The 47,642-nt window shown below is 33.7% G+C and carries 42 protein-coding genes and 1 pseudogene; 18 read left to right on the top strand and 25 right to left on the bottom strand.

What is annotated here, in order from left to right:
* Positions 1–96: pseudogene (locus CF599_RS19940) on the top strand (transposase); the annotation flags it as partial.
* Here CF599_RS19940 and CF599_RS15330 read toward each other — a convergent pair.
* From CF599_RS15330 to purH, 9 genes are all read right to left on the bottom strand, one after another.
* Entirely contained in the window at positions 80–733 is a 654-nt protein-coding gene (locus CF599_RS15330; RefSeq protein ID WP_121966874.1) for a CDGSH iron-sulfur domain-containing protein, read from the bottom strand. The pseudogene CF599_RS19940 and the gene CF599_RS15330 overlap by 17 nt on opposite strands.
* A gap of 641 nt (positions 734–1,374) precedes the next feature.
* Complete coding sequence (locus CF599_RS15320) at positions 1,375–2,691, bottom strand: IS1380 family transposase (RefSeq protein WP_121966872.1); 1,317 nt, start codon at positions 2,689–2,691, stop codon at positions 1,375–1,377.
* A 156-nt stretch (positions 2,692–2,847) separates the two neighbouring features.
* Positions 2,848–3,381: a hypothetical protein gene (locus tag CF599_RS15315; RefSeq protein WP_254050329.1), complete on the bottom strand. Its 534-nt coding sequence runs from the start codon at positions 3,379–3,381 to the stop codon at positions 2,848–2,850.
* A 41-nt stretch (positions 3,382–3,422) separates the two neighbouring features.
* Positions 3,423–4,676 carry a rod shape-determining protein RodA gene (gene rodA / locus CF599_RS15310; protein ID WP_121966871.1) on the bottom strand — a complete coding sequence of 418 codons (1,254 nt, stop codon included), beginning with the start codon at positions 4,674–4,676 and terminating at the stop codon, positions 3,423–3,425.
* A gap of 18 nt (positions 4,677–4,694) precedes the next feature.
* Positions 4,695–6,575, bottom strand: coding sequence for a penicillin-binding protein 2 (mrdA, locus tag CF599_RS15305; RefSeq protein WP_121966870.1), 1,881 nt, complete (start codon positions 6,573–6,575; stop codon positions 4,695–4,697).
* Positions 6,572–7,096: a rod shape-determining protein MreD gene (locus tag CF599_RS15300; protein WP_121966869.1), complete on the bottom strand. Its 525-nt coding sequence runs from the start codon at positions 7,094–7,096 to the stop codon at positions 6,572–6,574. Before CF599_RS15300 ends, mrdA begins: the two co-directional genes overlap by 4 nt.
* Positions 7,089–7,919, bottom strand: a complete 831-nt coding sequence (mreC, locus tag CF599_RS15295) for a rod shape-determining protein MreC (RefSeq protein WP_121966868.1) — start codon at positions 7,917–7,919, stop codon at positions 7,089–7,091. Before mreC ends, CF599_RS15300 begins: the two co-directional genes overlap by 8 nt.
* A gap of 8 nt (positions 7,920–7,927) precedes the next feature.
* On the bottom strand, positions 7,928–8,956 hold the full coding sequence (locus CF599_RS15290; RefSeq protein WP_121966867.1) for a rod shape-determining protein: 1,029 nt from the start codon (positions 8,954–8,956) through the stop codon (positions 7,928–7,930).
* Between the two features lie 53 nt (positions 8,957–9,009).
* Positions 9,010–10,536, bottom strand: coding sequence for a bifunctional phosphoribosylaminoimidazolecarboxamide formyltransferase/IMP cyclohydrolase (purH, locus tag CF599_RS15285; RefSeq protein WP_121966866.1), 1,527 nt, complete (start codon positions 10,534–10,536; stop codon positions 9,010–9,012).
* A gap of 190 nt (positions 10,537–10,726) precedes the next feature.
* Between purH and CF599_RS15280 the strand changes: the two genes are divergently transcribed.
* On the top strand, positions 10,727–11,974 hold the full coding sequence (locus CF599_RS15280) for an ABC transporter permease (RefSeq protein ID WP_121966865.1): 1,248 nt from the start codon (positions 10,727–10,729) through the stop codon (positions 11,972–11,974).
* Between the two features lie 78 nt (positions 11,975–12,052).
* On the opposite strand, the gene accD is transcribed toward CF599_RS15280, so the two are convergent.
* From accD to CF599_RS15265, 3 genes are read right to left on the bottom strand one after another with little or no spacing between them, the layout of a single operon-like run.
* Positions 12,053–12,907 carry an acetyl-CoA carboxylase, carboxyltransferase subunit beta gene (gene accD / locus CF599_RS15275; protein ID WP_121966864.1) on the bottom strand — a complete coding sequence of 285 codons (855 nt, stop codon included), beginning with the start codon at positions 12,905–12,907 and terminating at the stop codon, positions 12,053–12,055.
* Between the two features lie 44 nt (positions 12,908–12,951).
* The gene (fbaA, locus tag CF599_RS15270) at positions 12,952–14,019 is read right to left on the bottom strand and encodes a class II fructose-bisphosphate aldolase (RefSeq protein WP_121966863.1); all 1,068 of its coding nucleotides are present in this window, start codon (positions 14,017–14,019) and stop codon (positions 12,952–12,954) included.
* 46 nt (positions 14,020–14,065) lie between these two features.
* The gene (locus CF599_RS15265; RefSeq protein WP_121966862.1) at positions 14,066–16,594 is read right to left on the bottom strand and encodes a BamA/TamA family outer membrane protein; all 2,529 of its coding nucleotides are present in this window, start codon (positions 16,592–16,594) and stop codon (positions 14,066–14,068) included.
* Between the two features lie 78 nt (positions 16,595–16,672).
* Between CF599_RS15265 and CF599_RS15260 the strand changes: the two genes are divergently transcribed.
* The gene (locus CF599_RS15260; RefSeq protein WP_121966861.1) at positions 16,673–17,407 is read left to right on the top strand and encodes an RNA methyltransferase; all 735 of its coding nucleotides are present in this window, start codon (positions 16,673–16,675) and stop codon (positions 17,405–17,407) included.
* Positions 17,408–17,972: 565 nt separating this feature from the next.
* Here CF599_RS15260 and CF599_RS15255 read toward each other — a convergent pair.
* The 4 genes from CF599_RS15255 to CF599_RS15240 all read right to left on the bottom strand — a co-directional run bounded on the left by CF599_RS15255 (position 17,973) and on the right by CF599_RS15240 (position 21,789).
* On the bottom strand, positions 17,973–18,770 hold the full coding sequence (locus tag CF599_RS15255; protein WP_121966860.1) for a porin family protein: 798 nt from the start codon (positions 18,768–18,770) through the stop codon (positions 17,973–17,975).
* A 1-nt stretch (position 18,771) separates the two neighbouring features.
* Positions 18,772–19,500 (bottom strand): bifunctional demethylmenaquinone methyltransferase/2-methoxy-6-polyprenyl-1,4-benzoquinol methylase UbiE, encoded by a 729-nt coding sequence (gene ubiE / locus CF599_RS15250; protein WP_121966859.1) that lies wholly within the window; start codon positions 19,498–19,500, stop codon positions 18,772–18,774.
* 213 nt (positions 19,501–19,713) lie between these two features.
* Positions 19,714–20,274, bottom strand: a complete 561-nt coding sequence (locus CF599_RS15245; RefSeq protein ID WP_121966858.1) for a GNAT family N-acetyltransferase — start codon at positions 20,272–20,274, stop codon at positions 19,714–19,716.
* Between the two features lie 66 nt (positions 20,275–20,340).
* Positions 20,341–21,789: a sodium:alanine symporter family protein gene (locus tag CF599_RS15240; RefSeq protein WP_121966857.1), complete on the bottom strand. Its 1,449-nt coding sequence runs from the start codon at positions 21,787–21,789 to the stop codon at positions 20,341–20,343.
* A 343-nt stretch (positions 21,790–22,132) separates the two neighbouring features.
* Here CF599_RS15240 and CF599_RS15235 point away from each other — a divergent pair, with 343 nt between their 5' ends.
* Positions 22,133–22,624: a DinB family protein gene (locus CF599_RS15235; RefSeq protein ID WP_121966856.1), complete on the top strand. Its 492-nt coding sequence runs from the start codon at positions 22,133–22,135 to the stop codon at positions 22,622–22,624.
* 50 nt (positions 22,625–22,674) lie between these two features.
* Here CF599_RS15235 and CF599_RS15230 read toward each other — a convergent pair whose 3' ends face one another.
* The 4 genes from CF599_RS15230 to CF599_RS15215 all read right to left on the bottom strand — a co-directional run bounded on the left by CF599_RS15230 (position 22,675) and on the right by CF599_RS15215 (position 27,659).
* Positions 22,675–23,202: an inorganic diphosphatase gene (locus CF599_RS15230; RefSeq protein ID WP_121966855.1), complete on the bottom strand. Its 528-nt coding sequence runs from the start codon at positions 23,200–23,202 to the stop codon at positions 22,675–22,677.
* 83 nt (positions 23,203–23,285) lie between these two features.
* Positions 23,286–25,775 carry a DUF5686 and carboxypeptidase-like regulatory domain-containing protein gene (locus CF599_RS15225; protein WP_121966854.1) on the bottom strand — a complete coding sequence of 830 codons (2,490 nt, stop codon included), beginning with the start codon at positions 25,773–25,775 and terminating at the stop codon, positions 23,286–23,288.
* Positions 25,776–25,845: 70 nt separating this feature from the next.
* Positions 25,846–26,823 (bottom strand): pyruvate dehydrogenase complex E1 component subunit beta, encoded by a 978-nt coding sequence (locus CF599_RS15220; protein WP_121966853.1) that lies wholly within the window; start codon positions 26,821–26,823, stop codon positions 25,846–25,848.
* Positions 26,824–27,113: 290 nt separating this feature from the next.
* Complete coding sequence (locus CF599_RS15215; RefSeq protein WP_121966852.1) at positions 27,114–27,659, bottom strand: GNAT family N-acetyltransferase; 546 nt, start codon at positions 27,657–27,659, stop codon at positions 27,114–27,116.
* 186 nt (positions 27,660–27,845) lie between these two features.
* Between CF599_RS15215 and CF599_RS15210 the strand changes: the two genes are divergently transcribed.
* Positions 27,846–28,667, top strand: coding sequence for an AraC family transcriptional regulator (locus CF599_RS15210; protein ID WP_254050328.1), 822 nt, complete (start codon positions 27,846–27,848; stop codon positions 28,665–28,667).
* Between the two features lie 5 nt (positions 28,668–28,672).
* Here the strand turns inward: CF599_RS15210 and CF599_RS15205 are convergent, their stop codons facing one another.
* The 4 genes from CF599_RS15205 to CF599_RS15190 form a co-directional block, all read right to left on the bottom strand.
* Positions 28,673–29,203 (bottom strand): SMI1/KNR4 family protein, encoded by a 531-nt coding sequence (locus CF599_RS15205; protein WP_121966876.1) that lies wholly within the window; start codon positions 29,201–29,203, stop codon positions 28,673–28,675.
* Positions 29,204–29,344: 141 nt separating this feature from the next.
* The gene (locus tag CF599_RS15200; protein ID WP_121966850.1) at positions 29,345–29,581 is read right to left on the bottom strand and encodes a hypothetical protein; all 237 of its coding nucleotides are present in this window, start codon (positions 29,579–29,581) and stop codon (positions 29,345–29,347) included.
* Between the two features lie 3 nt (positions 29,582–29,584).
* Complete coding sequence (locus tag CF599_RS15195) at positions 29,585–29,875, bottom strand: hypothetical protein (RefSeq protein ID WP_121966849.1); 291 nt, start codon at positions 29,873–29,875, stop codon at positions 29,585–29,587.
* A gap of 37 nt (positions 29,876–29,912) precedes the next feature.
* Positions 29,913–30,278 (bottom strand): hypothetical protein, encoded by a 366-nt coding sequence (locus CF599_RS15190; protein WP_121966848.1) that lies wholly within the window; start codon positions 30,276–30,278, stop codon positions 29,913–29,915.
* Between the two features lie 808 nt (positions 30,279–31,086).
* Here CF599_RS15190 and CF599_RS15185 point away from each other — a divergent pair.
* The 8 genes from CF599_RS15185 (at position 31,087) to CF599_RS15150 (ending at position 36,838) form a co-directional block, all read left to right on the top strand.
* Positions 31,087–31,833: an electron transfer flavoprotein subunit beta/FixA family protein gene (locus tag CF599_RS15185; protein WP_121966847.1), complete on the top strand. Its 747-nt coding sequence runs from the start codon at positions 31,087–31,089 to the stop codon at positions 31,831–31,833.
* 36 nt (positions 31,834–31,869) lie between these two features.
* A complete protein-coding gene (locus CF599_RS15180) occupies positions 31,870–32,838 on the top strand; it encodes an electron transfer flavoprotein subunit alpha/FixB family protein (protein ID WP_121966846.1) in 969 nt (322 codons plus the stop codon).
* A 92-nt stretch (positions 32,839–32,930) separates the two neighbouring features.
* Complete coding sequence (locus CF599_RS15175; RefSeq protein ID WP_121966845.1) at positions 32,931–33,563, top strand: bifunctional nuclease family protein; 633 nt, start codon at positions 32,931–32,933, stop codon at positions 33,561–33,563.
* Between the two features lie 22 nt (positions 33,564–33,585).
* Positions 33,586–34,410 carry a thymidylate synthase gene (locus CF599_RS15170; RefSeq protein WP_121966844.1) on the top strand — a complete coding sequence of 275 codons (825 nt, stop codon included), beginning with the start codon at positions 33,586–33,588 and terminating at the stop codon, positions 34,408–34,410.
* A gap of 29 nt (positions 34,411–34,439) precedes the next feature.
* On the top strand, positions 34,440–34,856 hold the full coding sequence (locus CF599_RS15165) for a 2TM domain-containing protein (RefSeq protein ID WP_121966843.1): 417 nt from the start codon (positions 34,440–34,442) through the stop codon (positions 34,854–34,856).
* Positions 34,857–34,860: 4 nt separating this feature from the next.
* Entirely contained in the window at positions 34,861–35,346 is a 486-nt protein-coding gene (locus CF599_RS15160; RefSeq protein ID WP_121966842.1) for a dihydrofolate reductase, read from the top strand.
* A gap of 11 nt (positions 35,347–35,357) precedes the next feature.
* Positions 35,358–36,224, top strand: coding sequence for a hypothetical protein (locus tag CF599_RS15155; RefSeq protein ID WP_121966841.1), 867 nt, complete (start codon positions 35,358–35,360; stop codon positions 36,222–36,224).
* Positions 36,224–36,838 carry a deoxynucleoside kinase gene (locus CF599_RS15150; RefSeq protein ID WP_121966840.1) on the top strand — a complete coding sequence of 205 codons (615 nt, stop codon included), beginning with the start codon at positions 36,224–36,226 and terminating at the stop codon, positions 36,836–36,838. The genes CF599_RS15155 and CF599_RS15150 overlap by 1 nt, the downstream gene beginning before the upstream one ends.
* A gap of 72 nt (positions 36,839–36,910) precedes the next feature.
* Here CF599_RS15150 and CF599_RS15145 read toward each other — a convergent pair whose 3' ends face one another.
* Positions 36,911–37,372, bottom strand: a complete 462-nt coding sequence (locus tag CF599_RS15145; RefSeq protein WP_121966839.1) for an Lrp/AsnC family transcriptional regulator — start codon at positions 37,370–37,372, stop codon at positions 36,911–36,913.
* A 162-nt stretch (positions 37,373–37,534) separates the two neighbouring features.
* Between CF599_RS15145 and CF599_RS20040 the strand changes: the two genes are divergently transcribed.
* The 5 genes from CF599_RS20040 (at position 37,535) to CF599_RS15120 (ending at position 47,436) form a co-directional block, all read left to right on the top strand.
* Entirely contained in the window at positions 37,535–37,660 is a 126-nt protein-coding gene (locus CF599_RS20040; RefSeq protein ID WP_256383923.1) for a hypothetical protein, read from the top strand.
* A 284-nt stretch (positions 37,661–37,944) separates the two neighbouring features.
* Positions 37,945–41,061 (top strand): TonB-dependent receptor, encoded by a 3,117-nt coding sequence (locus tag CF599_RS15135; protein WP_121966838.1) that lies wholly within the window; start codon positions 37,945–37,947, stop codon positions 41,059–41,061.
* 12 nt (positions 41,062–41,073) lie between these two features.
* The gene (locus CF599_RS15130; protein WP_121966837.1) at positions 41,074–42,465 is read left to right on the top strand and encodes a RagB/SusD family nutrient uptake outer membrane protein; all 1,392 of its coding nucleotides are present in this window, start codon (positions 41,074–41,076) and stop codon (positions 42,463–42,465) included.
* 450 nt (positions 42,466–42,915) lie between these two features.
* Complete coding sequence (locus CF599_RS15125) at positions 42,916–46,032, top strand: TonB-dependent receptor (RefSeq protein WP_121966875.1); 3,117 nt, start codon at positions 42,916–42,918, stop codon at positions 46,030–46,032.
* A 15-nt stretch (positions 46,033–46,047) separates the two neighbouring features.
* Positions 46,048–47,436: a RagB/SusD family nutrient uptake outer membrane protein gene (locus CF599_RS15120; protein ID WP_121966836.1), complete on the top strand. Its 1,389-nt coding sequence runs from the start codon at positions 46,048–46,050 to the stop codon at positions 47,434–47,436.
* The last annotated feature ends 206 nt before the right edge of the window (positions 47,437–47,642 follow it).

Below are 47,642 nucleotides of genomic sequence, written 5' to 3'. Positions count from 1 at the left end.
TCATTTAATGCCAAAATTAAAGCATTCAGGGCTCAATTTAGAGGAGTAAGAGATATTGACTTCTTCTTATACAGATTGACTAAACTTTATGCATAAACACAACTTTTGAGATTGATCCTTTATTTCTAGAGGCACCACATCTACATAGCGCAACTCTATTTCTTTTTTCATATGTAGTTCCATCAGCAGCCTGAAGTTCAAAATCTCCACGGATGTATAAACCTGCGCTTACTTTTTGTTCTGGATCTTGGACTATTGCTATTGTTGGTTCATATTCATTTTCTACACATTTGCCATCTACTACTGCTGTTAACCGTCCTGATGGACAGGCAGAAGCTCCTTCAATTGCTTCTCGCATATTCTCAGTGTCTCCTGAGTTGGCTGTTAAGGTCCAAACTTCAGCTCGTTCACGATGGCAATAACGTGCAAATGCACAGCGTTCATCATCAAGCAGGTCCATTTCTACTCCTTCTTGTAATGTTGCTCTATCCATATAATTCTTTCTGTCTGCAGTTTCTGTTCCATCAAAATGAACTTTGGCGTGTGATCCATCGCAGAAAGGTTTATTAGCTGATGCACCACATCTACACAGATGATATTCACTTTCTTGTTCAAATTCGTTAGTCTCTACAGCTTCTAGTATTCCTTTTTTTCTTTGAGAAGTCTCTTCAATTAGTTTATTTAAACCCTGAACCACATATGGTCCATTTGGTAAAATTTTAATCTTAAACATATCTATATCTTTTTTATTGGTTAGATGTTAAGTTAAGTATTATAAGTGGTATTCGTAGTGTTATTTTGGTTTTCAACTATTTAATTAATTGATAATACGGTAGTTATGACGAAATGTGAATTTAAAAATGAAGATATGATATGAATGGTGATTCAATGATCTATCAAAAAAGTTTTAATTCTGTAGACGTGGATTTGCACATGTAATAATATGGGTAATGAAGAGTGAAAATCGCTCAATGTATATTTACATATTTAAAAATGATTTGCATCCTTAAGGGAGTATTGGAGACGATTTGATAAAGGAAGAAAATAATCAATTCTTGTAATTTTATTTTGTAAATATGTATAGAGGGTAGTATTAAATGGATTTTACTTATTTAGTAGTGAATTATCCTAGTCGTAAATGGTTTCTTAGTAAAGCTTTATTTGTGGTTATGAAAGGAATTAAGGCGAGTTCTTTGAATGAATATGTAGTCAAGATTAAAAAGCTTTTAATATTACTATACAGCTTAGGAAAGCGTTTAGGAAAGAGAGAGGTAAGTAATATAGCTTGTAAACGTTGTTTTAAACTCTGTATTGTATTTATTTCTTTTTTAAATATTCTGTATAATCCAGTTTGTTTTATTACTTAAACCCAGATTACGCATTAGGCAATTTTAAAGGTAGGTCTAAAGGATAATCCCATAAACCTACGAACCATTTTCGTCGTTTCTTGACTAGTGCTATTTTAAGCTTGATCGTGTCATTTGTTTTCTCGAAATAAGCTCCAATAGCAAAGGTTCTATATCTTAATGTAGAAAGTGATTTTTGTGTTTTTTCTTGTAAAACAAACATTCTAAACAGTGCCATTAGATTATAAGCAATCATCACAAAGATTAGAGCAACTTCGGTAGCATAGAAGTCTTTTAGATTAAAAGATTCTGCTCCAAAGTCTTGTTTTAGTTCTTTGATTCTATTCTCTTCGTCGCCTCTTGCTCGATAGTTTTTCCATACATCATAGGCACCACACTCCAAGTTTGTAACATAGGCGGAGTATCTGTAATTTATGTGTATTTCATCTTCTGGAAATAGACTTAATGTTTTTCCAGGTGCTTGTGGACGTTTACTTATTTTCTGTCTTACAATGATAACTCTTCTAGGTTTTTCCCAATTTTTAGCTTGGTAGAAGGTGTCATTTATTTGGATACCTTCATCGACATTTAGCCAAGAGGTTTGACTGTCTACTAGCCTTTGCACAGGATGAGTAAACTTAGCAGCAATAATGTAGTTCATAGGTTTAGACTCTAAATGATCTAAAATATCCTTTTGAAAAAAACCACTGTCTAATCGAATTAAACCTACTTTCTTATTCCCAAAAACAGATAAAGTATCCTCTAAGAAGTTAATGAAGTTGTTGGCAGAACTTGTATCTCCACTTCGCAACCAAAAGTTGGCTACCATGCGAATATCATTTACAAAAGCTATAATAGGGTGATGAGATTTACGTCCTCTTTTACTTGGATTATACCCTCTTTTAGCTCCTTGTTGCTTTTCTCCATAACGAGTCATGACAGTAGAGCCAATATCTAAGGTAAAATAATTTAAGTTGATGTTTTCAAAAAACCATTGAAAAAAGTGCTTAGCAGTTTCAATGTTACTACTAGCATCGAACTTGGAAAAATAACGTTTATACGCATCTTGCCCTGGTGAAGTTCGCCAGTTAAATATTTTACCAAGAGCTTTATCATGTCTAGTTACTTCTGTGTGTAAAAAGCGGTTTGCACCACACCAAACACTTGCCATAAAAGACTCTAAAATCACATCAATATCATGTGCTCGATTAGAATTTTGACAAGGAAGACTTTCACAAGAATTAATCTGAGATTTAAAGCCTATTTTATCTAACATTTGCTTTAAAAAGACCATTCCACCCCATGGTGTAATCTCTTTGTTTGTAAAGGATAGATCAAAATTCATAGGCTTAAATTTTCTAACGCTACGCGTTAGGAATTACACTTAATAAATATACATCTTTTTCTAATGCGTAATGTGGGTTAAAGTGGCTATAAACACCCACTTTTTTATTTCAAGATAAAAAAAGACTACTTCAGATTATGAAGTAGTCTTTTAGTTTTATTTATTTAGAGTTTCGTATTCCATTGTAACACGTTTAAGCTCTATTTCTTGTTTTTTTATGTTTGTTTGTAGATCTAGCAATTGACTCTTTATTTTTAATTCCTCAATAGGAGCTAATTTACCAGCAGCTTTTTGTTGTATGTATTTACTGTTTCTAGTATTGTATTTATCTTGCGCTTTTTGTAATCTAGTCGTTTGTTTGCTTACTTTTTTCTGACTATTAAGAATTTCCTTTTGTCTTTTTAATTCAGCTTTGTTTTCTTTTTCTTTTTTCTTTTGCTCTTGTAATTCTGCTTTGTGTTGAGCTTCAGCTATTTTTTGTTCTTGTTCAATTTTTTTAGCTTCGTCTAATTCATTTTGTATTTTAGCACTTTCTAATTGTTGAGCATTTTCTATGTTTTTCTGCTCATTGACTAACGTTTCTAGTGAATTTTGTTCAGTTCCTACTTCAGTTGTTTTTATTTCTTGGGCTTTAACCACAGAAGTTGTTGCTACAAATAATGTAGCAATGATCAGCATTCTCTTTTTCATTTTTGTGAATTTTATTAAATATTTTGTTTGTTTTAGTAGTCTTACCACTCATTGATCCTATTCGCATCTAGTTTTAGAAAGATGAAAAGGAGTACAGTGAATGCCATTAAACTTGACCCTCCGTATGAAAAGAAAGGTAAAGGGACACCAATTGTTGGGAAGAGCCCAATTAACATGGTTATGTTAAAGGCAAAGTGGATAAATAAGAAAGAGATTACACAGTAACCATATACGCGATTAAAGACCTTCTTTTGCCTTTCGGCAAGATGTATTAATCTAAAAAATAGGCAGACAAATAGGATTATAACAAAAGAAGCTCCTGCAAATCCCCATTCTTCACCTACGGTAGTAAAGATGTAGTCTGTATGTTGCTCAGGAACAAATCCACCTTTAGTTTGTGTACCTTCTAGAAAACCTGTTCCCGTCCATCCTCCTGAGCCAATAGCTATTTTGGATTGGTTTAGGTTATATCCCTCAGCTTGTAGGTTGACATCTTCTCCGATTAGTACATTAATTCGGTCTTTCTGATGGGGTTCTAATACGTTGTCATATACATAGTCTACCGAGAAAACCAAGGCAGACATAATAACAACTAATATTATATATATCAGAGGGTTTCTCGTTATTTTTTTATTAAAGTAAAAATGCAAAGCTGCTATTAGGACTATTGTACCTATTATTATACCTGGTTCTACAACTAGTGATGCTATAAATAGGAGTATGGTAATAAATCCAGTCCATAGGTACCAGCTTGGCAGTCCTTCTCTATATAGAACAAACACTAATGAAACGAATAGCATAGCACTACCGGTATCGTGTTTTAGAATAAATAGAGTAGGCACACCTATAATAACTAAGGCAATAAATTGTTCCTTAAAAGTGCTTAAATGTGTTTGACTATCAGATATAAATTTAGCTAATAAAAGAGCTGTAGTAGTCTTTACAAATTCAGAAGGTTGTATACCAAATCCCCCTATCTGATACCAGTTTGTTTGTCCTTTTACTGATTTACCAAATACAAAGAGCCCTAGAATAGATAGTAGACCAATGATATAGAATACCATAGCATACTTTTCATAGAATTTTGTATCTATAGAGACGATAAGTATGATTAAAGGAATACAAAAAATAATAAAGAGCATCTGTCTTCCATAGATTTGTCCTAAGTCAAAGATAGATGTTGTTTCAGCAGGTAATGATGCTGAGTAAATATTTATCCAACCAGCTATAACTAATAAAGCATATAGCAAGATTGAAATCCAATCTATATTTTTTTGTACACTTACATTTTTCATTTTCTTGTAGTAATCTTACTATGGTGCTACTTTTGGTGTCGGTTTTGGTTTGTCAGTTGTTCTATACAGTTGTAATACTTTATCATATTCTCCTTGTAGGCTTCCTTCTAACATTCTTTTTTCTAAATCAGTTCTTACTATTTGTGGTAGTAAATATTTCTGAAGCATTAAACTTGTTATAGGTGCAGCCCATCTAGCTCCCCAATATCCGTTCTCGATAAAAACCGCAATGGCAATCTTTGGATTGTCTTTTGGTGCGAAAGCAACGAATACTGAGTGGTCAGTTAATTGATAACGTTTACCATTAATTCTTGTAAAGTTTTCTACAGTACCAGTCTTACCACACATATCTAATCCTTCAACTCTTACTGATCTACCAGTTCCAATGTTAAATACATCATTCATTCCTTGAACAATAGGAGTAAAGTGTTGTTGGTCTATCGAAGTTACATGTTTCGTTGTGAACTTCTTATCAATGTTGTGATGTTCTATGTTCTTAATGATATGAGGAGTGTAGTAATAACCTCTGTTTGCTACTGCAGCCATAACGTTTGCTAGTTGCATAGGTGTCATAATAACCTCTCCTTGTCCTATTGAGTTAGAGATCGTAGTCGTACTCTTCCATCCGCCATTTGGATACCATCTGTTATAATAATCAGCATCTGGGATATGACCTTTACGTCCTTCAGGTAGGTCATAGCCTAAGAATTCTCCTAAGCCAAAACTATGTAGGTGTTCACTCCATTTATTGATCCCATCAGCAGGGTTTTTATATTTCTCGATTACTCTTTTATAGGTATTCGCAAAATAAGTATTACACGACTTAGCGATAGCTGAATTTAAATTCCAATGCCCAGAATCGTGACATCCCATCCATGCTCCCTTACCATAATAGAAACCTCGATTACATGCAAAAGTCATATGTTCATTAATTACTCCCTCTTGAAGACCAATTAATGCTGTAAGAATTTTAAATGGTGAACCAGGTGAATATTCTCCTGATAGTACTCTATTGTATAAAGGTTTTGCTAGTGAGTCGTTATATAATGCAGTATAGTTCTTAGAACGCTCTCTTCCTACTAATAAGGAAGGGTCATAATTAGGTGCATTAACTAGTGCAAGTATTTCTCCTGTACTAGGTTCTATAGCTACTATTCCTCCTCTTTTATTTTGCATTAACAGTTCTCCATAAGCTTGGAGCTCACTATCAATGGTTAACATGATGTCATCCCCTTTAATAGCAAGAGTGTCATATACACCATTTTTGAAAGAACCAATCTCTCTATTGAATCGGTCTCTCTGTATATATTTTACTCCTTTAGTACCTCTTAGTGTTTCTTCGTATTCTTGTTCTATTCCTTGAATACCGATTAAATCACCAGATCTGTAGTATGGATTTGCTTTTATGTTTTGTTCATTTACTTGTCTAATGTATCCAAATAAGTTGGCCCCATGAGCCACTTGATAATCTCTAAGAGATCTCTTTTGAATATAAAAACCATTAAAGTGACGTATTTTTTCTTGGAAAGCAGCGTATTCACCTTTACTTAGCTGTGGTAAGAATACAGAAGGAAGTCTTGGGCTATATACTTTAGCTTTTTCAAGTTTGCTTACAAACTGGTCATACGTTACATCTAAAAGGCTACATAAAGCGAGAGTGTCTATGTTTTTAACTTCTCTCGGTATTACCATAATATCATAAGATGGCTGATTTGCAATAAGTAACTTTTTGTTACGATCGAATACATATCCTCTTTCAGGATATTCGTACACAATCTTTAAAGCATTGTTCTCAGATTTTTTGATATAGGTGTCATCTACTATTTGTAAAAAAAACAATCTAGCTAACACTATAATTGCAACAACTATAATAATTATAGGTAATAAAAGCTTTCTCATTTTTTAGATGGTTTAATCAGATATAATATCAAAATACAGGTTAATAGAGTCGTTACTGTTGTTAGAATAGTCCTAAGCAAGATTTCTAAGATAAAGTTAAATCTGAAAAACTCTAAACCGAATAGTACTAGATGATGTATGACAACAGAGATGGTAATATAACCAAAAACTTCTAAAGAGGTAAAGATATCCTTAGTTACTTTTTTGATGATATTTAGATTGTGATATTGGTAACTGATCCCGAAAGAGAACTTTAGGATAGATGGTCTTGAGAATGCTAGTATTAAACTAGCAGCTGCATGTATACCACCTGAATTTTCAAACATATCTACTATAATTCCTAATATAAAACTAGCTAGATAAAATAAGGGTTTATTGTTATCAGTAGGGTATAAAATGATAAATAGAATGTAGGGGAATGGGTTAATAAAACCAAATAGGTCTATATTATTAAAAATAAGAATCTGTGCGATTAATAACGCAATAAAACGAGCAATATTTGAAAATGCAACACTATTCATCTTTAGTTTCAGCTTCTAATTGATTAATTTCTTCAATGTCTTTGTTTTTAATTACGTATATATATCCCAGGTTCGTCATATCATTAAATAAACGAACTGAAATAGTGAAGTAATTAGAAGTTTCATTGGTGTAAGCTTTTTCAATTACTCCAATAGGAATGTTTTCTGGGAATATTTTAGATATACCTCCAGTTACAATAGTATCCCCTTTAAAAATTTCTGCTAGTCTAGGAATGTCTGATAGATTTACATAGCCAGTATTCTTTCCATCCCATTGTAATGTACCGAAGTGATTTGAACCTTTGATCTTAGCATTGATCTTAGATTTGACGTTCAAAATACTTTGTACAGTAGAATAGTTTTGAGAAGTTTTTTCTATAATACCGATTACACCATTACTATTAATAACTCCCATATCGCTTTTAATACCCTGTTTAGAACCTCCTTTTATTGTTAGGTAGTTCTCTTTTGTATTAAAAGTATTGCGAATTACTTTAGCTACGATAATAGAATACTCTTGTCTTTCTGTAGGCATTAGATTTCTAATTTCTACAGAATCTTGGACAGAAGTATTATTGTAAGCGATTGATTTTAAATAGGCATTCTCTAAAACTAAAGCATCATTCTCTGTTTTTAGATGGATGTACTCTTTAAAATTATTTACATTTTCATAGACATAACCTGTCACACCATTCGCAGAGCTAATAAACGAACTTTGATGAAAAGTATGCGTTTGTATTATTAGCCCGAATGATATGACTAAAAGCAGCAAAAACAGTAACTTAGTACTGTTTTTTATAAAGAAATTGATTATTTGCTGCATAAGTTATTTTATTTAATCAAAACACTTTTGTATTTTTCTATGTTTTTGATTGCTAGACCAGTACCTCTAACGACTGCTCTTAATGGATCCTCTGCAATGTATACAGGTAGATCTGTTTTTTGAGAAATACGTTTGTCTAATCCTCTAAGCATAGAACCACCACCTGCTAAATAAATACCAGTATTGTAGATATCAGCAGCTAATTCAGGAGGAGTTTGAGATAATGTTTCCATTACAGCATCTTCCACACGTTGTATAGATTTATCTAATGCTTTAGCAATCTCTCTGTACGAAACAGTTACCTGTTTTGGTTTACCTGTTAAAAGGTCACGACCTTGTACTAACATATCTTCTGGAGGAGTTTCTAAGTCTTCAGTTGCAGCTCCGATTTGTATTTTAATTTTCTCAGCAGTACTTTCTCCAACGAATAAGTTGTGTTGAGTACGCATATAATAGATAATATCGTTAGTGAATACATCACCAGCGATTTTTACAGATTTATCACATACGATACCACCTAATGCGATAACAGCAATTTCTGTTGTACCACCTCCGATATCTACAATCATGTTTCCTTTTGGTTGCATGATATCTACTCCGATACCGATAGCAGCAGACATAGGTTCGTGTATAAGGTAAACCTCTTTACCATTCACACGCTCACAAGATTCTTTTACAGCACGCATTTCCACTTCTGTGATTCCAGAAGGAATACAAACAATCATACGTAATGCAGGTGTAAACATTTTTTTTCTTAGTGCAGGGATGCTCTTGATAAAAAGGCTTATCATTTTCTCTGAAGCATCAAAATCAGCAATAACTCCATCTTTTAATGGACGGATTGTTTTGATATTACCATGTGTCTTCCCCTGCATTAAGCTCGCTTCTTTACCGACTGCTATTATTTTACCCGTAGTTCTATCTCGGGCTACAATAGAAGGATTGTCTACTACGACTTTTCCTCCATGAATGATAAGGGTATTCGCTGTTCCTAAATCGATAGCGATATCCTCTGTCATAAAATCAAAAAATCCCATATAATTAAAAGGCTTTTATAGTTAATATTTTAATGCGTTACAAAAGTAATAAATTAATGTTTAAAATGACGAATTCCTGTACAAACCATCGCAATATTATTTTCATTACAATAATTGATACTTAAATCATCTTTAATAGAACCTCCAGGCTGTATAACTGCTGCAATTCCTGCATTATGTGCAATTTCTACACAGTCAGGAAAAGGGAAGAAGGCATCACTTGCCATTACTGAACCTTTTAATTCCATATTAAACGAAACAGCTTTTTCGATAGCTTGACGTAAAGCATCTACACGTGATGTCTGTCCAGTTCCAGAAGCACATAGTTGTCCATCTTTAACTAAAACGATTGTGTTAGATTTTGTGTGTTTACAGATTTTAGAAGCAAACAATAAATCATCTAATTCTTTATCAGAAGGTGATAATTTTGTAACGTTTGTTAGTAAGCTTTTATTGTCTGTAATATTGTCTTTATCTTGAACTAAAATTCCATTAAGACAAGTACGTACTTGTTTTGTAGGTAATTCAGTTTCTTTTATTACTAAGATTATTCTGTTTTTCTTTTCTTTTAAAATCTCAATTGCTTCAGTATCATAACTTGGCGCAATAACAACTTCACAGAATAATTTGTTGATTTCTTCTGCTGTTGCTACGTCAATCTTACCATTTGCGATTAGAACTCCTCCGAAAGCAGAAGTAGGATCACCTGCTAATGCATCAAGGTATGCTTCTTTCATTGTGCTTCTTTGTGCAACACCACATGCATTGTTGTGCTTTAAGATAGCAAATGTAGGGGCTTCATTCTTAAATTCATTCATTAAGTTTACCGCAGCATCTACATCAAGTAAGTTGTTGTAAGAAAGCTCTTTTCCATGAAGTTTGTCAAATAAGCTATCAAAGCTTCCAAAGAAATGCCCTTTTTGATGTGGATTTTCTCCATATCTAAGTTCATTACCATTCGCATGGCTTATTTTTAATACAGTTTCATCTGTATTGAAGTAATTGAATATTGCTCCATCATAATGTGAAGATACATGAAATGCTTTAGTAGCAAGTAATCTTCTGTTCTCTAATGTAGTTGATCCATTATTACCAGTTAGCATCTCTAAGAATAATTCGTATTCATTTACTGAAGCTACGATAACAGTATCTTTAAAGTTTTTAGCAGCTGCTCTAATAAGAGAAATACCACCGATATCTATTTTCTCTATGATGTCAGCCTCTGGTGCTCCAGAAGCTACTGTATTTTCGAATGGATATAAATCTACAATTACTAGATCTATTTGTGGGATTTCGTATTCTTTCATCTGTGCAATATCACCTTCATGATCTTGTCTGTTAAGAATACCTCCAAATATTTTTGGGTGTAATGTTTTTACTCTTCCACCTAGTATAGATGGGTAAGATGTTACATCTTCTACTGCTACTACAGGGATATTTAATTCTTTAATGAATGTCTCTGTTCCACCAGTAGAATAGATAGTTACATTGTGCTTGTGTAACTCTTTTACGATTGGCTCTAATCCGTTTTTATCAAATACAGAAATTAGTGCTGATTGAATTTTTTTAGTTGTGCTCATGTTGTGTTTTTTGTCAATGGGCAAAAGTAACTATTGTGGGTGTATTAATAAAGTTTAATTCATAAGTTTTATGGAATATTTTTATTTTTTTCTAATTATGTTTAATTTAGAACTAAATCTGATGATTAAGAATATTGTGGCTTCATAATAGCTTGTTATTGGTAATTAAAAATAACTCTTACTATCTGTTATGATTGTATACTTAAGACTCTTATCGACTAGTTTTAGTTTTGCAATAAATGCATTGCGAATGAATAAACTACGCACAGCACTCTCTTTTTTAGGTGTTACAGTTGGAATATTTTCGATAATAGCTGTTTTAGCTGCCGTAGATTCTATGGATAGGAATATTAAGAGTGAATTAAGCGGTTTTGATCGCAATATGATTTATGTGTTTAATCATTCTTTTGGCCCTAGTGAGATCCCTAAATGGAAGTCTGATCAGTATCCTAAAATGAAGTATGAGGAATATGATTATTTAAAGCGTAATCTTACTGGAGTCGAATATGCATCATTTAATTATTTTACTAAATCTGAACAGATGAAATATGGGGCAAATTATGCTGAAGTTGTGATGCGACCTTGTTCTTCTGATATGCAATATTTAGATAATGTAAAGATAGTTAATGGTCGTTTTTTTAATGAATCGGAGTCAGTTAATGGGGTTCCTGTTGTTGTAATAGGACATGAAGTAGCCAATACTCTTTTTAATGGCTTAAATCCAGTGGGACAGGTTGTGCGTCTTTATGGAAAGAGATTTACTGTTATTGGTGTTATTGAGAAACAGGGTTCTATTAGTATAGGTGGTAATCAAGATGAAAGTGTTTATATGCCTGTTAATATTATGAGGCAAATGTTCGGAGATAATAGCCTTGTATCAACTACAGTAGTTATATTAAAACCGAATAGAGAAGTGGATATAAAGCACTTTGAAGATGAGATTACTGCTAAGCTGCGTTTGTTTAGAGGGCTAAAGGAAAGTGATGAAAGTAACTTTTTTGTCAATGTTTTTGGAGGTATGATGGATATGATTGAGAAAATCATTGGGCAGATGAATATCGTAGGATGGATTATAAGTGGTTTTTCGTTGCTTGTAGGAGGGTTCGGTATTGCGAATATTATGTTTGTTTCAGTCAAAGAAAGAACGCATTTAATAGGTGTTCAAAAGGCAATTGGAGCAAAGAGTAATTTTATTCTTTTTCAATTTTTATTTGAAGCAATAATCTTAGCATTAATAGGTGGTCTTGTGGGGATTATTATGGTATGGGGGATAAGTATAATAGTTAGCTCTCTTTTAGATTTTCAATTTGTACTTAGTTTGTCTAATATAGGGGTAGGATTGACTTTGTCTGTTTTTATAGGTATGCTTTCGGGTTATTTACCTGCGCGTTCAGCAGCTAAGTTAGATCCTGTAGAAGCAATTAGAATGGGAGGGTAGCTCTCAGTATATACAATGAAAAAAGGATGTTAGTTGATAAACTAACATCCTTTTTTATATTTTAATCTATAAGATAAATTATCTCATAGGTCTATTTAAGATTAAATCTAAGTATTGATTTACATTCTTTTTTAGATCTTTTCTGTGTGTGATAAAATCTAAGAAACCATGCTCTAATAAGAATTCAGAAGTTTGGAATCCTTCTGGTAAATCTTTACCAGTCGTATCTTTTACAATACGAGGTCCTGCGAAACCAATTAATGCACCTGGTTCAGCTATGTTTATATCTCCTAACATAGCGAAAGAAGCAGAAATACCACCAGTAGTAGGATCTGTACATAATGATATGTATGGAATCTTAGCATCACTTAATTGAGCTAATTTAGCAGATGTTTTTGCCATTTGCATTAACGAAAAACCTGCCTCCATCATACGAGCTCCTCCTGATTTTGAAATCATTAAGAATGGTATGTTATTTTTTAGTGAGTAGTCTATTCCACGTGCTATTTTTTCTCCTACTACAGATCCCATAGAACCTCCAATAAAAGCAAAGTCCATTGCCGCTACTACTAATTTTTCTCCTTTTGATTGACCAACAGCGACTCTAACAGCATCTTTTAATTGTGTTTTAGTCATTGCTTCTTTTAGACGATCTACATACTTTTTAGTATCTTCAAATTTTAAAATATCTTTTGAAGAAAGGCTTTTGGCTATTTCTTTGTAGTCGTTGTTGTCAAAAAGAATCTCAAAATACTCTTTACTACCAATACGAACGTGATATCCATCTTCTGGACTTACCCATAAATTTTGTTCTAACTGATCTTGATCAATTATTTTTCCTGTTGGTGATTTATACCATAATCCTTTTGGAATATCTTTTTTGTCTTCTGTTGGCGTCTGAATACCTTTTTCTTTCCTTTTAAACCAAGCCATAAAATGTTTCTTTTGTTTATACTAATTTGAAAGCAAGGGGGGAATTATAACGTGTTTACGTTGTTTAAATCTTCGAATGCTTGTTCTAATCGAGCGATTAAAGTTAATTCTCCTTGTCTAACCCATGTTCTAGGATCGTAGAATTTCTTGTTAGGAACGTCTGATCCTTCTGGATTACCTATTTGAGTTTTTAAATAGTCTATTTTTGATACCATATAGTCTCTGATTCCTTCTGTATAAGCAAACTGAGTATCTGTATCAATATTCATTTTGATTACACCGTAACCTATCGCTTCTCTGATTTCTTCTACTGTAGAACCAGATCCTCCGTGGAATACGAAATCTACTGGGTTATTCCCTAAGTTATGTTTCTTAGCAACATATTCTTGAGAATTTTTAAGGATAACTGGTGTTAGTTTTACGTTACCTGGTTTATAAACACCATGTACGTTACCAAATGAAGCTGCTATTGTGAATCTATTACTTACTTTAGATAATTCTTCGTAAGCATAGTCTACTTCCTCTGGTTGTGTATATAATCTTGATGAATCAACATCTGTATTATCAACACCATCTTCTTCACCTCCTGTAATTCCTAATTCGATTTCTAGTGTCATACCTAGTTTGTCCATACGCTCTAAGTATGTTTTAGAAATCTCTATATTTTCTTTAATAGGCTCCTCTGATAAGTCAATCATATGTGAACTGAATAGAGGTTTACCATATTGTTTCATGTGTTCTTCTCCTGCTACTAACAATCCATCAATCCAAGGCAAAAGTTTTTTTGCACAGTGGTCAGTATGTAAGATAACAGCTACTCCATAAGCTTCTGCTAATGTATGTACAAGTTTTGCTCCTGCGATAGCTCCTATGATAGCTGATTTTTGATTATCATTAGATAATCCTTTTCCTGCCATGAATGAAGCACCTCCATTAGAGAATTGAATAATTACTGGTGAGTTTAGTTTAGCTGCAGTTTCTAGTACAGCATTGATAGTACTAGAACTTGTTACATTAACAGCAGGTAAAGCAAACCCGCGCTCTTTTGCAAACTTAAAAATCTCTTGCACTTGATCTCCAAATGCAACTCCTGGTTTAATATTATGAGCCATAGTTGTGTGTTTTAATTTTGTACAAAAATACTAATTATTATTTGAATTAGAACGGATAATTAATACCAACGTTCATCACTGCTTCTTTGAAGTTAAACTCCTTGAACCATTTTTGACTCTTATCTTGTGAAGGATTATATGTTTTGAATCCCATATCTAATCTAAAAACAAAGAAACTGAAGTCATATCTAAGTCCTAGTCCTGATGCTACTGCTAAGTCTTTTAATGAAGAAACACCATTGAATGTATAATTATCATCTTTGATATCATCAAATACATTCCAAACATTAGAAGCATCAACAAATAATGCTCCATACCATTTTCCACCTAAGTTAAAACGATATTCTGAACTAAAAAACAGCTTCATATTCGCTTCGTTAAAGTCATTTATCCCGCCACTTCTTCCCGGACCTAATCTATATGATTGCCATCCACGGTTATCATTTGACCCTCCCGAGTAGTAACTTCTAGAGAATGGTATCGAACTTGAATTGCCATAAGGAATAGCTAATCCAGCGAATGCACGTATAGCGATTACTCTTTTCTTTCCTAAATCCCAGTATTTAACATAATCTACTTCTGTCTTTAGGTACTGTGAGAACTCCACATCCATTATAGTCTTTTTACCTGTAGGGCCTATTTTAGAACTTGTACTATTCATAAGTAAATTCATCAATCCTCCTGCTGATTCTACTTTAGCTTTTAATGTATAGAATTCATTATCAGTGATATTAGTACGCGTAGTATTAGTAAAGGTGATATTGCTTGCTATAATTAAGTTGTTCTCGGATAGACGAATACGACGTTCTTCGATACTGCTAATTTCCTTGTGGTCTTGTTGATTAATACCTAGTGGATTGGCAGGGTTTAAAGCATCTTTTATGAATAGATTACTTCCACCATTAGAGATTGTTAAGTCTCCATTTTCATCATAGTATTCTGTATTCACATCGTGATAATTCTTAGATATATCATTTAACCTCTTATAAGATGATTTGTATACACTAAAATAATTATTAGGATTGGTGTTTCTAATGTATTGTATATTAGCTAAATCTACACTAAAGTTGTTTCTTCTTGATGGTAACCAAGTGTAGTTAATGATAGCAGTGAAGCTGTTCTTATCTAAACCAATATTACGTTGTTTAGTATGACCTATACTCATTGATGTAGTTGGTAGCATACTCTTAGGTATCCAGCTTTCTGTACGTATTGGAAATAATAGTCTTGGGAAAGTAAGTTTTACATCTCCTCCGTATTCTGTCACATTAAAGAATACATCATTAGGATTACTCATTTGACGTGAAGACCCCATCGATCCTTTTAGGTTGATCTCTAGTATCTCTGCTCCCTTGAATACGTTTCGGAACAATAACCCTACACTTCCTCCAATTCCAAAATCTTGGATATTAGAATGAGACACATCTAAAGATGGATTAAACGTCATCTTCTTGCGTGAGGTAAGATAAATGTTACTGATTAGAGACTGGCCTGTACTATCTCTTTTATCTTCGATGTATTCTATCACTGGATAGTTAAACATACGTAGATTACTAATAGATCTAGATGTTAGTACACGTCTAAAATCACTAAAAGTACTATTCTTCGTTATGAAAATAGCATCAGTTAGAGCTTTAGGTTTATACTGTAACTTGGTAGAACTATAGATGTTAAAGTCATTATATTGGATGCTATCTAAAGCTATCTCTTTATTTTTAGAGCTGCTATCAGTGAAGATATTTACATCACTGATTTTATATATTTTAAAAGGAACTTGTATTAGTGTGTCTCCTGATTTGACAGTTCTAGGGTCTACTATAAGTTCTATATTAGCCTTATTCTTTTTATTTAGTACTGTATCTACTTCATATCGAATATTTAGTTCTTGGAAGTAATATGCTCCATTGTTTCTAAATTCTGTTGCAAGTCTTTTTCTTTCTTCTTCGAAGTTTTTTACATCAAAGACTGTATTCTCTTTGATTTTACTCTTAGATGAAGATGTTTTGTAAAGATCCTCTAACTCTTTTGTTGTGATATTAGTACTAATACTGTCTATTACATAAGGTTCACCTGTAGATACTTGGTATGTGTTTTTTACTTTTTTAATACCCGTTGTATCTAAGTGTGTAGTAATCTTTGTATCAAAGTATCCTTTGTTAAAATAGTAATTCTTAAGACGAGTAAGTGATTTATTAGTTCTTAGTGAATCATATAATACAGGTGCTTCTCCTGTTTTTAATAAGAAGTTATTAATACCAGATATAACGAATGATTCCCCTAAGCGATTTACTTGTTTCTTAGATAATATACTTGTTAGAGTCTTTTCTTTACCTGGATTATTCTTTAACCAAATGTGGTATAAAGAATCAGCATTAGGCTTAGCTAAGTTGTACAAATATAGACGAAGTCTCATATTCGTCATCGGAAAAGTACTGTTGGGGTGTTGGTATAGCTGCGCTATAACCTCTTCTTTAGAAGTTTTTTTACCATTTTCAAGAATGGTATTATCTATTAAAAGCGCTCGGTCATTCGGCACTTGCTCTGTTATAGAGCAAGAAAAAAAACTTATGCCCATTAATAGAATTAGTAGTATTTTTGGTAAAAATCTGCTCAAAGTAGTATAGTCAATTATCAGTCAAAAATACAGTTTTTTATGGTTACGAAAAACCAAATCAAATTAATTAAGAGTTTACATCAAAAAAAATATAGAAAAGAGCATCAACTTTTTATTGCAGAGGGTGTTAAAGTAATCAGTGAATTAGTAAAATCTTCTTTGGTTTTACAACATATCTATTGCACCGAAGAGCTTGATTTTGGTGTGCCAACTTCACAGCTTACATTAGTGAGTAATGACGATCTAAATAAGATGTCAGCTTTAAGTACTACCTCTAATTGCCTAGCCATATTTAAGTGTGCAAATGAGCAACAAGTAGATTATAGTGATCTGATAGTGGCACTAGATGATATTCGCGATCCAGGAAACTTAGGGACTATTATTAGACTATGTGATTGGTTTGGTATAAAAAATATTATATGTACTAACGAAACTGTGGATGTTTACAACCCCAAAGTAGTACAGGCGACGATGGGGTCTATCTCTAGAGTTAATATTGTCTATGGAGATTTACCTACGTTAATACTTGATGGAGGAGAAGTACCAGTATATGGTACATTTATGGATGGTGAGAATATCTATCAGAAGAATATAGTTAATCACGGTATCATAGTGATGGGAAATGAAGCGAACGGTATCTCTAAAGAGATCGAAGAATTAGTAACAGAGAAGATTGCTATACCACGTTATGGAAATTTACAACAAACAGAAAGTCTGAATGTAGCGATGGCTGCCTCTATAGTTTTGAGTGAATTTAGAAGACATAATTTTTAAAACTCACGTTAGCTAGATAATTTCTTTTTCAGAAGTACTAAAAAATGTGTTTATTCATTACAGTAGTTATCTGTGGTGAGTAAACACATTTTTTATTAGGAGGTATAGCGCTGATTAAGTCTTTATATATCTAAAATCTAGTGATTTTCTGACCAAAAAAATGGCAGTGGTCGCATAATGGTCGCATAGTGATCGCATAGTGGTCGCATAGTTTAGCTCTTTTTTGATGCGACCATTATGCTACCATACTGCTATCATTATTCCATCATTACTTCGGATTTGTAGTAGATATCAAGGTTAGGTGTCTATGCTTTTTGCTTTTAGGAGTTAAGATTTAAATGGATTCGTACTGAATCAGTGATGATTTAAAACGACTGTGCTATGAATTTCTATCTTGCGGTGTATGTTGAATTTAGAGCAGATTTATTGAGCGTTTCCTGCTCAGGAGGCTTACTTCAGCAAGAGACATGCACAGAATCCGTACAAATACCTCAATGTACTTAAACTAAAAAAGGGATATCTGATCAGATACCCCTTTTTTAGTTTATATGTATTTATATATTTCTTAGTGGAATGTGAAGTTGACGAATATACCTCTAGACTTCATAGATTCTATATTTCCTGTCCATGGACTATCAGTACTCTTATCTCTTATCAATTCATCATTGATTCCAAATACACCACGTATAGAAGGCGAGAATTTAAAGTACTCAAAGTAAAAGTCTACTCCGACACCGACTTCGTAGTTAGTTGTTAGTTTCTCTACTCTCCATATTCCTTCATAGTTATCACCATCAGCTTTATTATTAGCCCCTAAGTTTAAGTCTAGTGATACACCACCTACTACATAGGGTCTAATATTACCTGTTCTCAATGCTGAGAATTTTAAAAGTAAAGGAAAGTGCAAGTACGTTGCACTCGTAGATTTTATAGATGAACTATTTAATTCATATTGAGATGGATCAAGGTTCTCGTGCTTAGTAGCATAATAATCATAGATTAATGCTCTTGGAAACGATAGTTCACGTTTGGCATACGTTAGACCTGGTTCAAAACGCAAATCTAAATATTCCATTAAACGCAAGTTTCCGACAAGACCAACGCTAAAACCTATAGAAGACTTAACTTGTAGCTCAGTATAGTCATTTGGATATTTTTCTTTGAGCTCTTGTATCTTCTGATAATAAGCAGCGTCGTAATTGAATTTATAATTGTAAGAATTAAATCCTAGATAGTAGCCCCAATGCACACGTTGTTTGTCCCAATCTCTTTTATTAAGCAAAGGGTTCTTTCCAAATATCCATTGCCCATAAGAATGAGAGCTAGCGAATAGGATTATAATAAATACAATTAGTCTTTTCATATTATTTCGAAGATGAATAAATAGTAGCAATTCCCATTGTCTGAGGAAGATGCTTTACATCTTTAAACCCAACTTTTCTTAAAATATTGTTTAAAGCTTCTCCAAAAGGGAAATTTTTAGCAGAATCAGACAAATACTTATATGCTTTTTGGTCTTTAGAGAACAGTTTTCCCATAAATGGCATTACATTCTGTGTATAAAAGAAGTAACCTTGTTTAAATGGAAATTTAGTAGGAACAGATGTCTCTAATATAACAAAGATACCTCCTGGTTTAAGAACGCGTAATATTTCAGATAATCCTTTCTCTAAATTCTCAAAGTTTCTAATACCAAAACCTACTGTAATTGCATCAAAAGAGTTGTCTTCGAAAGGTAGGTTTTCTGAGTCACCTTGTACCATATCGATTCTATTCTCTAAGTTTAATGCTTTTATTTTTTGTTTTCCTACTTCTAACATCCCTGCAGATAAGTCAAGTCCTGTTATTTTAGGTGCGTCTGTCTTAGAAAGTAGAATAGCTAAATCTCCTGTACCTGTCGCAATGTCTAGTATAGTATTTGGTTTTTGTTCAGATACTAATTTCAATACTTTTCTTCTCCACCCTTGATCTGTACCAAAAGTAATCATTCTATTTAGGCTATCATAGTTACCCGAAATAGTATCAAACATTTGTTCTACTTGTTGCTTCTTACCTAATTCAGATCCTTCGTATGGAGTTATATTTTTTGACATTGTATTATATTTTGGACAAATATAATTATTAAAAGCCAATTGGTTACTTCCGATTATCGTCAAATTAGCGAATATCTGCTTTTTTAAAAGAGAATAGCATTTCAATGAATATGTGATTGGTTGTTATTAGTAGATATATGGCTTAAATAGTTAATAGTATTAGAGTGTTTTATAAATAAAAAATCCTGAGTAGCTATACTCAGGATTAATGTGTTATATATACATATGGTAGTAATCACCACCTACGAACTCTAGTTGTTCACCTTGTTTAAAACCTAAACGTGTGTATAACTTCATCGCATTAGGGTTTTCTAAGTCTACGATTAGACCTACTTGTTTATGTCCTTGTGATTTAGCATAGTCTACTGCGTATTTTAGTAAATGGCTACCGACACCTTTTCCTTGTACTATAGGAGATACAGCTACAGTATCTAAGTAGTATTCACCTCCTGCTGTTTCGGGCTCAGGGATCATATCATTATTATATTGTTGTCTTAGTACTTCTAAAACAGGTTCTCTAAGTGCGATATAATCATCTCCATTATACCCTGTTACAGAACCTACGATATCACCTTCTTCATCTATAGCTACGAATGTATTCTCATAACTATATAAATTATTAGGCTTTCTGAACATTATAGTTAGAAAGTTAATCGCTTCTTCTACATCTTCTTTTTGAATAAGAGTAAAAACGATATCTTCCATTGCTTGTAGCATTAATTCAGGAACTACATCGTAATCTTCTCTTTTAGCAGGTCTAATTGTATAGTGCATTTTTATTATTTTGAATTAGTACAAAGGTAAGAAAGATTAATAATACTCAGTGTTTTAAACTGATTCTTAGTTATGCTTGCGTCTTTCGTTTATCTTATCCCATTCTTCAGAAGCGTTTTCTATTCCTATTTTAGCTGGTTCGAACACAGGATCTTTACCTTCATTACGTTGTTTTACATAGTCTTTCAGTGCTAACATCGCTGGTTTTCTAAGGATAAGTATAGCGATAATATTGGTCCACGCCATAGCACCTACTCCTATATCTCCAATACCCCAAGCTATACTAGGTTCGCTTATCGAGGCGAAATATACTATTCCTAATATGATAATACGCATACCCCATCTTAGTATGATGTTTTTCTTTTTGCTTAAGTACTCGAAGTTTGATTCAGCGATGAATACATACGACATAGCAGTAGTGATAGCAAAGAATGTTAAGGCTATAGCTATGAATTGTGACGCGATTAAAGGGAAGTGTGATGCGACAGCTTTTACTGTATATGCTGCACCTGCTTCTACACCTGGCATATGCTCTACTATATAATTTCCTGAACCGTCAATTACGTTGTATGAGTTAGTGAATAAAATCATTAGGGCAGTAGCAGTACATACAAATAAAGTATCTACATATACTGAGAATGCTTGTACTAACCCTTGTTTTACAGGATGTGATGTCTCGGATGCAGCAGCTGCGTGTGGTGCTGTACCTTGTCCTGCTTCGTTAGAGTAGATACCTCTTTTTACTCCCCAAGCAATCGCTGCTCCAAATACTCCACTGAATGCTGATTCAAGATTAAATGCTGATCTAAAAATTAGAGCAAATACGCTTGGTATATCTTGGATGTGATATCCGATAATAATGATAGCCATAATGATATAAGCAGTAGCCATAAAGGGTACAACTATCTGAGCGATAAGTCCCATCTTTTTGGCACCTCCGAATACTGAAAACCCTAGAAATAGACATATAGCTATTCCACTCGCCCAAGTAGGTATAGAGAATGCGTGATTCATACTTACAGCGATACTGTTACTTTGTATACTTGGCAGAAATAACCCACAACTTATAAGCGTTACAATAGAGAAGAATAAAGCGAATGCTTTGTTCTTCATCCCTCGCTCGATATAGAATGCTGGACCTCCTACATATTGTCCATTTTTATCGACCTTATATATTTGTGCTAATGTTGATTCTATAAATGCTGATGCACTACCTAAGAATGCTATCGCCCACATCCAAAATATAGCTCCAGGTCCTCCAGCTGCGATAGCAGTTGCTACCCCTACGATATTTCCTACTCCTACACGCCCAGCTATTGCCATACTAAATGCCTGGAATGGGCTAACTCCTTTATCAGAGGAACCCTCAGTAAACAGTAGTTTTATCATATGTCCAAAGTATCTTATCTGGATAAACTTGGTTGTGATAGTAAAGTAAAGTCCTGCGCATAGACAGAGTGCAATAAAAATGTTAGACCAAATTAGGTTATTTACTTGTTTAATAATTTCTTCCATTGTGTGTTGTGTGCGTTTGTTTTATTTCCGTTGTTTAGTAGACCTTGTGCGAGTCTCTGTTGTTTAAGAGGTAAAAATTAAGTAAATTTTATGAATTACAATATGTTAAAGTTGTCTTTTTTTAAATTTAAAATGATTCTTTTTATTTTTTGTTGATAAAATGGGTTAATTGTTGAAAACTATTTAATTTTAGCGTTTTGAAGAGTTTAATGGAGGAATACTACTAGAAATATTAGCCTTTAGTGATAAGCGAGTTTTAATCATCCTGATTTTGATTATAGCAGTATATGTTAGTTTCCTTTTAAAACAGAATAGAGAAAATATGAATTCATAATAACAAGGTATGGCACACACAGATTACATTAAAAGAGCTGAGGGGTTTAAAGTAGAAGAGGCTTTATTAGAAAGAATTGCGGTTATAACTAATACTTTACAGAAAGTGACAGTAGAAGGTAAGTGGGATTATACTTATGCAGAAGGTAAGTGGACAGTCAAAGAGCTTGTGCAGCATCTTATAGATTGTGAACGTATTTTTAGTTATAGAGCATTACATATTGCCCGTCAAGACACAAGTGCTCTTAATGGCTTCGATGAGAATCAATATAATGATTATGCAAAAGAAGAACAGAAAGAACCAAGTGAGTTGGTAGAAGAGTATTTGTCATTAATGAGAAGTGTCTACTATGAATTTAAAGGATTTACAACTGAGACTCTCACTTTACAAAATCAAGTAGCACATTATGTGGTATCGGTAGAAGAGATAGGAAGATTAATGTATGGACATAGTCTTCATCATTTAGACGTTTTAAAAGAGAGATATCTTAATGAGGTCTAAAACAAAAATAGCCACTCATCGAGTGGCTATTTAAGGTAATATATATTTTACTAGTAACGAATACTGAATAATCCTTCAGCTTTGTTCTCTATGTTTTCAAAACGTTCAGTACATTCTTTGATTAATTTGATAGCAGCTGCTTTATCTCCGAAACCATTAGTAGTAACTGTTTTGTTTTCTAAGTCTTTGTAAGTTTTAAAGAAGTGTTCAACTTCTTTTTTGAAGTGTCCATTTACATCTTGAATGTCGTTTAATTCACTCATAATAGGATCTGATACTGGTACACATAAGATTTTTTCATCTTGACCTTTATCATCTGCCATGTAGAAAACACCTACTGGTTTAACCTCTACTACCAATCCTGGAAGAGAAGGTTCAGTGAACATCACAAGTACATCTAGTGGATCTCCGTCTAAAGCTAATGTTTCTGGAATAAATCCATAATCAGCTGGATATCTCATATTTGAATATAAAAGACGGTCAAAACGCAATCTTTTTAAATCAAAGTCATACTCATATTTGTTTCTGCTACCTGCTGGAATCTCAACAAATGCATCAAAAGTTTCGAATGTATTCATGTTTTTTTATTTAAATCTAAATTCTAAAAATCGAGTGCAAAAGTACTCTAATTACTTGTTTATTACAAGTTTTACATTAATTATTAGAAATAAATTCCGAATGAACCTCTAATTGCAAATCTTCTAGCGTCAGGCATATCTAAGTAGTTTCCTCTCCAACTTAAGTCTAATCTGAATATTTTGAAGATGTTTCCAACGCCGACATAGTATTCATAATATACATCTGTTGGTGCTTTATAAATAACATCAGAAGCATTTAGATTAATATTCTCTTGAGATATTTTCCCATAGATACCACGTACACCTACTATCTCACGTAGATTAAAGTCTCTTAGCCATGGTATTCTTGAGAATAGACGCCCTCCGAAGTTGTGCTCTAAGTGTAGTGAGGCATATTGATCAGTTACGAACTCATAATAATTTAAGTTTGCAAAGGTATTCTCAATATTAAACCAAGATTGGTTACCAGGTACAACACTTAGTAATCCTAGAGGAACTTCTCCGAAAGTTTTACCCACTTCGAAAGTTGGTGTCAATGTACCAAAACCACCTAATAATAAAGGTTTTCGTGCATAGAACTGTAGCTTTTGATATTCAAAGTCACTATCTATTACTCCTTTAAATCCTTGTGTATACTTTAAGAACATACGTAGATATTTTTTGTCTACATCAGTTCTATCTACTCCATATCCGATTGTTTTTCTTTTAGGTGTATATTCTGCAGTCAGATTAAACTCAGATTGCTTAGTCTCGTTAGCGATAATGTTATTCTCTTTATCTAAATAGTAATCTAGGTTAAATAAATCTGAAGCAGAACGCAATGTTCGGTAGTTAAAGGCTGTACTAAACTTTAAGTTCTTTACAGGTTCTATCTCTAGTCCTACAGTAGATAGGTTGATTTTTGTCAATTTTGTATTATCTCCGCTAGCGAATAATGAGTTAGAGGCAAAGCTTCGCCCTAATACATCATTAGTCTCTGTTAAACTAACGCCTATCTGTTCTATGTCTCTACGATTACCTCCGAATAAGATTAAACGACTATCATTGTGTAGAAGTACTTTTGCACTAATACCATATTTGAATTGACTGTCTTTAAATCCATATGCACCATAGCCTTCTAATCTCCATTTATCATTAGGACCAAAATAGGTTCTACCTCCAGCACGAAGACGAAGTCCTTCAATGTCATTATATCCAAAAGTAGAGAAGATAGGACCATAGTCAAATTTATATTTATCTATATTATAATAGTTACTTGCAACAGTAGAAGATAAATCAAATAAGAATTTAAACTTCGGTACTGTTTTCAATGTATCTAACATTTTATAGATACCTAGTTCATCTTTACTTAATGACTCAAAGCGATAGCTCTTCCAGAAGTCATCATCTCTTTTGTAAATACCCTCATCATATACATTCACATTCTTCTGATAAAATTCATCAGGATGCTCTATATCAAATTTGTGATGCTTATTTATTGTAGTACGTTTTCCATATACACCTTTAGACTTTTCTCTTTTCGAAAGGGCAAAGTCAGACATAAAGTGATCTTTAGTTAATAAGAATACAGAATCATTTAGTACATCAAATTCTTGCTCGATATAGATTTCTTTTACCCAGTTTATGTTAGCATCTTTACTTGCTTCCATACTGATTTTCTTAATAGCAAATGTAGAGTCGTTTACCCAAAAGTCTCCCTTGAAAGTTAATTCGCCTTTACGTCTAGGATAGTATACGATATTAAAACACCATTTATCATCGATGTACGCACTGTCTGCTAATACATAGTTATAGACATTAATACCTGTGCGAGATAGTGGACTTACGAAGTCTTTGTCAAATATCTTGATATAGTTATTGTAGATGTTATATTCAGCATATAGATCTTTAACGAACTCAATAATATGTTGGTTCGTGTCAAAACCAGAGTTTTTATTCCCTAATGTTTTTTCGATCTTTCTACTATTTTGATTATCACCATATACCTGCCCTATATTTTCATTGATAAATATTGGAAGATAAGTCTTACCCGTGATGCGATTAGTGTCTACCTGTTGGAAGATAAACTCCATTCCTTTAAATAGTTTTTTCTTTTGATAAGCACTATCAATACTGTTTAAGTCAAACTCGACTTTTTCGTATTTATCATACTCATATTGGGCGAACATATACAAACCATTCTTGCGTTTGCGTTCCCATATTTTACGAAGAATATCTAAAGCAGGATTGTTTTTTTTAGATGTTTTACCAGCATAGATCTTTACTTCATCTAGGGTGTTATCATCTTCTAAGACTACTTTTAAGTCTAGGTTAGATCTACCAGAAAGTGGTATTTCGAGTGTCTTGTATCCTACAAAAGAGACAATAAGAATATCATAAGTTTTAGCTGATTCTAAGTAAAACTTACCATACTCATTAGCAATTACTCCATCTGTAGAGTTTTTGAAGTAAACGCTAGCAAAAGGGACATCTTGATTGTTTTGATCAATTATTTTTCCACTTACTTTAGTTTGTCCCCAACTAAACACAGTAACGAATAAGAATAATAATAGAAACTTAACTTTATTTTTCATAGCAAAGTAGTGTTCATAAAAAAAGACTCCATCTTATATAAGATGGAGTCTTTCAAATATACGTATATTTTTACTTATAAAGTACTTTTTTTACAGCTTTCACTACGTCGTTAGCGTTTGGTAGCCACTCTTGTAGTAATACTGGAGAATACGGAGCTGGTGTATCAGCAGTCGTGATTCTTTGGATAGGAGCATCTAAGTGATCAAAAGCTTGGTCTTGTACAAAGTAAGTAATTTCCGAAGAAATACTTCCAAATGGCCAAGCCTCTTCTAAGATAACTAAACGGTTAGTTTTCTTAACAGATTTAAGAATTGTCTCTTGATCTAATGGACGTACAGTACGTAAGTCGATTACTTCACATGAAATCCCTTCTTGTGCTAATTCATCAGCAGCTTTGTAAGCTTCTTTTATAATTTTACCGAATGATACGATAGTTACATCTGTACCTTCTCTTTTAATATCAGCTACACCTAATGGGATAGTGTATTCACCTTCTGGTACTTCACCTTTATCACCATACATTTGCTCAGATTCCATGAAGATAACTGGGTCATTATCACGGATAGCAGCTTTTAATAATCCTTTACAGTCATATACGTTAGAAGGAACTACTACTTTTAATCCAGGTACGTTAGCGAACCAGTTTTCAAAAGCTTGTGAGTGTGTTGCACCTAATTGACCAGCAGAAGCTGTAGGACCACGGAATACGATAGGAATATTAAATTGACCACCAGACATCTGACGCATCTTAGCAGCATTGTTTATAATTTGGTCGATTCCTACTAAAGAGAAGTTGAAAGTCATAAATTCAACGATAGGACGGTTACCATTCATTGCAGAACCAACTGCAATACCTGCAAATCCTAACTCTGCAATCGGAGCATCTATAACACGTTTAGGACCGAATTCGTCCAACATACCTTTAGAAGCTTTATAAGCACCATTGTATTCAGCTACTTCTTCACCTATTAAATATATTGATTCGTCGTGACGCATTTCTTCGCTCATCGCTTCACACACGGCCTCTCTAAATTGAATCGTTCTCATAATTTTCTATTTTGTGTAATTAATTTACGAAAGCAAAAATAGGAAAAAATATTGTTATGTATAGTATCCCTTTAATTGTTTTATAGGTTTTAATAGGCACTTTTACTTTTTATTACATTTTTTATATTTGAGACCATTAGTAAATTATAATTATTTAAGAAGATGATGTTTTGATTGAAAGGGTAGTAGTTTTTTTAGCTTTTAGATATACCGGTATTTATACTTAAATGAATTTACTTCTGTAGTATAAAGAAAATCTCCTTTCAATTATTTTAGAAAGGAGATGACTCTTACTTCTGAGACTGTAACCAGTCTTCATATTTTAATCTTGTAATAACTTCGATTCGATCGTCTTTAAAATATTTGTCATATCTGTTCTCTGATTTATAAGCGAATGTAAAGCCACATTTAGATTGTGCACGTAATGATTTTGTGTTTTCTTCATAAAATCCACACCATAAGTCTGTCATTTTTAGATCTACGAATGCGTGTTTAATTAATGTAGTCAGCGCTTCTGGGATATATCCCTTGCCCCAATGTGGCACTCCTATCCAATAGGCAACTTCTGCCTCTAGTTCTGAAATGTCAAAATTACTGTTCTCACCAATTAGTAACCCAATGCATCCGATGGCTTCGTTTGTGCCTTTTAATGCAACAGCATATACTTCAGGATGTGCAAATTCATTTTTGATTACTTTTCTACTTTCTTCTACACTTTTATGTGCTGGCCATCCTGCTGGAGGACCTACATTTTCGTCTTTTGCGTATAGATATAGGCTATCTGCATCTGATTCTTCCCAAGGACGTAATATCAGTCTTTCTGTCTCTAGTCTCATTTTCTTCTAATTTGGTGTACTTCTTTCTTTGTTCTCTAAAGTACTTGTTATTTACTGAAGCAAAAGTAGAGTAGATTGTCAGGGTAGGTTGTATGATTATTTTAGATAAAAATGTAATTTTGAAAACTATTATGATGTATTGTATCTTTTCCTACTGGTTAAAGTGTAATTATAAAAAGTATTGTTATGGATTTAGATGAATGTGTTTCTTTTGATTTTGGACTAAAGTGTGGTTATATGAATAAGGAGATGTTAACTGATTATCCTTTGGCTTTACCCTATTTGGCACTGTTCTATGTTGAAGTTGGTACAGCTGTTGTAAGTATTGATTTCAAGGAATATACTCTTCACAAGGGGAACTTTATAGTTGTAGGAGAAGATAATATAGTTTCTTTTAAAGATGTTTCAGTTGATTTAAATATTTACAGTTATTTGATTCAACGTGATTATGCTAGTGAAATTGCATATATCTTGCCAAATGAGCTTTTTGGTTATTTACATTATTATCCAGTACTGTATTTGAATGATGAGACTATCACGAATTATGAATTATGGAAATCACTTACTCTATATATAATGACTTCCACTAGTCTTCATACTAAGAGGATCATTTGTAATCAACTTCAGAGTTTATTTTTGCTCTTGTCAGAACGTGTGAATTACGAGGAATTAGTTCTTGAAAAACATTATAGTAGACAAGAAGAATTATGCTGGAAGTTTTGGGATCTCATCACACATAATGCCAAGACACATCGGGATGTTGCATTCTACGCTGATAAACTATGTGTTAGCCCTTATTATCTATCTCAAATCACACAACAATTTCTTAGCTATAGTCCTAAGGAATTAATCAACCGACAAGTCATTCTTGAGATTAAACACTATCTAAGTAATACTGATTTAAATATTAGCCAAATAGCAGAGCAACTAAACTTCCAAGATCCATCTTATATGGGGCGCTTCTTTAAACGGGAGACAGGAAAGAATCCATTACAGTTTAGGAGGTAGATATGTTAGATGATTTTTCTTAAACATCTAAATGTAGAAGGAAGTGCCTCCTTAGCAAAAGGAGGTATAGGCATCGGACTAGTTAGTTTATCTATTACTTCATATAGGGAGCTTCCTAGATGTATAAATCCTGTGCCTCTAAAATCTGTTATATAAATATCATATTCATTGTTAGTAAATGATTCAATATCCCAAAATAAGTAGTATCCGTTCTCACTCATACTAAAAGGTACAAGGCGTTTTAGTATTTCAATAGTGGCATCAGGCTTAAGATCAAACCAGATATCATTATTAATGACATCGTTATAATAAGTGGATTTGATAAAATTACTTCTAAGATTCCATGAGTCACCATAATTATCCATAGGGATATAGATGATGAATTGCCCCGCTGTTAAGCCATATCCATACTTATGGACAAAATCTTTGTATGATGTAGGAAATGGTTGACCATTCTCAAAACGAAATCTTTCTAATTCATTAAGATTTCCAAATTCAGTAGGTGTACTTTCTAGGGTTAGGTTAAATTTATTCAATTTTTGAGGCGTATTAAGGTTAGCTATTATTATCTTGTTGTTCTTGCCAATTTTCAAAACCACTGATTAGATTACTTCTTATCTCAATGTTAGGGCAACTGTTTATGAGTTTTAAGTAATCTTCTATATCCTGTAAGTTGTTTAAGGGGACGGTTTTATTTTGGAGAAAATCTCCCATTGTACATTATAGAATTTATCTAGTGGAATAATATCTAATAAACTATATGCTGATTTTAAGGATATCGACTCAGTTAACTTGTCAAGTAGGTTAGTGTATCGTCTGACAATATCCATTACATCTGTATTATCCACATCTAAATCTTGATTAGGACATCTGCCTAAAGCTAGTAGTGAGTTTAGTATTATAGTTGTTTCCATCAATTATTTATCTATTATAATGCACTTCCCAATCACAACACGACCTTCCATAAAGTCAAAAGTATATCCATCTTGTAAAACATTATGGGGTGCTTCTCCTATAGGGAAGTAAACTTCATCAGCGATTACCTCGAATGGATCTGTAATAGTATGTGTGTCAATTCTTAAAGCTATACTCCAACTGCCTAGCTCTCCTAAATAAAGTTGTGTATAAAGAAGTTCTGCATTAGGAGGTGTTCTGTCCTTTTGTTCAAAGTAAAGCTTATCCCATAAAATCAAACAGCTTTTATTCATAAAGTATTTTTGGTTTTGAAATTAAATAGGTTGTTTTTTATATTTTAGGTAGTTTTAATTGAATTTTGTGGTTTTTATACATGGAAATATAGATGTCATCTAAAGCATTTTCGGCGGTTCCAGCTAGATTACTATTGTTGTTTTTTAAGTCTTGTAGGAAAGGAACAATAAGTTCCAATTCAAGTTTTTTATACATTCTAGCGATATGACCTATACAAGTGATGGCTAAATTAGATAAATCAAGGTCAGAATCACTTGAAAGTTTTAAACAAATATCCTGTAACCATTTCCAATCATCAGAACTATGCACTACCTCAAGTAACTTATGGATTCTTGTATCTATGTCTATTTGTTTATCAAAGAGTATTTCTGATGAGTCTTGCTTGTATTTATCATTTTCCATTTTATAACTATTGGTGAATGAGAAGTTTTGAAGTATAAATATAGTACTATTTTAATCTATAATTGAGTGATACGCTAAATGGTCTCTACCTTGAGTGGACGGTGTTATTCTTCTGCTAATATATTAGCTACTCTTTCTAACTTAGATTGTCAATTTTTTTCTTACCTACTTTTCTCCTTTCACACCCTATTTAGGCTAGTAAAGCTGTTCTTTAATTCTCTTTTAAACAGCTTTTTTGCTTCTTGATAAGCTGTTTTAGTAACAAGGTGGGTATGTTTTTTTGTTTTAATATTGAGAATATCTAGTTTTAAATTACAGGTGTTGTGGTTTTATGGTTTTGCTATTTTGATGTAGTGGTAGAGTATTTGCTCTTAAGTCAATTGGGATTAAGGGCTAGTACTATCTTCCTCAACATTACTACAAGATTGCTCTACTAGATAGGCATTTTATTAAAGCAGTCTTGAGGCTGTGTTGTAGCAGTCTTGATGTAATTATTTTGTTCACTAATATTGATAAATGGATGAATAGAACAAATTACTGTTAATTATTTTGTTGTTTATTGGGGAAATTAGTGTTGTATTAGACAGGGTGAAAGTAAACGAATAGATGGGTAAATGAATATAAAAACTTTGGATGTCAATATAATTACTGCTTTTTATCTAGTTAGTTTAGGGATAATAGAGAATGTATTAATTAGAATGCTTTTAAATAACTGTAATAATTTTATATGCAAGCATAGTAAATTATCGAAAATAAATTCTTATTTTCGTTCGGTAAGTAAATGTGAAACACAAAAAACGATATAAAAATGAAAATATTAGTTTGCATCAGTCACGTGCCTGATACTACTTCAAAAATCAACTTCACTAATGGAGATACAGAGTTTGATACTAACGGGGTACAGTTCGTAATCAATCCTAATGATGAATATTCTTTAACTAGAGCAATTTGGTTTAAAGAGAAACAAGGAGCTACAGTAACTGTAGTGAACGTGGGTGGAGCTGATACTGAGGCTACATTGCGTAAGGCATTAGCTATCGGTGCTGATGAGGCAATCCGTGTGAATGCTAATCCATCTGATGGTATGTATGTGGCTAAACAATTAGCTGAAGTAGTTAAGAACGGAGGTTTTGACTTGGTTTTGGCTGGTAAAGAATCTTTAGATTATAATGGTGGAATGGTACCTGGTATGCTAGCTGCATATTTAGGATATGACTTTATTAACTCTTGTGAGGGAATTGAAGTAGATGGTACATCTGTAAAAGCTATTCGTCAGATAGATGGAGGTAAAGAGACTATCTCTGGAAAACTTCCAATGGTAATCGGAGGACAAAAAGGTATCGTAGATGAGAAAGATCTACGTATTCCTAATATGCGTGGTATTATGTCTGCTAGAACTAAAGCGTTAGCTGTAGTGGAGCCAGTAGGAGCAGATGTGACTACTAAAGATGTGAAATTTGAAAAACCAGCTGCTAAATCAGCTTGTAAGATGATTTCTCCTGATAACATAGATGAGTTAATCAACTTGTTACACAACGAGGCAAAAGTTATCTAATTTCATTTATTTGTAAACCTTTAAAAAAGAAGAATTATGTCAGTTTTAATATATGCTGAATCAGCAGAAGGAAAATTAAAAAAAGTAGCTTTAGAATTAGCTGCTTATGCTAAGAAAGTAGCAGAGTCATTAGGTACATCAGTGACTGCAGTAACTGTAAATGCTTCAGATGTTAGCGAATTAGCAAAATACGGAGTAGATAAAGTATTAAAAGTTACGAATGATAAATTAGCTACTTTTAACGCTAAAGCATATGCTGATGTTATCAAACAAGCAGCTCAAAAAGAAGGGTCTAAAGTAATAGTTTTATCATCGTCTACAGATAGTAGCTATGCAGCTCCTTATGTAGCAGTAGCCTTAAATGCAGGATTCGCTACTAACGTAGTGGCTCTTCCAGAAAGTACTTCTCCTTTCGTAGTTAAGAGAAATTCATTCTCTTCTAAAGCATTTTCTCATACAGAATTAACTACTGATGTGAAAGTTATCGCTTTAGCGAAAAACTCTTATGGATTAGTAGAAGTAGCTGGGGCAGGTGCAACAGAAGATTTCGCTCCGTCATTAAATGATGCAGATTTTAGTCTTAAAGTAGAAGGAGTAGAGAAAATCTCAGGTAAAGTAACTATTGCTGATGCGGATATCGTAGTATCAGGAGGACGTGGATTAAAAGGACCAGAGAACTGGGGAATGCTTGAAGACTTAGCAGAAGTGTTAGGTGCAGCATTAGCTTGTTCTAAACCTGTATCTGATTTAGGATGGAGATCTCACGAAGAGCACGTTGGACAAACGGGTAAACCAGTAGCTGCAAACTTATACATCGCTGTAGGTATCTCTGGAGCTATCCAACATATCGCTGGGATTAACTCATCTAAAGTAAAAGTGGTTATTAATACAGATGCTGAGGCACCATTCTTTAAAGTGGCTGACTATGGTATCGTAGGGGATGCTTTCCAAGTAGTTCCTCAGTTAGTAGAGAAGTTAAAAGAGTTTAAAGCGAAGAATGCTTAAGCGTTTTTAAAAGCTTTTAAATATATAAGGCAACTAAGACAAAGAATATTTATATCTTTGTTTTAGTTGCTTTTTTTGTATAAGAAATAATTATGAGTTTAATAAAATTAACGGTAAGCGGGATATCTTATAGTCATACACAGAATGGTGCGTATGCCTTGATATTAGAAGAGGAAGTGGGAGGTAGAAAGTTGCCAATCGTGATAGGAGCATTTGAAGCTCAGTCTATAGCGATAGCGATAGAGGATGATATTAAACCACCTAGACCTTTGACACACGACTTGTTTAAATCTCTTGCAGATAGATATAGTATTATAGTCAAAGAGGTTATTATTAACAGATTATTAGATGGAATATTTTATTCTAGTTTAGTCTGTGTGAGAGATGGAGTAGAAGAAGTTATAGATGCACGTACATCTGATGCGATTGCGTTAGCAATACGTTTTTATGCACCTATCTATACATATAAAGATATCTTAGATAAAGCAGGAATTATACTTAATGCTGAGGTAGAAGAAGAGCACGATGAAGAGCAAGTGGATCAGCAAGACTATTCTGGAGCAGATATTGCGTCTAAAGTAGAGCAATTTTTAGAAGAAGAAGCTAAGGCTAATGATTTCTCTGATCATTCTAAATCAGAATTAGAGAGATTACTTAATGAAGCTTTATTAAATGAAGATTACGAGAAGGCAGCTCTATTAAGAGATGAGTTAAATAAACGATAACAGCTATATATACAACACAACAATGAAACAATATTTAGATTTAGTACAAGAGGTATTAGATAGAGGAACTCAAAAAGGAGATCGCACAGGTACAGGGACTAAGAGCATATTTGGGCATCAGATGCGTTTCGATTTATCAGAAGGTTTTCCTTTAGTAACAACTAAAAAAGTGCATCTTAAATCTATAATCTATGAGTTATTGTGGTTTTTAAATGGAGATACTAATACGAAGTATTTAAGTGAGAACGGCGTACGTATATGGGATGAATGGGCTGATGAGAATGGTGACTTAGGACCTGTATATGGATACCAATGGAGAAACTGGAATGGAGAAGGTATTGATCAAATAAAAGAAGTAATAGATACACTAAAGACTAATCCGAACAGTAGACGTATTATGGTGTCTGCATGGAACCCTAGTGTACTACCAGATACTACTGTCTCATTTAGTGAGAATGTAGCGAATGGAAAAGCAGCATTGCCTCCATGTCACTCGTTCTTTCAGTTTTATGTAGCAGATGGCAAGTTATCTTGTCAACTATATCAGCGCAGTGCTGATGTATTTTTAGGAGTACCTTTTAATATCGCATCTTATGCTTTATTAACGATGATGGTGGCTCAAGTATGTGATCTAGAAGTAGGAGATTTTATTCATACTTTCGGAGATGTACATATTTATAATAACCATATAGAGCAGGTTAACTTACAGTTAAGTAGAGAACCAAAGGCATTGCCTAAAATGGTGTTGAATAAAGAGGTAAAAGATATTTTTAGTTTTAAATACGAGGATTTTGTACTAGAGAACTATGATCCGCATCCAGCGATAAAAGGTCAAGTGTCAGTATAATGAATAGCCTTAACTAATAGATACGATATATGAGAAGAGATGATTCTTATGAAATGTATGACTATGCTCGCAATAGGATAAAACAAAGAAAGATGTTATTCTTTCACTTAGTTGTTTTTGTTCTTGGGAGTATCTTATTATTTTGTTTTAATGGTTTAGTACAGGATAATACTGCTCCGGGTTATATGCAGTGGTGGCCATATGCAGTAGGAGCGTGGGCATTATTCTTGTTCTTGCATGCTGTAAATGTTTTAATCGTTAATCGATTTATGGGTAAACGATGGGAAGAGAAACAGGTAAAACGATTAGTTGAAATGCAAGAGAAACGCATTAAAGAATTGAGAACTAAAGTAGAGAAAGACTTCCCTTTAGTAGATACTAAAAGAGATTTAGAACAAACAACCCCTCCTGTGGTGTCAACTCCAGGAACTGAATTAGAAAAATAGAGATATGCTGACACTAATAGCTGCAGCAGCAGAAAATAACGCATTAGGTAAGGACAATGATTTGCTATGGCATTTGCCAGATGACTTTAAACATTTTAAAGATCTGACATCACATCACTTCATTATTATGGGACGTAAGACTTTCGAGTCATTTCCTAAGCCATTACCTAATCGCACACATATTATTATCACACGTCAGGAAGATTATGATGTTCCTGCATCGTGTATCGTTGTTAATAGTCTAGAGAAGGCATTAGACCTAGTGACTGAGCAGGATGAGAGCTTTATTATTGGTGGAGGTGAGATTTATAATCTTGCTATGCCTTTCGCTGATAAAATAGAGTTGACTCGTGTTCACACAGAGCTAGAGGCTGATACATTCTTCCCTGTTATCGATGAGAATCAATGGAAAGTAGTTAAGGAAGAGTTTCACGATAAAGATGGCAAACATCAGTATCCGTTTACTTTCTTGACGTACATCAAAAGCTAAAAAAGTAAGTTATGAAAAAGATATTTTCTTGTTTAATCGTTGTTGTGATAGGAGCTATGGGGTATGCTCAAGTGACTCCTAAAGCGAAGCCTCAAAACAAAGAATCTGTAACGAAGGAAGAACCTGTTGTAGTTATGGATACTTTGAGATTGAAGTTTCAGAATCACGAGAGTATGGGTAAAGACCAACAATTCTTAGGGAAGGATATCTTTGATAGTACTTATATAAAAGAAGGTGATCTGTTTAAAAAGAATACGAAATATAGTGGAGTGCAGTATAAGAGTAAGGAGTTAGATTCTTTAACTTCGATTGATATTACTAATCCATTAGAACTAATGTTATTCTATAAGGAGAAGAAGTCTATTGTTATCGTTAATAAAGAATTAGCTAAGCGAAGTGTCATAGAGCTTGGAGTGAAGTTTCCTTCTATGGAGGCTAGTTATGCAGGTGTGAGTACTAAACGAAATTACTGGTTAGTGAACGAGAGAACTAGGTCTGTTCATTTATACAACAGTATTACGTATGAATTACATCGTGTGTTTAACTTTCCTGAGGGGGTGACTCCTAAGCAATATATTTCATTACCTCATTTGTTCTTTTTAATAGATAGTGAGAATGTATTGCATATAAATGATTTATCAGGTAAAGAAGTTTTAAAGTATAAAATGGCGTTTACGTATGATTTAATACAAGTATTAGATTTAGATAGATTACTTTATTCTTTTGAAAATAAGTTATACTTAGTTGATTTAAAAGCGAATAAGACTTCTGTTATAGATACGAAAGAAAAAAGCATTTCAGGCTTCTTTTTTGGCAATCAAAAATTGAGTATTTTTGACGGACAGAAATTAAATAATTACTTTATAAAACTACCGTAATGCATATAGCTATTGCTGGAAATATAGGTGCAGGTAAAACTACACTTACGAATTTATTGGCCAAACACTATGGTTGGGAACCTCATTATGAAGATGTAGTAGATAATCCATATTTGGATGATTTCTATCATCAGATGGACAGATGGTCATTTAACTTACAGGTGTACTTCTTAAATAGCCGTTTTCGTCAGGTTTTACAGATTAGACAGAGTGGGAAGACGATTATCCAGGATCGTACGATCTATGAAGATGCTCATATCTTCGCGCCAAACTTACACGCAATGGGCTTAATGTCTAACCGTGACTTTCAGAACTATTCTTCGTTATTTGAATTAATGCAAGAGTTAGTAGGAGCTCCAGATTTATTAATCTACTTAAGAAGCTCTGTGCCTAACTTAGTAGGTCAAATCCAAAAGAGAGGAAGAGATTATGAAAACTCTATCTCTATAGAGTATCTTAATAAGTTGAACGAACGTTATGAAGATTGGATTAAAGGATATGATAAGGGTAAATTACTTATTGTTGATGTTGATAATCTTGATTTTGTTGATAACCCAGAAGATTTAGGAAGTGTGATTAATAAAATTGACGCAGAGATAAACGGTCTTTTTTAGTAGTATATTCTTTTGTGAATAAATATAAAATACCCCTATTGAAGTTATATACTTCGATAGGGGTATTTTAGTTTATAGCGGTACGTTACAAGTTTTCTTAATAGTTTGAATAACGAAAGAACTCTTGATATTAGAGATGATTTCTAGTTTAGATATCTTGTGTACGACGAATTGTTGATAGTCTTGTACATCGTTTACTAATAGCTTTAATAAGAAGTCAAAATCCCCAGCGATATATGATGCTTCTAGTACTTCATCTAAGCTTTTTACATATTCTTCGAATTGTTCAAATAAGCTCTCTTGGTGTCTAATTAAGATTACTTGGCAGTAGACGATAAGCTTTTTCCCAAGTAAATCTGGATTAAGTTGAGCAGAATATCCCTGTATTACTCCTGTAGATTCTAACTTCTTGATCCTTTCGTGTACGGGAGTTAGAGAGAGGTTTACCTTCTCTGCTAGCTGTTTTGTTGACTGTTTACCGTCTAATTGAAGTTCGATTAGTAGTCTTCTATCTATTTCATCTATATGTTGCATAGTTAATTTTTCTGTTTAAGAGAATATTGAATAGGCAAAAGTATGCGTTTTTTCTATAGTTAATAGATATAGTAGATATTTTTTCCTTAATTAAAGGTGTATGCTAGTTAATTTTTTTATGTATCTATATTTGCAGTGTTATATCAGATAAAAAAATAAGTAATGAAGATTAAACAAAAAATAGTAAACCTTTTTTCTAATCAAAGCGACGTATGTGTTCTTGCTGAATCTTTCTCTATGTGTATGGAGAAGATGTGTATGTCTATAGGTGAGGGAAAGCTTTATTAATTTTTTGTTTTTAAAAATGGAAAAAGGAGGCTTTGGTAGAGCCTCCTTTTTTTATATCGTTTTTTAACCCAGAATCAGTGATAGGCATATAAACGAAAAGTAATTATACAAGATAGTTCTGAATTAGTGATTAAGCATACTATAGTATGGTTTTAGAACTAATGAAAGAACTATGAAGTAGAATCCCTTTGTAGTATTTGGCTAACACTGATTCCGGGTGTAAGCAGCAAAAAAACGATATTCACTTGTGTGTGCTGCTAAAAATAATAAAATTTTTAGTAATAATGAAAAGAATTAAACTTCGGCTACTTATAAGTAGCTTGCTATTGCTGTGTAATATAGCCTTAGCTCAACAAACAACTGTGACAGGTACTGTAAGTGAAGAGAATAATCTATCACTACCAGGTGTATCAGTTATCATTAAAAACTCAACAAAAGGTGTGCAGACTGACCTAGAAGGGAAGTACACGATCGAGGTAAAGGAAGGTGATATTCTTCACTTCGAATATGTTGGTTTTAAATCACAATCTATTAAAGTAGGTAAACAGCGTACCGTTAATGTGACTTTATCAGAAGATATCGTAAGCTTAGACGATATTGTTATCGTGGCATACGGTGCCCAAAAGCAGAAAGCTGTAGTAGGTGCGATTAGTCAGATTAAGAGTGACGCTCTAGATAAGCAGGTGACTACGTCTGTAGTATCTGCTCTTCAAGGGACTGTGGCAGGTGTGAATATTATTAATTCGAGTTCACAGCCAGGTGATAGCCCTACTATCCGAGTGCGTGGTATAGGATCTATTAATGCGTCAGCAGATCCATTAATCATCTTAGACGGAGCACCTTATTCAGGAGATATTAATGCGATAAGCTCAGATCAGATTGAGGCGATTAATGTGTTGAAAGATGCATCATCGACAGCCTTATATGGATCAAGAGGAGCTAATGGTGTTATCTTGATTAAGACCAAAATGGGTAAGCGCAATAGCGTTCCTGATGTGAATATAAAGCTGAGTTCAGGAGTAGCATTTGATGCAGTGAAGACACATAAGGTACTTGACACTCGTGGATATACAGAATATTTATGGGAAGGTAGAAAGAACAATTATCAGTATGTCTTAGGTCAAGATGAGGTAACAGCACGTAAGAATGCCTCTGATGGATTAGTGAGTTACTTTGGTTATAATCCATTTGGCACTAATCAACCTGTAGATTATAACGGGCAGTGGGCAGTTAATAATCCACTACTTTGGGAGACAGATTGGAAGAAAGAGTTGCAACGCAATCAAGCTTTCCGAAATGAGTATAGCTTTAATATAGGTGGAGGGGGTGACCGCACTACTTATTTCTTATCTGCGAATTATCTAAACCAAGATGGGATGATTAAGAGTTCTAACTTTGAGCGTACGACAGTTCGTTTAAATATAGAAAGTCAAGTAACAGACTGGCTACAACTAGGGGCTAATACAGCATATTCTAGTTCTAATCAGAATTATCCAACACAGAGTGGGACTAACTTATATAGCCCAATGAGTTGGATATATTCTATGCCGAGTGTATATCCTGTTTATAAAAGAGATTTAAATGGGCAAGTAGTTTATGACGCTCAAGGAGGTGCTATTTACGATTATGGTAATGCTTCTAGCAAGGATGTAAATAGTGTACGACCTATTATGAGTGGAGAGAATGCTGCGGGTATATTAGAGAATAACAGTACAGTAAACAGAAGAGCGACTACAAGTTGGAATGGTTTTGCGAAAGTAGATTTAGCTGAAGGGCTTTACTTTAGAACGAACTTGTCTTATGAGAAGTATGACTTCGATGTGAAAGAGTATAATAACTCTGTATATGGTCAAGCTTCTAGTGTAAAGGGGCGTGTGAGTAGAACCAAAGATACCTCTGAGACATTAAACTTCATTAATACGCTTCACTATGATAAAGTATTTGGAGATCATCATATCGCAGCAGACGGAATATTTGAAGCATATAGTTTTAAGAAGGATTTGTTTAGCGCTTCATCTACAGGGTATTTGCCAGGTAATGAAGAGATCGGCAGTGGTACTTCATTAGAGAAGATTACAGGATATAGTGTAGAAGATAGATTGACGAGTTACTTAGGAAGATTGAGTTATGATTATCAGAACAAGTATTTTGTAGAGGGATCATTCAGAAGAGATGCCAGTACGCGTTTCGATAAATCAGTGCGTAAAGGAAACTTTTATTCTGTAGGAGGTTCTTGGATTGTGTCTTCAGAAAGCTTCTTAGCAGATAGCCAATATATTGATTTATTAAAACTAAGAGTTTCTTATGGAGAGCTTGGAAATAATAAGATAAAGGATCAATACTTCCCTTACTTGAGATTATTTGAAACAGGATATAATCAATTGGACAAACCAGGTGTAATACTAGGTGGCTTGACTGATCCATATTTGACTTGGGAGAAGACAGCGTCGTTTAACGTTGGTTTAGACTTTAGCTTGTTTAACAATAGAATAGAAGGATCTGTAGATTATTATAAGAAACGTTCTATTGACTTGTTATTTGCTATTCCACAAGCACCGTCTACAGGTAATTTAGAGATATTATCTAACGCAGGAACGATAGAGAATTATGGACTAGAGGTTAGTTTGACATCGCATAATATTAGAACAGGAGATTGGAAATGGGATACTTCATTAAACTTCTCTATTGACAGAAATAATATCAAATCACTGACACAAGATAGTTTTATCAGTGGATTGAATAGATGGGAAAAAGGGCATTCACTATATGATTTTTACTTGAGAGAATGGGCAGGAGTTGATCCTAATGATGGATATGGTATGTGGTATAAGGACGTATTAGATGATAATAAAAATGTAATCGGTAAAGAAACTACGAAAGAGTATGATGATGCGACTCGTTATTACAGTAAGTCAGCACTGCCAAAGTTAGTAGGAGGATTTAATACAAGTCTATCGTATAAGAACTTTGATTTTAGTGTATTCTTTAATTTTAGTTTAGGTGGATATATCTATGATAATGATTACTCAGGATTAATGAACGGAATGTCTACAGGATACCAGAGTTCTCCTGATTTAGCTAATCGTTGGCAAAAACCAGGTGATATAACGAATATCCCTGTTCTTCTTAACTCAACTAATAATTTTGCAGCTACATCTACGCGATTCTTATATAAGAATGATTACCTAAGATTAAAAGCATTGACACTAGGATATACTCTTCCTATTGAGAAGTTAGGAAAGTTTAAACTGAAACAAGCTAGAGTATATCTTCAGGGAGAGAACTTATTAACGTTTCAATCTCATAAAGGTATTGATCCAGAACAAGCGATCAACGGTGTGACTAATTATCGTGTACCCTTATCTGCGACAGTGTCTGTAGGGTTAAATATTAATTTCTAAAAGCGTATTCAAGTGATAAAGACAATTATAAAAAGTATTGCATTAGTGCTATTAGTTGGTACAGTTGCAAGTTGTTCATCTGATTTCTTAGATGATCCAAAACCAAAAGACAGTATCTCACCAGAGATTGTATTCGGAAGTAAGGAGGGGGCTAATTCATTTCTATCAGGTATACTTCGTTTACAGAGGATGTCATTGATTAATGATGAAGCATCAGGATTGCATAGCATCTTGTTTGCTAGAAGTGTAAAAGGGGCAGATTTAATTCAAAAACAAATATGGTTTGGTGCGGATTATGATTATTTGGTTTATCTAAGTACAGGTACACGCTCTAAGTTTTCGTGGAGATTACCCTATAAGATTATAGATCAAGTTAATAATTTTATCGTAGGAGTAGAGGAAAGTACTAAGATTGAGAAGGCAGATAAAGAGGAGTTACTTGGTCAGGCATTAGCATTGAGAGGGTATTACTATTTTCAGTTGGCGATAGAGTTTGGGGATGCGTATGCTTCTAATCAGAATATTCCATTTCCTCCTATTTACACAAAACCTACTTCTACACCAAATAAGTTCTCTACTAAAGAAGAATTCTTCAATAGAATAGTAACGGACTTAGAAGAGGCTTCTTCTCTATTAGGAGATAAGCGAGCGAATAAGTCTTATATAAATAAATCAGTAGCACAAGCTTTTTTAGCTCAGGTATATCAGTATATGGGTAAATGGGACTTGGCTAGAAAGAATGCAAATGAAGCCTATGGAGGAAATATACTTAAAGTACTAAATGCTGAAGATTATACTAAGGGATTTGACTCGATGGGGGCGACTGAGTGGTTATGGGCATTACCTCAGAGTGCAGATCAGACAGTTTATTATCGCTCACATCCACACGCGATGATGGATCACGTCGCAGTGGCATATCACGGGACGTTTATTAATGATGACTTCGTGAAGCACTTTAGTAAAACAGATGTGCGTAATCTGTTTAGCAACTTCTATGAGAAACCAAATGGCGATTGGCAACAGTATGTGACTTCTAAGTTTAAGTTCACATTTGAGGCAGACTTACCTGTGATTAGATATCCTGAACTTGTATTAATAGAGGCGGAGTCAGCATATCACTTAGGTAATGAAGCTAAGGCAAAAGAATTAGTAGATGCTATTCGCCTAAATAGAGATAGTCAAGCTAAAGTAACAGTAGTAGGGGGCTCAGCGTTATTAGAAACTATCTTATTAGAGAGAAGAAAAGAATTATATGGAGAGTGTGGAGTAGAGTGGTTCGATGCTAAGAGATTACTTAGAGGAATTACACGAACTGGTAATCACCGTACCCTTATATCACTACCTGCACAAGATAAGCGCTTCCAGTTAGTCTTACCACAAGAAGAACTAGATGCGAGAAAGTAAAGTACTTAACCATTTATAAGTATTAGTTGTTGTTTTTTAGTTAGCAAAGAGAGGCTGTCAGTAATGATGGCCTCTTTTCGTTAGGTTACTTTCTAAGTCAATCATAAGGTTGATATATCAGAAATCAGGTCACGTAATACTGTACTTAGGTAATAAGCTATTTGTTAATTGACCTCGTGTGAAAGTCCTTTGTACACTCTATTTGTGTTTTTTTAGCTATTGTTTATTTCTTAATTGTGTAATATTATTATTTTATTTTACAACCATTAGGTTAATTTATGATTTTTTTAGTTAATTTTAAATAAATTGCACTTGTTTTGATATGTGTGTTATGTAAACATAAAGAAACTGTAAATTAAAGGGGGAAGCATACTAATTATTGTATCGTTTGTTTAAGTTGATAAGACGATACAGGTTTATATGCTGATTAAAATAATAAATTTAGGTGAAATGAAAAGTATTAAACTTCGGCTACTTATAAGTAGCTTGCTATTGCTGTGTAATATTGCTTTAGCTCAGCAAGTGACAGTGAAAGGAGTGGTAAATGAAGAAAACAATTTGTCATTACCAGGCGTTTCTGTAACTGTTAAAAACTCTACTAAAGGTGTACAAACTGATCTAGATGGAAAGTTCACTATAGATGTGAAAGAGGGTGATGTTTTACAGTTTGAATATGTGGGTTTTAAACCACAGTCTATTAAGATTGATAAACAGCATATCGTTAATGTGACTTTAGTAGAAGATATTGTTAATCTAGAAGATATCGTCATTGTAGCTTATGGTGCTCAAAAACAAAAAGCCGTTGTCGGGGCAATTAGTCAGATTAAGAGTGATGCATTAGAACAACAAGTAGCTACTTCAGTAGTATCAGCTCTTCAGGGGACTGTAGCAGGAGTAAATATCGTTACTTCTAGTTCACAACCAGGTGAAAGCCCTACTATCCGTATACGCGGTATAGGATCTATTAATGCGTCAGCAGATCCACTAATTATCTTAGATGGCTCGCCATTTACAGGTGATATTAACTCGATTAGTTCAGATCAAATAGAAGCTATTAGTGTGCTGAAGGATGCTTCTTCTACAGCCTTATATGGTTCAAGAGGAGCTAATGGAGTTATCTTGATTAAGACAAAAATGGGGAAACGAAATAGTGCTCCTAATGTGAATATAAAGTTGAGTTCAGGTATTGCTTTTGATGCTGTGAAGACACATAAAGTGTTAGATACTCGTGGGTATACTGAATATTTATGGGAAGGTAGAAAGAATAACGGACTGTATGTCTTAGGTCAAGATGAGGTTACAGCACGTAAGAATGCCTCAGATGGCCTAGTTGGGACTTTGGGGTATAACCCTTATGGCACCAATCAACCTATAGATTATAATGGTAAATGGGCAGTGAATAACCCACTACTTTGGGAAACAGATTGGAAAAAGGAGATACAACGCAATCAAGCTTTCCGCAATGAATACAATTTTAATATCAGTGGAGGTGGTGATCGAACTACTTACTTCTTGTCTGCGAATTATCTAAATCAAGATGGAATGGTTAAGAGTTCTAATTTTGAGCGTACCTCAGTGCGTTTAAATTTAGAGAGTCAAATAACTGATTGGTTGCAAGTAGGTGTTAATACTGCCTATACAGGTTCAAATCAAAGCTATCCTGTACAGAGTGGGGGAACTTTTTATAGCCCTATGAATTGGATATATAGTATGCCAAGTGTTTATCCTATGTATAAGAGAGATGCAAATGGACAAGTAACTTATGATGCTGAGGGAAGTGCTATATATGATTATGGTAATACTCCAAGTAAGGATATTAATAATGTAAGACCTATTATGAGTGGAGAGAATGCAGTAGGTCTATTATACAATAATAGTACAATGCATAAAAGAGCTACTGTTAGTTGGAATGGTTTTGCAAAGGTAGATTTAGCAGAGGGGTTATACTTTAAAACTAATCTTTCTTATGAGAAGTTTGATTTTGATTCTAAGACTTATAGCAACTCTAAATATGGGCAAGCATCTAATGTGAAAGGACGTGTTAGTAAAAACAAGGATACTTCAGAAACTTTAAACTTTACGAATAGCTTACATTATGATAAAGTTTTCGGAGAACACCACATTAAAGCAGATGGAATTTTCGAAGCCTATAGTTATAAAAAAGACCTTTTCTATGCAGCGACTACAGGGTTCTTGCCAGGAAGTGAATCAATAGGAGGAGGAACTACTCTAGAGGGGGTTGGAGGATTTCCATTAGATGATAGATTGACAAGTTATTTAGGGAGATTAAGCTATGATTATCACAATAAGTATTTTGTAGAAGGATCATTTAGGAGAGATGCAAGTACACGCTTTGATAAATCAGTTAGAAAAGGGAACTTTTATTCTATAGGAGGATCGTGGATAGTATCTTCTGAAAACTTCTTAACAGATAGCCAATATATTGACTTATTAAAACTAAGAGTTTCTTATGGGGAGTTAGGAAATAATAAGACACTTAATAATTTCTTCCCTTACTTACGCACATTTATAACAGGATATAATCAGTTAGATAATACCGGAGTTATTTTGGGAATGTTAAGTGATCCGTATCTAACGTGGGAGAAGACATCGTCATTTAACGTTGGTTTAGATTTTAGTTTGTTTAATAATAGAATTGAAGGGTCAGTTGACTATTATAAAAAACAATCTATTGATTTATTGTTTGCTGTACCGCAAGCTCCATCTACGGGTAATTTAGAGATATTATCTAATGCAGGAACAATAGAGAATTACGGGCTAGAGGTTAGCTTAACGTCACATAATATTAGAACAGGAGATTGGAAATGGGATACCTCACTAAACTTCTCAATAGATAAAAATAATATTAAATCACTGACACAAGATAGCTTTATCAGTGATCTTAACAGATGGGAAAAAGGACATTCACTTTATGATTTTTATTTAAAAGATTGGGCAGGAGTAGATCCTAATGATGGATATGGAATGTGGTATATGGACGTTGTTGATGCTAATGGAGCTGTTATAGGAAGAGAGACAACGAAAGAATATGATAAGGCAACACGTTATTACAGTAAATCGGCTTTGCCAAAGCTAGTAGGAGGATTTAATACAAGTTTATCGTATAAAAACTTTGATTTTAGTGCATTCTTTAATTTTAGTATTGGAGGATATATTTATGATAGTGACTATGCAAGTTTAATGGGTGGGATATCTAGAGGACATCAGAGTTCACCTGATTTAGTTAATCGTTGGCAAAAACCAGGAGATATCACGGATATTCCGATCATTCTAAATTCATCGAATAATTTTTCAGAGACTTCAACAAGGTTTTTATATAAGAATGATTACTTGAGATTAAAAGCATTGACATTAGGATATACATTGCCGATCGAAAAGTTAGGGAAGCTAAAACTTAAACAGGCTAGAGTATATCTTCAAGGAGAGAACTTATTAACGTTCCAGTCTCATAAAGGAATTGATCCAGAACAGGCTATTAATGGTATGACAAATTATCGTACACCTTTATCAGCAACAGTATCTGTAGGGTTAAATATTAATTTCTAAAAGCGTATTTAAGAGATGAAAAATATTATAAAAGTAATTACCCTAGTACTACTAGTTGGTATAGTAGCAAGTTGTTCTTCTAATTTCTTAGATGATCCGAAGCCTAAAGATAAAATATCTCCAGAGATTGTATTCGGGAGTAAAGAAGGAGCATACTCTTTTCTATCAGGAATATTGCGATTACAGCGATCATCTATGATTGAACCTGATGCATCAGGTATGCACAGTCTTCTATTTGCGAGAAGTGTAAAGGGGAGCGATTTAATACAAAAACAAATAGGGTTTGGTAACGATTATGACTACCAAGGATATTTTAGTACAAGTGCTCGTTCTGTTTTTACTTGGAGATTTCTGTATAAAATGATTTACCAAGTGAATAATCTGATAGAAGGAGTAGAAGAAAGTACAAAGATTAGCAAAGAAGATAAAGCAGATTTAATAGGACAAGCTTTAGCACTTAGAGGATATTACTATTTTCAGTTGGCAATAGAGTTTGGGGATGCATATGCTTCTAATCAAAATATAGCATTTCCTCCTATTTATACGAAACCAATTACCACTCCTAATCCGTTCTCTACTAAAGCAGATTTTTTTAATAGAATAGTAACTGATCTAGAAGAAGCATCCTCTTTATTAGGAGAGCAGAGAATAAATAAGTCGTATGTCAATAAATCAGTTGCACAAGCTTTCTTAGCTCAGGTATATCAGTATATGGGCAAGTGGGACTTAGCGGTGAAGAATGCAAATGAAGCTTATGGAGGCAATGTACTTAAAGTATTAAAACCAGAAGATTATACTAAAGGTTTTGATTCAATGAATGCGACTGAGTGGTTATGGGCATTACCACAGAGTGCTGATCAGACACTCTATTATAGTTCATATCCCCATTCGATGATGGATCACACAAGACTATCTTATCAAGGGACTTTTATTAATGATAGCTTTGTGAAGCAATTTAGTGAAACAGATGTACGTAATCAGTTTAATAACTTCTATGAGAAACCTGTAGGAGATTGGCAACAGTACGTAACCTTTAAGTTTAAGTTCACTTTTGATACAGATATACCTGTGATAAGATATCCAGAACTTGTGTTGATAGAGGCGGAGTCAGCATACCATTTAGGCAACGAAACTAAAGCACGCGAACTAGTCGATGCTATTCGTTTAAACAGAGATGTACAAGCTAAAGCAAGTACAGTAGGTGGTTCAATATTATTAGAAACTATCTTATTAGAAAGAAGGAAAGAACTATACGGAGAGTGTGGTGTAGAGTGGTTTGATGCTAAGAGATTACTTAGAGGAATTACACGAACAGGTAATCACCGTACACCTATATCACTACCTGCGCAAGATAAACGCTTCCAGTTAGTCTTACCACAAGAAGAACTAGACGCAAGAAAGTAAAAAGAGTATTATTTTATTGTAATAACTGATAGAGAAGGCTAAGTTGTAATCCGCAACTTAGCCTTTTTTTATGTGTTGATTTCTCAATGACCCGTCCTGAAAAAACTGTACAGTTTTAAATACCCATAAGAAATGGAAAAGTCAATAGAAAAAAAAGTAAAACAGCGCTATCATCAGGAATTCATTAAAAAGGTAGTGAAGGAAGT

The organism is Myroides sp. N17-2 (assembly GCF_002286775.1).
Taxonomy (GTDB): Bacteria; Bacteroidota; Bacteroidia; order Flavobacteriales; family Flavobacteriaceae; genus Flavobacterium.
Note: the sequence above shows the minus strand (reverse complement) of the source record. Positions and strands in the feature narration are given on the sequence as shown.

Coding starts and splice junctions, on each gene's coding strand:
- CF599_RS15330 (WP_121966874.1), bottom strand. CDS start 733: ATGTTTAAGATTAAAATTTTACCAAATGGACCATATGTGGTTCAGGGT.
- CF599_RS15320 (WP_121966872.1), bottom strand. CDS start 2,691: ATGAATTTTGATCTATCCTTTACAAACAAAGAGATTACACCATGGGGT.
- CF599_RS15315 (WP_254050329.1), bottom strand. CDS start 3,381: ATGAAAAAGAGAATGCTGATCATTGCTACATTATTTGTAGCAACAACT.
- rodA (WP_121966871.1), bottom strand. CDS start 4,676: ATGAAAAATGTAAGTGTACAAAAAAATATAGATTGGATTTCAATCTTG.
- mrdA (WP_121966870.1), bottom strand. CDS start 6,575: ATGAGAAAGCTTTTATTACCTATAATTATTATAGTTGTTGCAATTATA.
- CF599_RS15300 (WP_121966869.1), bottom strand. CDS start 7,096: ATGAATAGTGTTGCATTTTCAAATATTGCTCGTTTTATTGCGTTATTA.
- mreC (WP_121966868.1), bottom strand. CDS start 7,919: ATGCAGCAAATAATCAATTTCTTTATAAAAAACAGTACTAAGTTACTG.
- CF599_RS15290 (WP_121966867.1), bottom strand. CDS start 8,956: ATGGGATTTTTTGATTTTATGACAGAGGATATCGCTATCGATTTAGGA.
- purH (WP_121966866.1), bottom strand. CDS start 10,536: ATGAGCACAACTAAAAAAATTCAATCAGCACTAATTTCTGTATTTGAT.
- CF599_RS15280 (WP_121966865.1), top strand. CDS start 10,727: ATGATTGTATACTTAAGACTCTTATCGACTAGTTTTAGTTTTGCAATA.
- accD (WP_121966864.1), bottom strand. CDS start 12,907: ATGGCTTGGTTTAAAAGGAAAGAAAAAGGTATTCAGACGCCAACAGAA.
- fbaA (WP_121966863.1), bottom strand. CDS start 14,019: ATGGCTCATAATATTAAACCAGGAGTTGCATTTGGAGATCAAGTGCAA.
- CF599_RS15265 (WP_121966862.1), bottom strand. CDS start 16,594: ATGGGCATAAGTTTTTTTTCTTGCTCTATAACAGAGCAAGTGCCGAAT.
- CF599_RS15260 (WP_121966861.1), top strand. CDS start 16,673: ATGGTTACGAAAAACCAAATCAAATTAATTAAGAGTTTACATCAAAAA.
- CF599_RS15255 (WP_121966860.1), bottom strand. CDS start 18,770: ATGAAAAGACTAATTGTATTTATTATAATCCTATTCGCTAGCTCTCAT.
- ubiE (WP_121966859.1), bottom strand. CDS start 19,500: ATGTCAAAAAATATAACTCCATACGAAGGATCTGAATTAGGTAAGAAG.
- CF599_RS15245 (WP_121966858.1), bottom strand. CDS start 20,274: ATGCACTATACAATTAGACCTGCTAAAAGAGAAGATTACGATGTAGTT.
- CF599_RS15240 (WP_121966857.1), bottom strand. CDS start 21,789: ATGGAAGAAATTATTAAACAAGTAAATAACCTAATTTGGTCTAACATT.
- CF599_RS15235 (WP_121966856.1), top strand. CDS start 22,133: ATGGCACACACAGATTACATTAAAAGAGCTGAGGGGTTTAAAGTAGAA.
- CF599_RS15230 (WP_121966855.1), bottom strand. CDS start 23,202: ATGAATACATTCGAAACTTTTGATGCATTTGTTGAGATTCCAGCAGGT.
- CF599_RS15225 (WP_121966854.1), bottom strand. CDS start 25,775: ATGAAAAATAAAGTTAAGTTTCTATTATTATTCTTATTCGTTACTGTG.
- CF599_RS15220 (WP_121966853.1), bottom strand. CDS start 26,823: ATGAGAACGATTCAATTTAGAGAGGCCGTGTGTGAAGCGATGAGCGAA.
- CF599_RS15215 (WP_121966852.1), bottom strand. CDS start 27,659: ATGAGACTAGAGACAGAAAGACTGATATTACGTCCTTGGGAAGAATCA.
- CF599_RS15210 (WP_254050328.1), top strand. CDS start 27,846: ATGGATTTAGATGAATGTGTTTCTTTTGATTTTGGACTAAAGTGTGGT.
- CF599_RS15200 (WP_121966850.1), bottom strand. CDS start 29,581: ATGGAAACAACTATAATACTAAACTCACTACTAGCTTTAGGCAGATGT.
- CF599_RS15195 (WP_121966849.1), bottom strand. CDS start 29,875: ATGAATAAAAGCTGTTTGATTTTATGGGATAAGCTTTACTTTGAACAA.
- CF599_RS15190 (WP_121966848.1), bottom strand. CDS start 30,278: ATGGAAAATGATAAATACAAGCAAGACTCATCAGAAATACTCTTTGAT.
- CF599_RS15185 (WP_121966847.1), top strand. CDS start 31,087: ATGAAAATATTAGTTTGCATCAGTCACGTGCCTGATACTACTTCAAAA.
- CF599_RS15180 (WP_121966846.1), top strand. CDS start 31,870: ATGTCAGTTTTAATATATGCTGAATCAGCAGAAGGAAAATTAAAAAAA.
- CF599_RS15175 (WP_121966845.1), top strand. CDS start 32,931: ATGAGTTTAATAAAATTAACGGTAAGCGGGATATCTTATAGTCATACA.
- CF599_RS15170 (WP_121966844.1), top strand. CDS start 33,586: ATGAAACAATATTTAGATTTAGTACAAGAGGTATTAGATAGAGGAACT.
- CF599_RS15165 (WP_121966843.1), top strand. CDS start 34,440: ATGAGAAGAGATGATTCTTATGAAATGTATGACTATGCTCGCAATAGG.
- CF599_RS15160 (WP_121966842.1), top strand. CDS start 34,861: ATGCTGACACTAATAGCTGCAGCAGCAGAAAATAACGCATTAGGTAAG.
- CF599_RS15155 (WP_121966841.1), top strand. CDS start 35,358: ATGAAAAAGATATTTTCTTGTTTAATCGTTGTTGTGATAGGAGCTATG.
- CF599_RS15150 (WP_121966840.1), top strand. CDS start 36,224: ATGCATATAGCTATTGCTGGAAATATAGGTGCAGGTAAAACTACACTT.
- CF599_RS15145 (WP_121966839.1), bottom strand. CDS start 37,372: ATGCAACATATAGATGAAATAGATAGAAGACTACTAATCGAACTTCAA.
- CF599_RS20040 (WP_256383923.1), top strand. CDS start 37,535: ATGAAGATTAAACAAAAAATAGTAAACCTTTTTTCTAATCAAAGCGAC.
- CF599_RS15135 (WP_121966838.1), top strand. CDS start 37,945: ATGAAAAGAATTAAACTTCGGCTACTTATAAGTAGCTTGCTATTGCTG.
- CF599_RS15125 (WP_121966875.1), top strand. CDS start 42,916: ATGAAAAGTATTAAACTTCGGCTACTTATAAGTAGCTTGCTATTGCTG.
- CF599_RS15120 (WP_121966836.1), top strand. CDS start 46,048: ATGAAAAATATTATAAAAGTAATTACCCTAGTACTACTAGTTGGTATA.